Below are 57671 nucleotides of genomic sequence, written 5' to 3' on the forward strand. Positions count from 1 at the left end.
GCCGGACGGGCTGAATTTTCAGCCCGTCCGGCGCCCGCGGACAAAGAGGCGTCAGTCCTGCTGCGGGTGGTGGGCCGGGATATCGGGGAGCTCGCCCGTCGTCTCGTAGCGGCTGAGCATCTCGATGCGGCGCGTGTGGCGCTCCTCACCGGAGTACGGCGTGGCCAGGAAGATCTCGACGAACTTCGTCGCCTCCTCCTGCGTGTGCATGCGGCCGCCGATGCTGATGACGTTGGCGTCGTTGTGCTCGCGGCCGAGCGCGGCCGTCTGCTCGCTCCAGGCCAGTGCGGCGCGTACGCCCTTGACCTTGTTCGCGGCGATCTGCTCGCCGTTGCCCGAGCCGCCGATGACGATGCCGAGGCTGCCGGCGTCCGCGGCGGTCCTCTCGGCCGCGCGGAGGCAGAACGGCGGGTAGTCGTCCTGGGCGTCGTAGATGTGGGGGCCACAGTCGACGGGGTCATGGCCCTGGGCCGTGAGCCACTCGACGAGGTGGTTCTTCAGTTCGTAGCCGGCATGGTCGGAGCCGAGGTACACGCGCATGCGTCCGAGTGTGGCATGCCCCGGGTTCCCGATCGGTCAGCAGGTGCCGGTGACTCTCTGTGAACACAACGAAATGGATTCAGGTCTTCCTAAAGACACCTTCGAAAAGTTCTAATGCGGTGGCTCGTAACCCGAGAACCAAAGGAACAACCCGAAGGAACGTGCACATGAGCGCGACACCGCCGACCATGACGAAGGGGTCGACGACCGGCGACCCCGGCCACGCCCCGGCGTCGGGCGGGGACGGCCTCAAGGCTGGACTCAAGAACCGGCACCTGTCCATGATCGCCATTGGTGGTGTGATCGGTGCCGGCCTTTTCGTGGGTTCCGCATCCGGTATCGCCGCCGCCGGCCCCGGCATCCTGATCTCGTACGCCCTCGTGGGCGCGATGGTCGTCTTCGTGATGCGGATGCTGGGTGAGATGGCCGCGGCCAATCCCACCTCCGGCTCCTTCTCCGCCTACGCGGACCGGGCGCTCGGCCGCTGGGCCGGTTTCACCATCGGCTGGCTGTACTGGTTCTTCTGGGTCGTGGTGCTGGCGGTCGAGGCGACCGCTGGAGCCAAGATCCTGCACGGCTGGGTACCGGGCGTGCCGCAGTGGGGCTGGGCCCTGATCGTCATGCTGGTCCTCACCGCGACCAACCTGGCCTCGGTCAGCTCCTACGGTGAGTTCGAGTTCTGGTTCGCGGGCATCAAGGTCGTCGCGATCGCCGGCTTCGTCGTCATCGGCCTCCTCGCCGTCTTCGGCGTGCTCCCCGGCTCCGACAACCCCGGCCAGGGCTTCGACCTCCTCACCTCGCACGGCGGCTTCCTGCCGAACGGCCCCGGCGCGATCCTCACCGGTGTGCTGATGGTCGTCTTCTCCTTCATGGGCAGCGAGATCGTCACCCTCGCCGCCGGTGAGTCCGAGGACCCGCAGCGTGCGGTCACCAAGGCCACCAACAGCGTGATCTGGCGCATCGGCGTCTTCTACCTGGGCTCGATCCTCGTCGTGGTCTCCCTGCTCCCGTGGGACTCCAAGGAGATCGCCGAGAAGGGCAGCTACGTCGCGGCCCTCGACTCGATCGGCATCCCGCACGCCGGCCAGTTCATGAACGTCATCGTGCTGACCGCCGTCCTGTCCTGCCTGAACTCGGGCCTGTACACCGCCTCGCGCATGGCCTTCTCCCTCGGCCGGCGCGGTGACGCACCGAAGGCCTTCTCCCGCACCAGCCCCAACGGGGTGCCCCGCGCGGCGATCCTCGGCTCGGTCGTCTTCGGCTTCCTGTCGGTCATCTTCAACTACGTCTGGCCCGACACGGTCTTCAAGTTCCTGCTGAACGCCTCGGGTGCCATCGCCCTCTTCGTCTGGCTGGTCATCTGCATCACCCAGCTGAAGATGCGCGGCATCATCCAGCGCGAGATGCCGGAGCGGCACTTCGTGAAGATGTGGCTGTTCCCGTACCTGACGTGGGCCACCATCGGCATGATCACCTTCGTCCTGGCCTACATGGTCTACGACGGCGGCGACAACCGTGAGCAGGTCCTGCTGTCGACCCTGCTCGGCGTCATCGTCCTGGCGATCGGCCTGGTCCGGGACCGGCGCCGCAAGGCGGCCGAGGCCGTCTCGCAGTAGGGGTACCCACGGCTACGGGCCGGGCCCGCACCCCGATCGTCAGGGGTGCGGGCCCGGCCCGTACGTACAGCTGCGCACACGCGCGGCCGAAGCGGCGTCAGCCGCGGCGGCCCAACAGCTTCCAGGCGGTGGGCAGCGCGCCCATCGCCAGCGCCGCCTTGAGGGCGTCACCGATCAGGAACGGCGTCAGGCCCACGGCGACCGCGTCACCCAGGGACATGTGCGTGGCCAGCGCCAGGTAGGGCACGCCCACCGCGTAGATGATCGCGGAGCCCAGGGCCATGGTGCCGGCGGTGCGCAGCACGGAGCGGTCGGCGCCGCGGCGGGCCAGGGCGCCGACGACGGTCGCGGCGAGCAGCATGCCCAGGACGTAGCCGAAGGACGGGAAGGCGGCGCCGGAGCGGGCCTCGGCGAACCACGGCATGCCCACCATGCCGGCCACGGCGTACAGCGCGAGCGAGAGGAAGCCGCGGCGTGCGCCCAGGGCGGTGCCGACGAGCAGTACGGCGAAGGTCTGGCCGCTGACCGGGACCGGGGAGCCGGGGACGGGAACGGCTATCTGCGCGGTGATACCGGTCAGCGCGGCGCCGCCGAGGATCAGGGCCGCGTCACGGACCCGGGCGCGGCCCGCGGTCGAGGCGGGGAGCAGGTCGGCGAGGACCGTACCGGTCCGGGTGACTGGGGCAGCTGCGGTGGCCATCGGTACTCCGCGAGAGGTGAAGGATGGGTAAGGACACGCTGACGTTAGCCGAGCGTCATCCCGGGAGCACCGGGTAGCGGCGACAAACGCCGAGGCCCGGTCTTGGCGGGTTCCGAGCGCGTGTGCGCCTGTTAGCAGCGATTGCTCACGGAAACGTGATGCTCATCACGAGAGTCCCGGTCCGCTTGGCTACGACCGCCCGGCCGGGGGAATCTGGACCACACCCCCCGCTCCTGCGTGTTCCTCGCGACAGGCGCACTGATCTGAGAGAACGAACCCCATGCACGATGCACAGCCTGACGCCGAGCCTCTCGCCGGCGCAGAGAGGGAACCGCTGGCCGCGGGGCTCAAGCAGCGGCATCTGACGATGCTGGGCCTGGGCGGTGTGATCGGCGCCGGCCTGTTCGTCGGCTCGGGCGCCGGAATCGCGGTGGCGGGCCCCGGCATCATCGTCTCGTACCTGATCGCGGGCGCGCTCGCGATGCTGGTGATGCGGATGCTCGGTGAGCTGTCCGCGGCCATGCCGGCCTCCGGTGCCTTCTCGGTGCACGCCGAGCGCGCCCTGGGCCGCTGGGCGGGGTTCACGGTGGGCTGGCTGTACTGGTTCCTGCTGGTGGTCGTGCTCGCCGTGGAGGCGACGGGAGCCGCGCAGATCGCACACGGCTGGGCGCCCTCGGTGCCGCAGTGGGCCTGGGTGCTGATGTTCATGCTGGTCTTCACGGCCGCGAACCTCGCGGCCGTGAAGAACTTCGGTGAGTTCGAGTTCTGGTTCGCCGCGCTGAAGGTCGGCGCGATCGTGCTCTTCCTGGGCCTGAGCCTGCTGGCGATCTTCGGACTGCTGCCGGACACCGACGCGGTGGGAATGTCGAACCTCACCGGCCAGGGCGGCTTCCTGCCCAACGGCTGGGGCGGGGTGGTCTCCGGAGTGCTGGCCGTCGTCTTCGCCTTCGGCGGCCTGGAGGTCGTCACGATCGCGGCCGCCGAGTCGGACGACCCGGCGCGCGCGGTGGGCCGGGCGGTCCGCAGCGCGGTGTGGCGCATCCTCTTCTTCTACGTGGGCTCGATGCTCGTCGTCGTGACCCTGCTCCCCTGGTCGTCGATGCAGCCGGGCCAGAGCCCGTACGTCGCCGTGCTGGACCACGTCGGGGTGCCGGCGGCCGGGCAGATCATGAACATCGTGGTCTTCGTGGCGCTGCTGTCCGCGCTGAACGCCAACCTCTACGGCGCGTCCCGGATGGTCTTCTCACTGGCCGAGCGCGGTGAGGCGCCGCGCTCGCTGCTGAAGGTCTCGGGCGGCGGCGTGCCGCGGCGGGCCGTGCTCGCATCGGTCGCGTTCGGCTTCGCATCGGTCATACTCAATCTCAAGTGGCCGGATTCAATCTTTCATTACCTGCTGAACGCGGTAGGGGCCGTCCTGCTCTTCGTCTGGGGCCTGATCGCCGCCTCGGAGCTGCGCCTGCGGCCGCGCATCGAGCGCGAGATGCCCGAGCGGCTGAGCCTGCGCATGTGGTGCTTCCCCTACCTGACGTGGGCGGCTCTGGCCGGCATGGCGGCCGTTCTGGTGCTGATGCTGACCGACGCCGAGGCCCGCCCGCAGCTGCTGTGGTCGGCCGCGGCGACCGGCGCGGTGCTGGCCGTCGCGGGGCTGCGCGAGCTGCGGCTGCGCCGGAACCGATAGTTCACCCGGAAAAAGCATCGGTTCTAACGATATTTCAGGTACCCACGGTTACATCGGAGTCTAAATATCGGACAGCTGTGTCCCAGGTGTTGTTCTGAGCGAACATGACCCCCACACTGAGGCAACTTTCTGAGGCACCTTTTTCAGCTTCTCAAGCTCACACCTCACGGGGACATAGACCATGACTGGGACACCTGCGGCCTCCGCGCCCGAGCGCGAGGCCACCGGCGCGGCACCGGACGGCACACCGGGCGGCGCCAACCATCTGTCGCACGGCCTCAAGCAGCGCCATCTGTCGATGATCGCGCTCGGCGGGGTCATCGGCGCCGGCCTCTTCGTCGGCTCCGGCTCCGGCATCGCCGCCGCCGGACCGGCGATCGTGCTCGCCTACGCCATATCCGGGCTGCTCGTCATGCTCGTGATGCGCATGCTGGGCGAGATGTCGGCCGCCAACCCGGCGTCGGGCACCTTCTCCGTGCACGCCGAGAAGGCGATAGGCCCCTGGGCGGGCTTCACCGCGGGCTGGATGTTCTGGGTGGAGCTGTGCGTCGGTATCGCCGTCGAGGCGATCGGCGCGGCGGCCATCATGGTCTCCTGGTTCCCGTCCACGCAGTCGTGGATGTGGGTCCTGCTCTTCATGGCCGTCTTCTGCGGCACGAACCTGGCGGCTGTCAGCAACTTCGGCGAGTTCGAATTCTGGTTCGCCACCCTGAAGGTCGCCGCGATCGGCATCTTCCTGGTGCTGGGCGTGCTGGCCGTCCTCGGCATGCTGCCGGGCACCGAGGCCCCGGGCAGCGACAACCTCACCGGCCACGGCGGCTTCCTGCCCAACGGCGCCAACGGCCTCGTCATCGGCCTGCTGGCCTCCGTCTTCGCCTACGGCGGCCTGGAGACGGTCACCATCGCCGCCGCCGAGTCCGAGCAGCCGGTCAAGGGCGTCGCCCAGGCGGTCCGCACGGCGATGTGGCGCATCGCGCTCTTCTACGTCGGCTCGATGCTCGTCGTCGTCACCGTGATCCCGTGGAACGACAAGTCGCTGACCACCGACGGCCCCTACGTCGCGGTGCTGAAGTACCTCGACATCCCGGCCGCCGGGCAGATCATGAACGTCATCGTGCTGATCGCCCTGCTGTCCGCGATGAACGCCAACATCTACGGCGCCTCCCGGATGTCGCACTCCCTGGTCGCACGCGGCGAGGGCCCGAAGTTCCTCGGCAAGGTGACCAACGGAGTTCCCCGGCTGACCGTCCTGGCCTCCTCCGCCTTCGGCTTCTTCGCGGTGCTGCTCAGCTACTGGTGGCCCACCACCGTCTTCAAGTGGCTCCTCTACATGACCGGCGCCGCGGTGCTGGTGGTGTGGGGCTTCATCGCCGTCACCCAGCTGCGGATGCGGCGCCGGCTGGAGCGTGAGGCACCGGAGCGGCTCGTGGTGCGGATGTGGCTCTTCCCCGCGCTGACGTGGGTGGCGCTGGCCGGCATCGTCGGCGTCCTGTCCCTCATGCTGCGCGAGGAGGACACCCGGGTCCAGCTGTACTTCACGGCCGGCCTCACCGGCGCCCTGGCGCTGACCGGGTACATACGCCAGCGCGTCCTGGCGGCGAGGAAGACCGCCGGGCACTGACGAACGGACGACGAAGGGGCCGGACACCGCGATGGTGTCCGGCCCCTTCGTCTGCGTGCGGTGGCGTCAGCCGCCCAGCTCCGCCGCGACCAGCTCCGCGATCTGGACGGCGTTGAGCGCCGCACCCTTGCGGAGGTTGTCGTTGGAGAGGAAGAGCGCCAGGCCGTTCCCGACGGTCTCGTCCACGCGGATGCGGCCGACGTACGAGGCGTCCTTGCCCGCCGCCTGCAGCGGCGTGGGGATCTCGGAGAGCTCGACGCCGGGGGCGTCCTCAAGCAGCTCGTACGCGCGCTCGACGCCGATCGGGCGCTCGAAGCGGGCGTTGACCTGGACCGAGTGACCGGAGAAGACCGGGACGCGCACACAGGTGCCGGAGACCTTGAGCCCGGGGATCTCCAGGATCTTGCGGGACTCGTTGCGGAGCTTCTGCTCCTCGTCGGTCTCGAAGCTGCCGTCGTCGACCAGCGCGCCCGCCATCGGCAGCACGTTGAAGGCGATCGGACGCTTGTAGACGCCGGGCGCGGGGAACTCGACGGCCTCGCCGTCGTGGGTCAGCTCCGCCGCCCGCTCGCCGACCTCGCGCAGCTGGCCCTCGAGCTCGGCGACGCCGGCCAGACCGGAGCCGGAGACGGCCTGGTAGGTGGTGGCGACCAGGGCGGTCAGTCCCGCCTCGGCGTGCAGCGGCTTCAGGACCGGCATGACGGCCATGGTCGTGCAGTTCGGGTTGGCGATGATGCCCTTGGGGCGGTTGGCGATCGCGTGCGGGTTGACCTCGGAGACGACCAGCGGCACCTCGGGGTCACGGCGCCAGGCGGAGGAGTTGTCGATCACGACGGCGCCCTGCCCGGCGACCTTCTCGGCCAGCGCCCTGGAGGTGGTGCCACCGGCGGAGAAGAGGACGATGTCCAGGCCCGTGTAGTCGGCGGTGGCCGCGTCCTCGATGGTGATGTCCGTGCCCTGCCAGGTGAGCGTGGAGCCGGCGGAGCGCGCCGAGGCGAACAGGCGCAGCTCGGAAACCGGGAATTTGCGCTCGGCGAGGATCTTGCGCATGACCGTGCCGACCTGACCGGTGGCTCCGACGATTCCGATCCTCACGAGGGCTCCCTACTCACGTACGCCACATACATAACCACTGCCAGGGACGGTTTCACCTGGTCGCATGGTTCCCATATGAGCTGCTACCCGCCCCCAAAGTCCAATCCATTGTCCGAGGAGCGGGACGCACCGGGCACGGGGCGGGACACCCCGGGGGAACGGCGGAGCGGGGCGGGCGCTCCTGGTGTGCGCCCGCCCCGCTCCCGGTACCGCTCGTCAGCCGCCCCCGGCGGCTACGGCAGCACCTTCTCGATCTTCACGCTGCCGCTGCCCGCGACCGTGCCGGCCGCGTTGACCAGCTGGACGTCGCCGAAGAAGGAGCGGCCCTCGGGGGCCGCCCCCGCGACCACGACCTGGGCCGTGACCTGCGCGGACTCACCGGCGCCGAGCTTGACGCCCGTCGCCGCGTCGACCTTGATCTCGCCCAGGGACGGGGCGAAGTAGACGTCGCGGTAGTCGTAGGCGGTCGCGCCGGCCGGGACGGAGTAGCCGGTGACCTCGACGGTGTACTCGCCGGCCGCCGGCTTGGTCAGGGTGACCAGCTCGTCGGAGCCGCCGCTGGTGGAGGCGCCCACGGACTTGCCGTCCTTGTAGACGGTCAGGTCCAGGTCGGCCTTGGGGTCGGCGGCGCCGCCGATGGCGGCGTCGAAGCGGGAGACGCCCTCGCCGAGGGTGACCTTGGTGGTCCGCTTCTCGCCCTGCTTGAGGGTCGGCCGGTCGATCTTCGACGAGCCGAGCTGGCCGCCCTTGAGCTTGCCGTCGAGCGCCGCGAAGGCGTTGGTGGCCTTCCAGGTCACGTCGGCGGCCTGGCCCACCTTGGCCTCGGGGACGGTCTGGACCGCCGGCTCGAAGGTGGCGCCCAGCGCCGTGGCGGTCAGGGTGTAGGGGTTGTCCAGCAGCGGGGAGGTGCGGCGGGACTCGACCTCGATCTCCCAGACGCCGGGCAGCGGGTTAGCGTACGAGCGCAGCTCCGGGCGGCAGGCGTTGGCCGGGTTCGAGTAGTTCGGGTAGCAGTTGACCGTGGACGTGGGGTCGACGGGCACGCCGTAGGGGTTGATGGCGATGAAGCGGGTCTGGCTGCCGGCGGCCAGGCCGCCGAGCGCGACCTCGAGGGTCCGGGCGCCCTTGGGCACGGTGACGAAGTACGAGGTCGTGGCGTTGCGCGTGGCGGTCGCACTCTTCTTGACCACGTACGACGGCTTGACGAGCGGCTCGGCCGCGACGACGGTCGTCATGATCTGCTTGTCGACGCCCTCGGTGCGGTCGTCGTCGACCGCGAGGATCGCGCTGTGGATGCCGGCGGTCTTCGCCTTGGCGCTGACCTTGACGGTCACGGGCTTGTTCAGCGGCAGCTTGACCTCGTTGTCGCCGACGAGCTTGAAGGTGCCGTCATTGTTCTGCCACTCCAGCTCGTGCCACACCGGCTTGTCGGGGCCGGAGGTGCGGGTGACGGTGACGTCGTAGGTCCTGCTCTCGCCCGCCTTCAGGCCGCCCTCGCGGTCGTAGAGGCCGGAGCCGAAGCCGGGGGTCTTCAGCGCGCCGGAGAGGGCGGTGGCGACGGGGGCCTTGACCGTGTAGTCGTGGGCGGTGGCGCCGTCGCGCAGGGCCTCCCACGCGTCGGGGATGTTGATCAGGCCGGCGCCCTGCTCGTAGGCCTGGAAGCCCTTGATCTTCTTCGCGGTGCTGTACAGCGCCGTGCGCAGATCGGCCGGGGTGAGCTTCGTCTTCTTCTGCTTGGCGGCCGATATCAGCAGCGCCGAGGCGCCCGCTGCCTGCGGGGAGGCCATCGAGGTGCCCTGCAGCATGCCGTAGCCGGGCGGCAGGTCGTAGCCGGACTCGGCGACGGGGGCGCCCGGCTCCCAGGTCGGCGTGGTGTTGATCGAGGCGCCCGGGGCGCTGATCGTGGGCGTGAAGCCGCCGTCCTCGCGCGGGCCGCGCGAGGAGAAGGGCATCATCGCGTACTTCGTCTTCACCTCGGAGCCGTAGTTGGCGGCCCAGGTCTCCTTGGAGACGGACGCGCCGACGCTGATGACCTTGTCGGCCAGGCCGGGGTCGCCGATGGTGTTGGCACCGGGGCCGCTGTTGCCCGCCGAGATGACGAGCTGGACGCCGTAGGTGTCGATGAGGCGGGTGTAGAGCTCGGAGCGGGCGTTGTTGCCGTCGTTGAGCGCGGGCAGGCCGCCGATCGACATGTTGACGATGTCGACGCCGCGGTTGACGACGAGGTCGATCATGCCCTCGGTCAGCGCCACGTTGGTGCAGCCGCCGGTCCAGGTGCAGGCGCGGGAGGAGACGAGCTTCGCGCCCGGGGCCGCGCCGTTCATCTTCCCGCCGAAGAGGCCGTTGGCGGCGGTGATGCCGGCGACGTGGGTGCCGTGCTCGGACTCGATGACGCCGATGTTGACGAAGTCGGCCTTCTTGCCGACCCAGTCGCCGCCCTTCGGGTCCATCGGCACGTCCTTGCGGACCTGCACGACGAAGGGGATGCGCTCGGCGATCGGGGTGTCCGGGTTGTCCTTGCCGAAGTAGCCGACCTGGTAGCCGTCCTTGTACGGCTTCAGCTCCTCGTCGTTGCCGAAGTCGCCGTCGTCGTCGAGGTCGACGCGGACGGTGCCCTTGGCCTTGTCGTAGAGGACGGCCCAGGAGTCGGTCGTGTCGCCGTCCCGGTTGAGGTCGCCCTTCATGTCGCCGCCGGCGGTGACGCTCTCGCGGAAGAGGGCTACCTGGCGGGCGCCGTCGCCGGCGGGGGCAGTGTAGGTGCGGCCGTTGAAGGAGAAGCCCGGGCCCGAGACGTCGGAGGTCATCGGCAGCCAGGTGCCGTCCGCGTCGGTGAGCGGGTCGGTCGCGGTGACCCAGTCGGTGATCTTGCGCTCGCCGGTGCTGGTCCGCTGCAGCGCGGGGTGCCCGAGGTCGATGCCGGAGTCCAGGATGCCGATGGTCACGCCGCGGCCGTCGGCCTGGGGGTGGTCCTCGGTGAACTCGACGGCGCCGGTCTCGAAGGCCGGCTGGTACGGGTTCTTCGCCGGGGTCTTCTTGCCGGGGGCCGGGTACTTCCGGTCCTTGGCGAGCTGCGGCGCGCCCTGGGCGACGTCCCCCCGGGGCGTCGGGTCCGGGAGCTTGATCTCCTGCTTGAGGTCGATGCCGTGCACGGAGGCGAGCTTCTTCGCCTCGTCGATGGCGGCGTCCGCCTTGCCGGTGGGGACCGTGGCGCGGACGTAGCCGAGCTTGTCGTACGCCTGGCCCACGGAGGCGCCCTGGATCGCTCCGAGCTTCTCGGCGACCTGGCCGGTCCGGCCGGGCTGGGTGGCGATCATCATCGTCACGGTCCTGTCGCCCTCGGACTTGGCCTTGGCGAGCAGGTCCGCGTCGTGCGAACCGAGCTTGTCCGACGTCGACTTGACCGGTCCCGGAGCGGGCAGGGGGTCCTCGGCGAAGGCGGGAGCGGCGCCCGCCGCGGTGAGCGCGGCCACGACGGAGGCCGCGACGGCTATTCGGGCCGCACGTCTCGCGCCGCCGGACGACGCGTTCGGGGCATCGGGGGTGGGGGTCATGAGCATCCCTGGCTGGAAGTGGTGGAACGGGCAGCGGAACAGCAAACGGAACAGCGAAGGGACAGCGAAAAGGCGGCGAAAGGGCACACCCACTCGGCGTCCGGAAATCGGTGCCGGATGAGCGCTCACTTTGATGGAAGTGGCGGGGGTTTGGGGAGAGTTGCCCGGGCAGGAAAATAAGGATGGCGTAAACCCGCCACGCGCCACGCGGGATGAAGCGGGACGGAGGCCGTGAAGCGGTCAGGACGTTCCCGCAGCTCAGCAGCTGTAGGACAAACGGACTAAAGGATTGGCCCGTGACCGGCGAGAGGGTTCCCCTCGAGGGTGAACGCTGAGTGAGCGTCAGCACTCCAGGGGACGAGTGGTGTATGTCAGTTCGCAGTAGCCAAGATCCATGTGAGGGGATCGGCGGCGACCGTTGCGGCCGAGTTCACGCCCAGGTCACTCGCGCTGCCGACGCTCCTCACTGACCGACAGCCACCGCCCGCCCGCAAGACCGCCAGCCTTCGCGTTCGCACCCGGGGAGACCGCCATGCACCGCAGATCCCGCAGAACCGCAGCCTCGCAGCTCGACCGCCGTACGTTCCTGGCCGCCGCGGGCGCCGTCACCACGGCCACCGGGCTGGGCCTCGCCGTGGGCACGGACAGCGGACCGGCCGCGGCCGCCCCCGGCGACCCCACCCCCGCCCCGGCCGCCGGCACCCCGGCGACCCCCGCGGCCGGGACGCCGGCCGCACCCACGGACGCCGGCACCACGCTCGCCTCCGTCGCCGCCCCGCGCGGCAGCAGCGGCTACCGGCGGCTCGGTGACGGCCCCGGCTGGCCCCGGGTCGTACGGGCCGAGCTGGCCCAGGCGCAGAGCGGCCGGGAGGACCGGCGTACGACGCTGGCGTCGTTCGTACAGTTCACCGACCTGCATATGACGGATGTACAGCATCCGCTGCGGTACGAGTTCTTCCGCTCGGGTGACGTCGGCGGCTGGCGGCCGCACGAGGCGCTGACCCTGCCGGGCGTGGTCTCCTTGGTCGAGCGCGTCAACAAGCTGCGCCGGGGTCCCGCCACCGGCACCCCGTTCGGATTCGTGGTCACCACCGGCGACAACGGCGACGAGAACGCGAAGATCGAGGTCGAGTGGTTCCTCACCGCCCTCAGCGGCGGCCGGATGATCCCCAACACCGGCGATCCGCGCCACTACGAGGGCGTGCAGAACAGCGGACTCAAGCTGTACTGGCACCCCGAGAGCGCCCTGCGCGACCAGGACAAGGAGGCCGGCTACCCCAGGATCGACGGCTATCTCGACGCCGCCTGCCGCCGGGTCACCAGCCCCGGACTGCACGTCCCCTGGTACTCGACCTTCGGCAACCACGACCTGCTCTCCGGCGGCTGCTACCCGGCCGCGGGCTCGTTCATCGCCGACGTCAGCGTCGGCGACCGCAAGCTGCAGTACATCCCGCCCGCCGAGGCCAAGAAGCTGATGGAGGGCGAGGCCGGCGGCGCCGACCCCAAGGGCAAGCGCATAGAGTCCATGCTCAAGGCACACAAGAAGGACATGCGCACGGTCACCGCCGACCCGCGCCGGGTGCCGCTGACCGCACGCCAGTACGTGGCCGCGCACCTGGACCCCCAGCACACCGGGCCCGGGCCCGTCGGCCACGGCTACACCCGCGCCAACCTCGACTCCGGCAGCCTCTATTACAGCTTCCGCGTGTCCGACAAGGTCATCGGCATCAGCTTGGACACCACGGACCCCGGCGGCCACTACCAGGGCTCCCTGGGCACCTCCCAGCTCGACTGGCTCGAACGGACGCTCAAGGAGCACCGGGACCAGTACGCCCTGATCTTCAGTCACCACCCCAGCTGGAGCATGAACAACACGACGCCCGACCCCGCCCGCCCGGGCGAGAAGCGGCACAGCGGCGACGAGGTGGTCGCCCTCCTGCAGCGCCACAACAACGTCCTGGCGTGGATCAACGGCCACAGCCACCGCAACCGCATCCGCCCGCGCGGCGGCTTCTGGGAGATCGCCACCGCCTCGCACGTCGACTATCCGCAGCTCGCCCGCGTCATCGAGGTCACCGACAACCGGGACGGGACGATCTCCCTGTTCACCACGCTCATCGAATCGGCCGCCCCGTACCGCACCGACTTCCACGACCTCTCCCAGACCGGGCTGGCCTCCCTCTTCAGGGAGCTGGCCTTCAACGCCCCGGGCTCGGACACCTCGCTCGCCGGCTCGCCGCCCGACCGCAACACGGAGCTGCTGCTGCCGCGGCGCTGAGGGAGCGGCTCACCGGGGGCGGGTCACCTCGGCAGAACGATGAGATACGCGCAGGATTCGCGGTCGGCCGACGCCACCAGGGCGGTACGGACGACCGCGGCCTGCTGCTCCAGCCCTTCGGCGTCCCGCAGCATCTTCGGTGTGACGCGCACGACCGTGATGCCGATCCGCTCCAAGTGATCCTGCCTGCGGGAGGATTCGGACCAGAGGGCGCCCTCCTCCCGGCGGGGTGTGCGGGCGTCGAGCTCCAGGGCCACCGCGTGGTCGGGCCAGAAGGCGTCCACGCCGCCGAGGCACGGTCCGCCCGGCATCCGCAGGTCCACGTTCCACAGCGGCACGGGCAGCGCGTGCTCACGCACCATCTCGTACAGCCTGCCCTCGGCGACCGCCCGGCCCTCCGCCAGCAACGCCTCGACGGCGTCCACGACATGCGGCCGCCCCAGCAGCCGGGCCCGGGTCAGCTCCCGCACGACCGCGGTGGCCTCGGCATGCCCGCCGCGCACGGCCTCGCTCAGCAGGGCGCGCACCGCGGCCGCGTCGGTCAGCTGCGCCACGGTGTCGGCGACCGCGCGCGCGACCGGTGCGACCGGGACGCCCGTCACCAGCCGGGGGCGGGGCACGGTGTGCGCCCGTACCAGCCGTACGAACCCGTTCGCGCGCAGGCGGCGGGTGCGCGGCAGCAGGACGTCGATGCGGTCGAGGGAGAGCAGCGAGGGGACACTGGTCAGCCGGTACAGGGCGAGCGCGGCCGGGCCGGTGATCATGGCCTGCCCGTAGGGGCCGGGTTCCGGGTCCCGCACGGCGGCCGGGCCGGGCCGGCGCGGCGCCTGGGTGCGCGGGACGGTGTACATCAGGGCGGCGTGCAGCCGCTCCTCGCTGGTGGCGGGCCCGGTATGGAGCAGGAAGACCCCCGGCAGCAGCTGCAGCCAGGGCCCGCCGGGGCGGCAGCGCTCGGTGACGTCGGCCCCGGTGACGCCGTGCTCCCTGAGCTGACGTGCCGTCATCACGCGGCGGCGGACGTCGGAGAGATGGGACAGGGGGCGTGGGGAGAGGGGGGTGTTGGGGTTCATGCCCCCGCCATTCCCTCTCCCGTCCCGCCCCCAACCGCTGTTACGGGCCCGTCGACAATTCAGGACAACGCCGTTTTAAACCCTGGGCATTTGACACTGTCCATGCTGCCGCGGGCCCGTTCGGGCGGCTCCCGCTCAGCGCGCGGCGGCCTCGTCACAGAGCTGCGCGCTCAGGGCCCGCGCCAGGTCGTCCCGGGCCTCCAGGACCAGGCGGCGCAGCGCGGGAGCGGCGTCCGGGTGCGCGGCCAGCCAGGCGTCGGTGGCCTGCAGCGTCCGCCGGTCGTCCTGCAGGGCCGGGAAAAGCCCGCGCACGACCGCCATGGCGATCTCGATGGACCGCTCCCGCCACACCCGTTCGATCACCTCGAAGTAGCGCGGTGCGAACGGCGCCAGCAGCTCCCGCTGGCCCGGCTGGTCGAAGCCCGCGATGGTGGCCTCGGCAAGGGCGTTGGAGAGGGCGTCGGAGTCGACGACCGACGCCCACGCCCCGGCCTTGACCGCGGCCGACGGCCGGGAGGTGAGGCAGCGGGTGTGGTGCCGCCTGCCGGAGGCGGTGTCGTCCCGGGCCAGCTCGGCGTCGAGCACGCTCTCGTCGGCGGCGCCCCGGGCGGCGAGCGTACCCAGGAAGGCCCAGCGCAGCTCCTGGTCCACGTCCAGGCCGTCGATCTTCGCGGAGCCGTCCAGCAGCCCGCGCAGCAGCTGCAGGTCCGATTCCGTGGTGGCGAGCCGGGCGAGGAACCGCGCCCACGCCAGCTGGTGGCCGCTGCCCGGCGTGGCCTGCCGCAGCTCGCTCAGGGCGCTCTGGGCGAGCTCGCGGCCGCTCTCCTCGCGCCGGGCGGGTGCCGCGTAGTACACCAGCGCGCCGATGGCCCACTCCTGGACCATCTGCAGGACGCCGATGTCGCTCTCGGCGCCCGCGAAGCACCGCACCAGGTCCAGGTAGTCGCGGGTGGGCATCAGCCCGTCCCGGGTGAGGTTCCACAGGGCCGACCAGCACAGGGCGCGGGCGAGCGGGTCGGTGAGGTCGCCCAGGTGCTGGCGGAGGGTGGCCAGTGAGGCATCGTCGAAGCGGATCTTGCAGTAGGTGAGGTCGTCGTCGTTGACGAGGATCAGCTCGGGCCGTTCGACCCCGGCCAGCTCCCCGACGACCGTGCGGGGACCGGTGACGTCGGCCTCGGCACGGGCGTAGCGCTCGAGCGCGCCGCCCGCCTCCCGTCGGCGGTACAGGCCCACGGCCACGCGGTGCGGGCGCAGCTCGGGGTGGCTTTCGGGGGCCTCCTGGAGGATGGCGAGCTCGGTGATGCGGTCGGCCGCGTCGTAGGTGGCCAGCGGGGTCAGCGAGTTGACGCCGGCCGTCTGCAGCCAGGACCGCGACCAGGCGGCCATGTCGCGGCCCGAGGTCTCCTCCAGCACCGACAGCAGGTCGGCCAGGCGGGTGTTGCCGTAGGCGTGGCGCTTGAAGTAGCGCCGGGCACCCTCGAGGAAGGCGTCGCGGCCGGCGTAGGCGACGAGCTGCTTGAGGACCGAGGCGCCCTTGGCGTAGGTGATGCCGTCGAAGTTGAGCTTGGCGTCCTCCAGGTCGTGGATGTCCGCCGTGACGGGGTGCGTGGAGGGCAGCTGGTCCGCGCGGTAGGCCCAGGACTTGCGGTTGTTGGCGAAGGTCACCCAGCCGTTGGTGAAGCGGGTCGCCTCGGCCAGCGAGAAGGCGCCCATGAAGTCCGCGAAGGACTCCTTGAGCCACAGGTCGTCCCACCACTGCATGGTCACCAGGTCGCCGAACCACATGTGGGCCATCTCGTGCAGGATCACGTTGGCCCGGCGCTCGTACGAGGCCTGCGTGACCTTGCCGCGGAAGACGAACTCCTCGCGGAAGGTGACGCAGCCCGGGTTCTCCATGGCGCCGATGTTGTACTCCGGCACGAAGGCCTGGTCGTACTTCCCGAAGGGGTAGGGGTAGTCGAAGTGGTCGTGGAAGAAGTCCAGGCCCTGCTTGGTGACGGTGAAGATGTCGTCGGCGTCGAAGTGGCGGGCCAGGCCCTTGCGGCACAGCGCGCCCAGCGGGATCTCGAGCACCGTGCCGTCGTCGAACGTACGGCTGTAGTGGTCGCGCACGACGTGGTACGGGCCTGCGACGACGGCGGTGATGTAGGTGGAGATGGGCCGGGTGGGGACGAACCGCCAGGTGGCGGCGGTGGCGTCGGCGGCCACCGGCTCGCTCTCACCGTCCTGCTCGCCGTTGCTCAGCACCGTCCAGGAGGCGGGCGCGGTGACCGAGAAGGTGAAGGGGGCCTTGAGGTCGGGCTGCTCGAAGTTCGCGAAGACGCGGCGCGCGTCGGCGGGCTCGTACTGGGTGTAGAGGTAGACCTCGCCGTCCTCGGGGTCGGCGAAGCGGTGCAGGCCCTCGCCGGTCCGGCTGTAGGCGCACTGGGCGTCCACGGTCAGGACGTTCTCGGCGGCCAGGTCCTCCAGCACGATGCGCGCACCGTCGAAGACAGCCCCCGGGTCCAGCTCCCGCCCGTTGAGGCTGACCGCCGTCACGGAGGGGGCCACGAGGTCCGCGAAGCTCGCCGCGCCGGGCTCGGCGCAGCGAAAACGGATCGTCGTCACCGAGCGGAACGTACGGGGCCCGGCGCCCGGGCCCACCGCGGACCGCAGGTCGAGTGCCACGTCGTAGGCGTCCACGGTCAGCAGACGGGCCCGTAGCCGGGCTTCCTCACGGGTCAGGTTCTCACCGGGCACGACGCGGCTCCCTCGAATTCCTCACGTATTTTCGAACACCAGGAATCATGGCACGGGGGGTGCTTGTTGAATCACTGACTGTTCAGCTTGTCAGAGGAGATTCGTGTGACCGCGGAGAGAGTGACCGCCGACTTCTGGTTCGACCCCGCCTGCCCCTGGGCCTGGATGACCTCGCGCTGGATGCTGGAGGTCGAGCGGGTCCGGCCCGTGGACGTGCGCTGGCACGTCATGAGCCTCGCCGTGCTCAATGAGGACAGGATCGAGCAGGTGCCCGAGGAGTACCGGGAGTACCTGCGCACCGACGCCTGGGGCCCGGTGCGGGTGTGCGTGGCGGCCGCGAAGGAGTTCGGCGACGAGGTGCTCGGCCGCCTCTACACCGCCATCGGCACCCGCTTCCACAACGAGGACCTGCCGCGCGACCGTACGACGATCGCCGCGGCGCTGGCGGCGGCCGGGCTGCCGGAGCGCCTGGTGGAGGCCTACGACTGCGACGCCCACGACGAGGACCTGCGCGTCTCCCACAAGGAGGGCATCGAGAAGGTCGGCCAGGACGTCGGCACGCCGATCATCGCCGTGCCCGGCCCGGAGGGCCGGGAGGTCGCCTTCTTCGGCCCGGTCGTCACCCCGGCGCCCAAGGGCGAGGCGGCGGCGCGGCTGTGGGACGGCACCCTGCTGGTCGCCGGGACGCCGGGCTTCTACGAGATCAAGCGGACCCGGACCGTCGGCCCGGTCTTCGACTGACGGGGACTGACGGGGACTGACCAGGGCTGACGGGGACTGACGGCACGGCCCCCGAAAGCCGCAGCCGACGGGCGGGCGCACAGGCGGTCCGTTAAGGTCCCGCGTATGGGCCAGACCGACCTCTCCCGGCCGCTCGGCCGTGACGGCGGCTGGGCCGAGGCGGAGCCGCCGTGCGACAACGCGGCCTACGCGGAGCTGCCGGTACGCCCGTACGACCTGCTGACGCTGGCCTCGTGCCATGCGCTGCGGGGCGTCTGGGCGCTGCTGGGGCTGCGGCGGGCGGCGGGCACGCTCCGGCACTACCTGCGCGGCACGGGTGCGCCCTACCGCGTGGACGCCGAGGACCTGCTCGCCCTGCCGGCCGTCCGCTCGGCCGCCGGGGAGCAGCTGGAGCGGTGGCGCGCCGAGGCCCTCGAACGCTGGCGCGCCGGGCCGCGCGGGCCCGCCGCGTACCCCGCCGACAGCGGCTGGCGCGATGTGCTGATCACCCGGCGGGCCGGCACCGACTGGTGGCTGGCCCTGCGCTGCGCGGAGTTCCGGCTGACGGGCACGGTCCGGGTGGACGCGGAGGGGGGCACGGCGGTGGACTACCGCTTCGCCGTGCACAAGGCATGGAACTTCGACCGCGGGGGGTCGGAGATGGGGGTGCCGTTCACCCCGTTCGCCCGGCTGCACGAGACGGGGCTGGCGAGAGAGTTCACGGTGACCGGCGAGGCGTTCGGCCACGCCTGAGGGTGATGGTGGAATGGGGAGAGGCCCCCGCGCGATCCGACCGCGCGGGGGCCTCTCCGTTCGCCCGCCGCGTGAAGGGTGAGAAGACGATCACGAGCAGGCGGTCCGGGGGGCGGGTCAGGGCGCCAGGATGATGGAGCTGCCCTTCTCCTTCGCGGCGAGGTAGCGCGCGCCCACGTCCTGCCAGTTGACGACGGCCCACATGGCGTCGATGAAGTCCACCTTCTGGTTCTTGTACTGCAGGTAGAAGGCGTGCTCCCAGGCGTCGAAGACCAGGATCGGCACGGAGCCCTGGCCCACGTTGCCCTGGTGGTCGTAGACCTGCTCGACGATCAGGCGGCCGCTGATCGGCTCGTAGGCGAGCACGCCCCAGCCGGAGCCCTGCGTGGTGGCGGAGGCCTTGGTCAGCTGCGCCTTGAACTTGGCGAAGGAGCCGAAGGACTCGGCGATGGCGTCCGCGAGCTCGCCCACGCCGTCCTTGTCGAGGGGCTCGCCGCCGCCGTCGCCGGTCATGTTCTGCCAGTAGATGCTGTGCAGGATGTGGCCGGAGAGGTGGAAGGCCAGGTTCTTCTCGAGGCCGTTGATGGCGCCCCACTGGTCCTTGTCACGGGCCTCGGCGAGCTGCTCGAGAGTGTCGTTCGCGCCCTTGACGTACGCCGCGTGGTGCTTGTCGTGGTGCAGCTCAATGATCTTCGCGTCGATGACGGGCTGGAGCGCCGCGTAATCGTACGGGAGTTCAGGAAGCGTGTAGATGGCCATGCCGAGCCCTCCGACTACTTATTGCAATTAACTTGCAGGTAAACGCTACCAGCAGCTGCACCTGAAACGCGGTCATGGGGGTGCGGCTCGGCCCAAAGTCGGAGGCGGTCCTAGGTCCGGACGATCAGGCTTTCGGCTCCTCAGCCGTCAGCGTACGAACCGCCACGCACAGCGACACCGTGGAAGGATGGGCCGCAGTCGCGAGATTGCGGAACGCTAAGGAGATGCCCCGGTGCCCGGAACGAACCTGACCCGTGAAGAGGCGCAGCAGCGGGCGCGGCTGCTGGCCGTGGACGCGTACGAGATCGACCTCGACCTCTCCGGCGCGCAGGAGGGCGGCACCTACCGGTCCGTGACCACCGTGCGCTTCGACGCCGCGGAGGCGGGCGAGTCCTTCATCGACCTGGTCGCCCCGGCCGTGCTGGAGGTCGTGCTGAACGGCACGGCGCTCGCCCCGGCCGAGGTCTTCAAGGACAGCCGCATCGCCCTGCCGGGCCTGCGGGCGGGCCGCAATGAACTGAAGGTCGTCGCCGACTGCGCCTACACCAACACGGGCGAGGGGCTGCACCGCTTCGTGGACCCGGTGGACGACCAGGCCTACCTCTACACCCAGTTCGAGGTGCCGGACGCCCGCCGCGTCTTCGCCTCCTTCGAGCAGCCGGACCTGAAGGCGACGTTCCAGTTCACCGTGAAGGCCCCCGAGGGCTGGACCGTCATCTCCAATTCGCCGACGCCCCAGCGCCCGGCCGACAACATCTGGCGCTTCGAGCCGACGCCGCGCATCTCCACGTACATCACCGCGCTGATCGCCGGTCCGTACCACTCGGTGCACAGCTCCTACGAGAAGGACGGGCAGTCCGTCCCGCTGGGCATCTACTGCCGTCCCTCGCTGGCCGAGTTCCTCGACGCGGACGCCATCTTCGAGGTCACCCGGCAGGGCTTCGACTGGTTCCAGGAGAAGTTCGACTACGCCTACCCCTTCGCCAAGTACGACCAGCTGTTCGTGCCGGAGTTCAACGCGGGCGCGATGGAGAACGCGGGCGCGGTCACCATCCGCGACCAGTACGTCTTCCGCTCGAAGGTGACGGACGCCGCGTACGAGGTGCGCGCGGAGACGATCCTGCACGAGCTGGCGCACATGTGGTTCGGCGACCTGGTCACCATGGAGTGGTGGAACGACCTGTGGCTGAACGAGTCGTTCGCCACGTACACCTCCATCGCCTGCCAGGCGTACGCGCCCGGCAGCAAGTGGCCGCACTCGTGGACGACGTTCGCCAACTCCATGAAGACGTGGGCCTACCGGCAGGACCAGCTGCCCTCCACGCACCCGATCATGGCGGACATCCGCGACCTGGACGACGTGCTCGTCAACTTCGACGGCATCACCTACGCCAAGGGCGCGTCCGTCCTCAAGCAGCTCGTCGCCTACGTCGGCATGGACGAGTTCTTCACCGGCGTACAGGCGTACTTCAAGGAGCACGCCTTCGGCAACACCCGCCTGTCCGACCTGCTGGGCGCGCTGGAGAAGACCTCCGGGCGTGACCTGAAGACCTGGTCGAAGGCGTGGCTGGAGACCGCCGGCATCAACATCCTGCGGCCCGAGATCAGCACGGACACCGACGGCGTCATCACCGCCTTCGCCGTCAAGCAGGAGGCCCCCGCGCTGCCCGCCGGCGCCAAGGGTCAGCCGACGCTCCGTCCGCACCGCATCGCGATCGGCCTGTACGAGCACGAGAACGGCAAGCTGGTCCGCAAGGACCGCCTCGAGCTGGACGTCGACGGCGCGCTGACCGAGGTCCCGCAGCTGGTGGGCCGCGCCCGCCCGGCCGTCGTGCTGCTCAACGACGACGACCTGTCGTACGCCAAGGTGCGCCTGGACGCCGAGTCCCTTGCGACGGTGACCCAGCACCTGGGCGACTTCACCGAGTCCCTCCCCCGCGCCCTGTGCTGGGCCTCCGCCTGGGACATGACCCGCGACGGCGAGCTGGCCACCCGCGACTACCTGGACCTGGTGCTCTCGGGCGTCGCCAAGGAGTCCGACATCGGCGTCGTGCAGTCCCTGCAGCGCCAGGTGAAGACCGCCATCGACGTGTACGCGGCGCCCACCTGGCGCGAGAGCGGCCTGGCGAAGTGGACCGAGGCCACGCTGGAGCACCTGCGCGCGGCCGCGCCGGGCAGCGACCACCAGCTGGCGTGGGCCCGCGCCTTCGCCGCCACCGCCCGCACCGACGGGCAGCTGGACCTCCTCGCCGCGCTGCTGGAGGGCACCGAGTCCGTCGAGGGTCTGAAGATCGACACCGAGCTGCGCTGGGACCTGCTCGGCCGGCTCGCCGCGACGGGCCGCGCGGACGACAAGGCCATCGCGGCCGAGCTGGAGCGCGACAAGACCTCGGCGGGCGAGGAGCACGCCGCCTGGGCGCGCGCCGCGCGGCCGACGGCCGAGGCGAAGGCCGAGGCGTGGGCCTCGGTCGTCGAGTCCGACAAGCTGCCCAACGCGGTGCAGGAGTCGGTCATCAGCGGCTTCCAGCAGGCCGACCAGCGCGAGCTGCTCGCCCCCTACAGCCAGAAGTACTTCGCGGTGGTCAAGGACGTCTGGGGCAAGCGCAGCCATGAGATGGCCCAGCAGATCGCGGTGGGTCTCTTCCCCGCCCTGCAGGTCTCCCAGGCCACGCTGGACGCGACGGACGCCTGGCTGGCCTCGGCCGAGCCGAACGCGGCGCTGCGCCGCCTGGTCACCGAGTCCCGCGCGGGCGTCGAGCGGGCCCTGAAGGCCCAGGCCGCGGATGCGGCGGCGACCGCCTGACGGCAGCGGTAAAGCCGAGGGCGCCCCGGACCGTGCGGTCCGGGGCGCCCTCGGCTTTTCTCAGGCCTTCTCCGCGCGGGCCTGCCGGCGCGCGAGCAGCGCCGCGCGCCGCTCGTCGAACTTCGTGGCCTGGTCGTCGAGGCCGCCCATGAACAGGCCGAGCTCCTCCTGGGCGCGCAGTCCCTCCGGGCCGAGGCCCGTGATCTCCAGGACCTTCAGGAAGCGCAGCACCGGCTGGAGCACGTCGTCGTGGTGGATGCGCAGGTTGTAGATGCCGCCGATGGCCATCTGCGCGGCGGCCCGCTCGAAGCCGGGGATGCCGTGGCCGGGCATCCGGAAGTCGACCACCACGTCCCGCACGGCGCTCATCGTCTGGTCGGGTGCCAGCTCGAAGGCCTTCCCGAGCAGGTTGCGGTAGAAGACCATGTGCAGGTTCTCGTCCGTGGCGATGCGGGCGAGCATGCGGTCGCAGACCGGGTCACCGGAGTGGTGGCCGGTGTTGCGGTGCGAGATGCGGGTCGCCAGCTCCTGGAAGGCGACGTAGGCGACCGAGTGCAGCATGCTGTGCCGGTTGTCGGACTCGAACCCCTCCGACATGTGCTGCATGCGGAACCGCTCCAGCGCGACCGGGTCGACGGCGCGCGAGGTGAGCAGGTAGTCCCGCATCACGATGCCGTGCCGGCCCTCCTCCGCCGTCCAGCGGTGCACCCAGGTGCCCCACGCGCCGTCGCGGCCGAAGAGCGAGGCGATCTCGTGGTGGTAGCTGGGGAGGTTGTCCTCGGTCAGCAGGTTGACGATGAGGGCGGTCCGCCCTATCTGCGTCACCTTCGACTGCTCGGGGGCCCAGGCCTCGCCGCCCATGACGCCGTCGAAGTTACGGCCGTCGCTCCACGGCACGTACTCGTGCGGCATCCATTCCTTCGCCACCTTCAGGTGCCGGTTGAGCTCGGCCTCGACGACCTCTTCGAGTGCGTACAACAGGCGGCTGTCGCTCCATGCGGCCTGGCCGGCGTGGGAGGGGGCGATGGTCACAGGCAGCTCCTGGGCGATCTTTACTTACGGCTCCGTAGGTTACGACACCGTAGGTTAACGGTGGGACAAACGCCAAAGCCAGTGGCCCATACACCGAAATGGGCAGCAAAAAGCCGGCACCAGGAGGTGCCGGCTTCAGGGGCCTGCGGAGCGGTCGGACGGGGAAGCGTCAGCGCGCGATGCGGGGGTAGTGCGTGTCGTGCGTGCGCTTGTTGTCGGAGTGCCTGGCGAGGACCATGGTCAGGCCCGTGATGACCAGGAAGAGAACGATCGGCGCGGCCACGTAGAGGCCGAGCGTGTTGATCACGCTCAGGCCGGGGCCCGGGTCGTCGCCGTCGTCGCGGGTGAGCGCGAACGCGGGGGACGACATCAGCAGCATCAGCATCGTGCCTGCGCAGACGGCACCGGCACGCACGGCGTTCTTGTTGACCTTATTGCTCACGACCTCAACGTATCGGACACCTACCGGACCCGCGCGTCCGGGGTGGCCTATCGGCGTCAGTGACGGCTGCGGGCCGCTATGACCTCCTCCATCAGTGCGTGCAGCCGGGGCGAGGCGGCCAGCTCCTCCAGGGACAGCGGCCGGCCCGTGGCGTCGGCGACCGGCAGCCGCCAGTTCGGGTACTGGTCCCAGGTGCCCGGCAGGTTCTGCGGACGCCTGTCGCCGACCGCGTCCGGCAGCCAGATGCCGACCATCGCGGCGGGGGTGCGCAGCAGGAAGCGGTGCACGGCCTTGACCGCCCCCTCCTCGTCGCCCGGCCCCTCCGGGAGCAGCCCCAGCCGCCCGAAGAGGGCCAGCCACTCGGCGACGCCCATGGCGTCCTCCCGCTGTTCCGCCTCCAGCGGCCGGGTCAGCAGCCCCAGCCGGTGCCGCAGCTCGACGTGGTCGCCGGTGAGGCGGGCGGCGGTGCTCGGCAGGTCGTGCGTCGTGGCGGTGGCCAGGCAGCCGGGGCGCCAGCGCCCGGGCTCCAGCGGCCCGGGCCGGCTCCCGCCGCCCGCGTAGTCGCGCTCGAACCACAGCACCGAGGTGCCGAGCACCCCGCGCTCGGCCAGCGTCTCCCGGACGCCGGGCCCGACCGTGCCCAGGTCCTCGCCTATGACGGCGGCGCCGGCGCGGTGCGCCTCCAGCGCCAGGACGCCGAGCATGGCCTCGGGGTCGTAGCGCACATAGGCGCCGCGCCGGGGCTCGTAGCCCTGCGGCACCCACCACAGCCGGAACAGCCCCATCACATGGTCGATCCGCAGCGCCCCCGCGTGCCGCAGCAGGCCGCGCAGCAGCTCGCGGTACGGGGCGTAACCGGTGGCCGCGAGGGCGTCGGGGCGCCAGGGCGGCAGGCCCCAGTCCTGGCCCCGGGCGTTGAAGGCGTCGGGCGGGGCTCCGACGGACATCCCGGCAGCGAAGGCGTCCTGCTGGGCCCAGGCGTCGGCGCCGGAGGGGTGGACGCCCACGGCCAGGTCGTGGACCAGGCCCACGCGCATGCCGCCCTCGCGGGCCGCCCGCTGGGCCGCGGCCAGCTGCTGGTCGGTGAGCCAGGCGAGCCAGCAATGGAAGTCGACGCGCTCCAGCAGCTCGCCGCGGGCGCGGGCGGTCCTCGCCGAGCGCGGGTCCCGCAGGCCGGCGGGCCAGGACCGCCAGTCCGCGCCGTGCACCTCGGCGAGGGCGCACCACGTGGAGTGGTCGTCGAGGGCCTGGCCCTGTTCGGCGAGGAAGTCGCCGTAGGCGGCGCGGCGGCCGGGGCTCAGCGGCACGCTCCGCACCAGCTCCAGGGCCCGGCGCTTGAGGTCCCAGACCGCGTCGCGGTCGATCAGAGCGCCGCCGCGCAGCACGGCATCGCGCAGCTCGCCGGCGCGGGCCACCAGCCGGCCGGCCTCTTCGCGGCCGGCCCCGGTGAGGTAGGCGAACTCGGGGACCTCCTCGACGCGCAGATGGACCGGGTCGGGGAAGCGGCGGGAGGAGGGGCGGTAGGGCGAGGGGTCGGTGGGCGGGCCGGGCACGGCCGCGTGCAGGGGGTTGACCTGCACGAAGTCGGAACCGAAGGCGCGGCCCGACCAGGCGGCGAGCTCCGCGAGGTCGGCGAGGTCGCCCATGCCCCAGGAGCGGGCGGACAGCAGGGAGTAGAGCTGGACGAGGAAGCCGTGGCCGCGCCCGGGCGGCGCGGGGATCCGGTCGGGGGCGACGATCAGGGGCGCGCTCGCGGACCGCCCGTCGGGCGCCTGGGCGCGCAGCACGTGGCCGCCCGGCGGGAGGAGCTCGCCACCGGGCGCTCCCGCGGCCGCGTCCCAGTGGAGGGTCCGGCCGTCCTCGGTGTCGACGCGCAGCCGCGTGCCCTCGGGGAGCGACGGAAGACCGCGCGCGGAGCCGACGCGGAGCACGACCGTCGCCGGCAGCAGCCGCCCGCGCTCGGCCGCCTCACGCGCCGCCAGGGCGTCCTGGACGGCCCTGGGCGTGGAGGCGTCGACGCCCAGCGCGGCGAGGACCGCGACGACGGTGTCCTCGGAGACCCGGACGGCCTGCCCGGGAGCGGGCTCGTAGGAGGTGGCGACACCGTGCAGCTCGGCAAGGCGCGCTCTGCCCATCGGTACCTCCGTGGTCGCGTGGTCGCCCCCGTGCCGGACGCCTCTGCCCTACCCATGTGCCATGGCCGGCGACACCTCGCGTTGCGCCCGGCGAGCGCGTCCGGCCCCCGCGGATCGCGGGGCTGCCGGCGGGGCGCAGTGGGCAGCGCGGCGCCGAAGGGCACCGGCGGCACCTCCGAGGCGACCCGCACGACCTTCGGCGCCACCGCCAGGAAGGGGCAGTCCTCGCCCGGCCCCCGGCGCCGGGCCGCGTTCCCCGATGCCGGTCCGGCGTCTCTTCGGGGGACATTCGGCGTCTCTTCGGGGGACATGCGAAACGGTTCCGCTGCGCCCGCGCCGCCGGGCACGCGGGGCATTACCGGCAGTTCGGTCAGCCACGTTGACACGCTCCGCGCCTGGTGATGGGCTCGTCGCCCACGGGAGCGACACCTGGGGGCGCAAACACCTGGGGGCGAGGAGAAGGCCGTGCGGTTCCTGGGCGACGACCCCTCGTACGGAGGTCGTGGAGGCGACGTCATCCGGCCGGGGGCCGGCGACGGACCGCGGCCCCGCCGCGCCGTGGGCACCGGCCGCCTGGGCCCGGCCGCCGGACGCCCCCGGCGGGCCGGAGTCACCGTCCTGGCCGCCGCCCTCCTCGGCGGGCTGCTCGGCAGCGGCACCGACGCCTTCGCCGACCCCCGGCCCGGTGACGCCGCGGCCGCCGCCACCGGCTCGCCGGGCACCCCGGACCGGGACGGCGCCGGTGCCCTGCCGCCCGTGTGGCCACGTCCCCAGGCGGCACGCGCCCAGGGCTCGTACGCCCGGGTGGGTGACGAGGTCACCCTCATGGCCGAGCCGGGCACCGACCCGTACGCCATCGAGGCGCTCCGCGGCATCCTGCGCGGCCTGGGCGCCCGGACGGTCGTGGACGCCGAGCCGGGCGGCACCCCGCCGCCGAGCGGGCTGATCGTCTACGCGGGCGGGCGGGCGGCGCAGGACGCCCTGCGGGCGCTCGGCGCCCCGCCCGCGGACGACCTGCCCCCGGGCGGCTACCGCCTGGCCACCGGGGTGCTCGACGGCCGCCCGGCCGTGGCACTGGCCGGGCCCGGCGCGGACGGCCTCTTCCACGCGGCACAGACGCTGCGGCAGCTGGCGGTGGAGCGGGAAGGGGGCCACGCCTTCGCGGGGGCGGTGATCCGCGACTGGCCGGGCACGGCGGTGCGCGGGCTGACCGAGGGCTTCTACGGACAGCCCTGGTCGCACGAACAGCGCCTGGCACAGCTGGACTTCATGGGCCGCACCAAGCAGAACCGCTATCTCTACGCGCCCGGTGACGACCCGTACCGCCAGGCCCGCTGGCGCGCCCCCTACCCCGCGCGGCAGCGCGCCGCCTTCCGGGAGCTGGCCGAGCGCGCTCGGCGCAACCACGTGACGCTCGGCTGGGCGATCTCACCCGGGCAGGCGATGTGCTTCTCCTCCGCGGAGGACGTACGGGCCCTCAAGCGCAAGGCCGACGCCATGTGGGCGCTGGGCGTGCGCGCCTTCCAGCTGCAGTTCCAGGACGTCAGCTACAGCGAGTGGCACTGCGACGCGGACGCGGAGAGGTTCGGCTCCGGCCCGAAGGCGGCGGCCAGGGCCCAGGCCGAGGTCGCGGGCGCGCTGGCCGGGCACCTGGCGGGCAAGGGGCCGCAGGCGGCCCCGCTGTCGCTGCTGCCCACCGAGTACTACCAGGACGGCCGCACGGCCTTCCGGCGCGCGCTGGCCGACGCGCTCGATGCGCGCGTGGAGGTGGCGTGGACGGGCGTGGGGGTGGTGCCCAAGACCATCACCGGCGGCGAACTGGCCGCCGCCCGCGCGGCCTTCGGGCACCCGCTGATGACCATGGACAACTACCCGGTCAACGACTACGCGCAGGACCGCATCTTCCTGGGGCCCTACACCGGCCGCGAACCGGCGGTCGCCGCCGGTTCGACCGCGCTGCTCGCCAACGCCTCCGCGCAGCCGGCCGCGTCCCGCATCCCGCTGTTCACCGCCGCCGACTACGCCTGGAACCCGCGCGGCTACCGCCCCGACGAGTCCTGGCGCGCGGCCGTCGACGACCTCGCGGGCGGCGACGCCCGTACCCGCGAGGCCCTGCGGGCGCTGGCCGGCAACGACGCGTCCTCGGTGCTGGGCGGCGAGGAGTCGGCGTATCTGCGCCCGCTGCTGGACGACTTCCGCACGGCCCTGGCCGCGGCGGACCCCGCACGGCTCGACGCGGCCGCGGACCGGCTGCGCGCCGCGTTCGCCACCATGGCCGGCGCGCCCGTCCATCTCGCGCCCACGCTCGGGGGCGAGGTGGGGCCGTGGCTGGAGCAGCTCGGCCGGTACGGCGAGGCGGGCGCACGGGCCGTCGACATGCTCACCGCCCAGGCGCGCGGTGACGGCGCGGCGGCCTGGCGGGCCCAGCGGGACGTGCAGCGGCTGCGCGAGCGGATCGCGGCGGGCCGGGCGACCGTCGGCAAGGGCGTGCTGACCCCCTTCCTCGACGAGGCCCTCGCCAGGGCCAACGGCTGGACCGGCATCGACCGGCCGCTGCGCACCGCCGGCGACGCCACCGACGGCGACCCGGCGACCGCCGTGTTCCCGCGCCCGGGCGCCCCCCTGGCCGTCCGTCTGCCCGAGCCGCACCCGCTGACCGTGGTCACCCTGCTCACCGCGCCCGCGCCCGGCGTGCAGGGCACGGTCGAGGCGCACGACGCGGACCGCGGCTGGCAGGCTCTGGGGCCGGTGTCGGACAGCGGCTGGACGCAGGTGCCGGGCCGTGGAGTACGGGCGGACGGGCTGCGCGTCACGTGGAGCGGGGGCGGCGCGCCGCCCGCCGTGCACGAGATCAGCCCCTGGTTCGCCGACACTCCCCCCGCCGACTTCGAGCTCAGGCCCACGGACGCGGACGCCGAGATCGGCGGCCGGCCCGTGGCCGTGGAGGCGCGGATGATCAACCGGCGCCCGGAGACGGTCCGTGAGCGCCTCACCGTCCGGGCGCCCGGGGGCGTCGGCGTCAAGGCACCGGCGGAGCTGACCGTGGCGCGCGGGGGCGTGGCCACCGCCCGCATCGAGCTGTCGGTGCCGGCGGGCACGCCGGCCGGGGTCCTCACCGTGCCGGTCACCCTGGCGGGCCAGGAGCGGACCGTGACCGTGCGGGCGTATCCGCCGTCCGGGGGGCCGAACCTGGCGCGGGGGGCGCGGGCGACGTCCTCGGGCGACGAGACGGCCCGCTTCCCGGCCCCGGCGGCCGTCGACGGCGACCCGCGCACCCGCTGGTCCTCGGCGCACACCGACGGCGCCTGGTGGCAGCTGGAGCTGGCCCGTCCGGTGCGGCTGGGGCGCCTGGTGCTGCACTGGCAGGAGGCGCACCCCCTGCGCTACCGCGTCCAGGTCTCGCCGGACGGGCGGACCTGGCGGGACGCGGCGCTGGTCACCGACGGCAAGGGCGGCGTGGAGTCGGTGCGCATGGATGCGCCGGACGCGCGCTTCGTGCGGGTCCAGGGCGAGAAGCGGGCCACGCGCTTCGGCTACTCGCTGTGGGAGGTCGAGGCGTACGCGGTGCGGGAGGCCGGCGGCTCCGGACGGTGACCGGGGCCGGGGTCCGGGCGGGCCTCCGGGCCATCGCCGTGTACGCGCGCGGCCCCATGGAACAGACCGCACAACGATGGCCCGGAGGCCTCAGGCGGAGATGCCGTCGATCCGGGCCATCGCGTCCTCCGCGCCGTATGCCTGCAAGTACGGCAGCCAGCGCGGATCCCTATGGCCGGTGCCGATGATCCGCCATGCCAGGCCGGACGGCGGTGCCGGCTGATGGCGCAGCCGCCAGCCCAGCTCGGAGACGTGCCGGTCGGCCTTGACGTGATTGCAGCGGCGGCAGGCCGCCACCACGTTCTCCCAGGCGTGCTGGCCGCCGCGGCTGCGCGGGACGACGTGATCGACGCTGGTTGCGACGCCACCGCAGTACGCGCAGCGCCCGCCGTCCCGGGCGAACAGAGCCCGGCGGGTGAGCGGGACGGGGCCCCGAAAGGGCACCCTCACAAAGCGCTTCAGACGGACGACGCTCGGGGCGGGGATGGTGCAGGTAGCGCTGTGCAGATAGGCGCCGGAGTCCTCGAGGCTGATGGCCTTCTCATTGAGGACGAGTATGAGCGCGCGGCGGAGCGGTACGACGCCGAGCGGCTCGTACGACGCGTTGAGGACCAGGACATGCGGCACGGGTGCCTCCTTGTACGCCGGCGGCGCGTGGCTCGCGCCGGGACGATCTCCTGCAAGTGTCCCCTGGCCCCTGGCAGAAGCGCCACCATCCACAGGTAACGGGTCTCAGGTGTTTTGGCGCACACCTCGCAGCTCACCTCAACCAACCACGGCCATCACCGCGCAAGAACTGCCCCATCTCGAACACAACAGCGGAGCAGCCGGTCTGCCCCGTTAGTGTGGTGGGTCTGCCCGCACCGCTCCTCGCCGCGGGCGTAGTCCCACACCGGAGGGTTCCTGCTGTGTTCTGGTCCGCTGCCCTGGCTGCAGACTCGACGCCCCGTCCCTCGTCCCTGGACGAGGCGCAACGGACGGCGAACGACGCCGCGGGCTGGGTCGAAGAGAACTGGTCCGTCTGGCTCAGCAACGGCCTGCGCATCATCCTGATCATCGTGATCGCGGTCGCCGCGCGATCGCTGATCCGCCGCGCCATCACCAAGCTCATCGCCCGTATGAACCGCACCGCCCAGGGCATCGACGGCACGGCTCTGGGCAGCCTGCTCGTCAACGCCGAGCGGCGGCGGCAGCGCTCGGAGGCCATCGGCTCGGTGCTCCGTAGCGTCGCCTCGTTCCTGATCATGGGAACGGCGTCCCTGACCGTGCTCTCGGTGCTGAAGATCAACCTCGCTCCGCTGCTGGCCAGCGCCGGTGTGGCGGGTGTCGCCATCGGTTTCGGCGCCCGGAACCTGGTCACCGACTTCCTCTCGGGCGTCTTCATGATCCTTGAGGACCAGTACGGCGTGGGCGACGAGGTCGACGCGGGCGTCGCCACCGGCACCGTCATCGAGGTCGGCCTGCGCGTCACCAAGCTGCGCGGGGCCAACGGCGCCATCTGGTACGTGCGCAACGGCGAGGTCAAGCGCATCGGCAACCTCAGCCAGGGCTGGGCCATGGCCGAGGTCGACGTCACGCTGCGCTACGACGAGGACCTGGACCGGGCCCGCGCGGTCATCGCGACGGCGGGCGAGGAGATGGCCAAGGAAGCGCCGTGGACCGAGCGGATCTGGGCGCCGGTGGAGGTCATGGGCCTGGACTCCGTCACCCTCGACTCGGTGGTCGTCCGCGTGCAGGCCAAGACCATGCCGGGCTGCGCGGCGGGCGTCGAGCGCGAGCTGCGGTGGCGGATCAAGCAGGCGCTGGACGCGCAGGGGATCCGCATGGGGGCGCCGCTGCCCGCGGCGCCGCAGGAGGAGCTCACGCCGCTCACCGACGCCTCGGCGAACGTCGCCGCCCCCTCGGCCCTGAACAACCCCGCCTCCCCGCAGGCACAGGCCACGACGCCGATACCGGCGGTGCCGGCGCCGGCCCCGGTGCCGCCGGGCGCGACGCTCGGCAAGTAGCGGGCCCCGCCGTCACTGCCACGGAGGGCTCCCTCACCGCCGATGTGGTGAGGGAGCCCTCCGGCTTTCGGCGCCCCGGGCGTCAGTGGTCCTGGAAGACCTTGTCCAGGAACCCGTCCACGTTGGCCCGCATCCGCTCCAGCCGCTCCTCGACCGAGAGCGACTCCTTGTACCGCATCGACATCAGCGGCACCTTCTTGCCGCGCACGTACAGCGGACAGGCCAGGTCCGCGCACATGTAGGCGCCGACCGTATTGCCCTCGCGCCCGGAGGCGCCCACCCTGCGGGCGGCCAGCAGGGAGACGCCCGAGCCGGGGTGCCCGGTCATGCACAGCGAGCACATGGTGGTCTTCGTCAGGCTGCGCGGGCCGCCCTGCGGCACGCGCAGGGTGACGCCGGTCGGCTCGCCGGCCCGCTCGGCCACCAGATAGCCGCGGTCCGGCGCGCCCGGGTCGCGCCAGCCGAGGAAGTCCAGGTCGGCCCAGGGGAGATCGGCCAGGGTGCGGGGCAGGCTGATCCTGCGGGCCTCGCCCTTCGAGCAATTGACAAAGGAGGCGCGTATGTCCGCGTCGCCGAGTGGTTCCATGGCACGGGAAACTAACAGCGGGGCGCATCCGGCGTCGCATGGTTTTCCGCCCCGGCCCGGGCGACGCGCCGGTCCGGACCTATTGACGGTCGCGTTGACGTGCACATACCTTCCCTTCAGCGATTGGAAAGTTTCTTTACAGAGCGGCGTCGCAGGACGCCGCCGAAGGGCGGGGCAGAGCCATGGCAGGAACCGGAATCCCCGGGACCCCCAGCGTCCTGCGGGCCATGAACGATCGTGCGGCACTCGATCTGCTCGTCGCCCACGGCACCCTGACCCGCACCCGTCTCGGCGAGCTGACCGGCCTGTCCAAGCCCACCGCCTCCCAGTTGCTGGCCCGGCTGGAGACCGCCGGGCTGGTCCGTGCCGTCGGCAACGTCACCGGCCGCCCCGGCCCCAACGCGCAGCTGTACGAGGTGAACCCGGCCGTCGCGCACGTCGCCGCCCTCGCCGTCGACGAGCTGGGCATCACGGCGGCCGTCGCCGACATCACCGGCACCGTCGTCGCGGAGCACCGCGTCGAGGCGGAGGCCATGGCCGAGGACGTCCGGCACCGGACCACCGGACTGGTGACCGAGGCGGTCGACGGAGCGCTGGCCGCCGCCGGGCTCCCCCGCAGCGCCCTGCACCGCACGGTCATCGGCACGCCCGGCGCCCTCGACCCGCGCACGGGGACGCTGCGCTACGCGCCGCACCTGCCCGGCTGGCACTCGGGCACTCTGCGCGGCGAGCTGGCCGGGGCCCTCGGCACGCCCGTCGCCATCGAGAACGACGTCAACCTCGCCGCGGTCGCCGAACAGCACGTCGGCGCCGCGCGGGACGCCGAGGACTATGTGCTCGCCTGGATCGACGAGGGCGTCGGCGCCGCGATCGTGCTCGACGGCAGACCGCTGCGCGGCGCGACGGGCGGCGCCGGCGAGATCGGCTACATGCCCCTGCCCGGGGCGCCGCTGGCGCGCGGCGGGCCGGAGGCCACCATCGTCCCCGACGGCGGGGGCGGCTTCCAGAGGCTCGTGGGCTCCCCCACCGTGCTCCTCCTGGCCCGCGAGCGCGGCATCGACGCCCCCACGGTGACCGCGGCACTGGCCGCCGCGGGACGGACCCCGGGGGCGGGCGACGAGCTCTTCGCGGAGCTGGCGGCGCGCATCGCCACCGGGCTCGCCGCCGTCGTCGCGGTCGTCGACCCCGCGCTCGTCGTGCTCTCCGGCGAGGTCTGCCAGGCCGGGGGCGAGCGGCTGCGCGCGCTGGTCGAGCAGGAGATGACCGGGCTCGCGCTGCCCCGGCCGCAGCTGCGGCTGAGCACGGTCGAGGGCTCCCCCATCCTCATCGGCGCGCTGCGCACCGCGCTCGCGGCCGCCCGCGACACCGTCTTCGACACGGCTTGACCTGGACCGCCTGACCCGCACCGCCTCCCCCACACCGCCTGCCCCGCCCCGTTCCACAGCGACACTTCCCTACCTTCCCCTGCCGCAAAGGAAGTTCCGCCATGCCACGAACGCGAGACCACCGCGCGAGAGCCGCGGCCGTCTCCCTGCTCATGACCGCGGCCCTGCTCCTGGCGGCCTGCGCCAATCCGGCCACCGGCAGCGACCGGGACGACCCCACCCGGCCCGTCACGCTCAGGTTCTGGCACGGCTGGTCGGAGAAGAACGAGGTCAAGGCCGTCGACGCCGCCATAGCCCGGTTCGAGGAGCGCCACCCCAACATCCACGTGAAAGCCACCGGCAACGTCACCGACGCCACCGTGAACCAGGCCCTGCGGGCGGGCGGCGACGACGCGCCCGACGTCGTGTCGTCCTTCACCACCGACAACGTGGGGCAGTACTGCTCGACGGGCATGTGGGCCGATCTCGACCCCTTCCTGCGCAAGTCCGGCCTCGACAAGGCCGAGATCTTCCCGAGGACGCTGCTGGACTACACCGGCTACCGCGGCACCCAGTGCGCCCTGCCGCTGCTCGCCGACGCCTACGGGATGTACTACAACAAGGACGCCTTCGAGAAGGCGGGCATATCCCGGCCGCCGCGCACCATGTCCGAATTCAAGGCGGCGGCCGTCAAACTCACCGAACGGACGGCTGACGGCTCGTACCGGCAGCTGGGATTCATGCCCAACTTCCGCTTGTACGAGAACAGTCCGGACCGGCTCCTCGCCCAGTGGGGGCCCCGGTATTTCGACGACAACGGCAGGTCCCGGCTCTCCCGGGAACCCGCGGCGCGGCAGTTCTTCGGCGTCCAGCGGGATCTGATCACCTCACTCGGCGGCTACAGCGCGCTGGAGACCTTCCGCACCACCTTCGGCGACGAGATGTCCTCGCAGAACGCCTTCCTGACCGGAAAGCTGGCCATGCACCTGGACGGCTCGTGGCGCGGCCTGATGCTCGCCGACGCCGGGCCGGGCTTCCGGTGGGACACCGCCCCGATGCCCGTGCCGGACGACCGGGCCGATACGTACGGGCGCGGATACCTGACCGGGACGGTCGCGGGAATAGCGCACAGCAGCAAGCACCAGAACGCTGCCTGGGAACTGGTGAAATTCCTGACGGCCGACACCGACCAGGTGGTCGCCTTCGCGAACGCGATCCACAACGTGCCGTCCACCAAAGCCGCGCTCGCCTCACCGCGGCTCAACGCCGACCCGGCCTTCCGCACCTTCATCGGCATCGCCCGCAACCCGCACAGCACCTCCATGCCCGCCTCGGTCAACGGCGGGATGTACATCACCGCCCTGCAGGACTTCGCGTACGACGTCGAGGCGGGCAAGGTCGGTGACCTGGACGAAGGGCTGCGCGCACTCGACCGGCGCATAGACGCCGACATCCTCCAGTCCGCCAACTGACGAAAGCCGAGCCATGGCCCTCCTCCCCACCGCGCCGGAGCTGCGCCGCAAGGCCGCCCGGCGGCGGCTGCGCACCCTCGGCTTCCTCTCCCCCTGGCTGGCCGGCTTCAGCGTCTTCTTCGGCTATCCGCTGATCGCCACCGTCTACTTCTCCTTCATGCACTACAACCAGATCCAGGCCCCCACCTTCGTGGGCCTGCGCAACTGGACGTACGTGCTGCGCCAGATGCCGCTCTTCGGGCCCGCCCTGTGGAACACGCTGTGGCTCGTGGTGGTCATGGTGGCGCTGCGGGTCGCCTTCGGGCTCGGCGTCGGCCTGCTGGTCACCAAGGTCAAGTCGGGGGCCGGCTTCTTCCGCACGGCCTTCTACCTGCCCTACCTCGCCCCGCCCGTGGCCGCGACCGTCGCCTTCGTCTTCCTGCTCAACCCGGGGACGGGGCCGGTCAACGAGGTCCTCTCCACGCTCGGCATCCCCGCTCCCAACTGGTTCAACGACCCCACCTGGGCCAAGCCGTCGCTGGTCATGCTGTCGCTGTGGGGCATCGGCGACCTCATGGTGATCTTCATGGCCGCGCTGCTGGACGTGCCCAGGGAGCAGTACGAGGCCGCCGAGCTCGACGGCGCGGGCGCCTTCAGGAAGTTCCGCTACGTCACCTGGCCGTCGATCACCCCGATCGTGATGTTCGCGGTCGTGACGGGCGTGGTGCAGACGATGCAGTACTACACGCAGGCCCTCGTCGCCGGAAAGCTCGCCTCCGGCGTCAGCGTCGGCCCGGGCTCGGTGATCCAGCCCGGCTACCCCGACCACTCCACCCTCACCGTGCCGCAACTCGTCTATTCGCTGGGATTCCAGAATTTCAACACCGGCGCCGCGTGCGTGCTCTCGCTCGTGCTCTTCGCCATCGCCATGACCGTGACCTCCCTGCTGATGCGCAGAAGCGCCGGCCTTCTGACGGCGGAGGACTGAGCCATGACGACCCGCAGACGCGCCCTGCACTGGATAGCCGTGCACACCACTGCCGTCGCCGCCGCCCTGTTCTTCGTGCTGCCCTTCGTCTTCGTCTTCCTCACCTCCGTCATGAGCGACGAGCAGGCAATGAGCGGCGAGCTGTGGCCCCACGAGTGGCACTGGTCCAATTACGCGGACGTCTTCAACACCCCCGGCTTCGCCGACTGGTGGCGCAATTCGCTGCTGTACGCGGGGCTGGGCACCCTGTTCACCGTGTGCTCGTCCCTACCGGTCGCCTATGCGCTCGCGAAATTCCGGTTCCGTGGCCGCCGCCCGGCGATGCTGCTGGTGATCTCCACGATGATGCTGCCGCCCCAGGCCGTCGTCGTGCCGATGTACCTGGTGTGGGCCCAGCAGCTGCACCTGTCGGGGTCACTGTGGCCGCTCATCATTCCGATGGCCTTCGGGGACGCGTACTCCATCTTCCTGCTGCGGCAGTTCCTGCTGACCATTCCCGGCGAATACCTGGAGTCGGCGAAGGTCGACGGCTGCGGCGAGCTGGGCACGCTGCTGCGCATCGTCGTGCCGATGGCGAGGCCGGGCATCGCCGCGGTCGCACTGTTTCAGTTCTTCTACTGCTGGAACGATTACTTCGGGCCGCAGATCTACGCGGCCCAGAACCCGGGCGCGTGGACCCTCTCGTACGGCCTGGAGTCGTTCAAGAGCGCCCACAGCGTCAACTGGAATCTGACCATGGCCGCGACGCTGCTCGTCATGGCACCGGTCGTCCTCGTTTTCTTCTTCGCTCAGAAGGCCTTCGTCGAAGGCGTCACTCTCACCGGAGTAAAGGGCTGATGTCCATGAGGCTCGTATGAAGCTCGCAGTGGTCGGCGGAGGCTCGACCTACACCCCCGAACTCGTGGACGGCTTCGCCCGGCTGCGCGATGTGCTGCCGGTGGAGGAGCTGGTCCTGGTCGACCCGGCAGCCGACCGGCTCGAACTGGTCGGCGCCCTGGCCCGGCGCATCTTCGCCCGGCAGGGCCACCCCGGCCGCATCACCTGGACCGCCGACCTCGACGCGGGCGTCGACGGTGCGGACGCCGTGCTGCTCCAGCTGCGCGTGGGCGGGCAGGCGGCCCGCGAACAGGACGAGACCTGGCCCCTGGAGTGCGGCTGCGTCGGCCAGGAGACGACGGGCGCCGGCGGCCTCGCCAAGGCGCTGCGCACGGTCCCGGTGGTGCTCGGCATCGCCGAGCGCGTACGCCGCCGCAACCCCGCGGCCTGGATCGTGGACTTCACCAACCCCGTCGGGATCGTCACCCGCGCCCTGCTGACGGCCGGGCACCGGGCGGTCGGCCTGTGCAACGTGGCCATCGGCTTCCAGCGGAAGTTCGCCGGGCTCCTCGGTGTGACGCCGCCGGAGGTGTCGCTGGGGCACGTGGGCCTGAACCACCTCACCTGGGAACGGTCGGTGCACGTCGGCGGCCGGGACGTGCTGCCGGAGCTGCTCGCCGGGCACGGCGACGCCATCGCGGCCGACCTGCGCATGCCGCGCGAGCTGCTGGACCGGCTGGGGGTCGTGCCCTCCTACTACCTGCGGTACTTCTATCAGCACGACGCGGTCGTACGGGAGCTGCGCACCAAGCCCTCGCGGGCCGCCGAGGTGGCCGCGATGGAGCGGGAGCTGCTGGCCCTCTACGGCGACCCGGCGCTGGACGAGAAGCCGGAGCTGCTGGCCGAGCGGGGCGGCGCCTTCTACTCGGAGGCGGCCGTGGCGCTCACCTCCTCGCTGCTGGCGGGCACCGGTGACGTCCAGGTGGTCAACACCTTCAACCACGGCACCCTGCCCTTCCTCCCCGACGACGCGGTGATCGAGGTGCCTGCAACGGTGGACGCACAGGGAGCGCGTCCCTTGCCGGTGCGCCCCCTGGAGCCGCTGTACGCCGGGCTGGTCGCAGGCGTCACCGCGTACGAGCTGCTGGCGCTGGAAGCCGCTCTGAAGGGCGGGCGGAACCGGGTGTTCGAGGCGCTGCTGGCCCATCCCCTGGTCGGCCAGACCGAGTACGCGGACAAGCTGACCGACGAGCTCGTCGCCCACAACCGGGAGCATCTCGCGTGGGCCTGATCGTGGCGATGGACGCCGGCAACAGCAAGACCGACGTGGCCGTCGTCGGCTCCGACGGCACGGTGTACGGCACGGCCCGCGGCGGTGGCTTCCAGCCGCAGGCGGTGGGCGTCGAACCCGCCGTCGACGTACTGCAGTCGCTCGCCGCCGAGGCGGAGGCCGAAGCGCTGGGCGAGCTCCGGCCGCCCCTGCGCATCGGGCACGTCTCGGCCTGTCTGGCCAACGCCGACTTCCCGGTGGAGGAGGAGCGGCTGTCGGCCGAGCTCTCACGCCGGAACCGGGCCGCCGCCGTCTCCCCCACCGTCGAGGTGGTCAACGACACCTTCGCGCTGCTGCGCGCGGGCCTGCCCGACGAGGGCGAGCCGGCGGGCGTCGCCGTGGTGTGCGGCGCGGGCATCAACTGCTCGGGACTGGCGCCGGGCGGCCGCACCGCCCGCTTCGCCGCGGTCGGCCGGATCTCCGGCGACTGGGGCGGCGGCGGGCACCTGGCCGAGGAGGCGCTGTGGTGGGCGGCGCGGGCGGAGGACGGGCGCGGCGGGCCGACGGCCCTCGCGCGGGAGCTGCCCGCCCACTTCGGGCTGCGCACCATGCTGGAGCTGATCGAGGCCCTGCACCTGGGGCGGATCGAGCGGCAGCGCCGCCATGAGCTGACCCCGGTGCTCTTCGCCGTGGCCGCCGCCGGCGACGCGGTGGCCCGTGCGATCGTCGAGCGGCAGGCGGATGAGGTCGTCGGCATGGCGGCGGCCGCCCTGGCCCGGCTGGACCTGCTGGACGCGGACGTACCGGTGGTCCTGGGCGGCGGTGTGCTGGCGGCCCGCCACCCGCTGCTGCACGAGCGGGTGGTGGAACTGCTCGCCGTCCGCGCCCCCCGGGCCGTGCCGTGCGTGGTCACGGCGCCGCCCGTGCTGGGCGCCGCGCTGCTGGCGTTCGACCGCGCCGGGGCGGCGCCCGCCGCGTACGCGCGGTTGCGCGCTCACTACGCGCGGGCGTGACCCGGCTCCCGGGGGCGGCGGGATCCGGCCGCCCCTCGGTTTTCCGGGCACTTCGGGTCGTACGGGAACCGAACCGGCACTGTCGCACGTGGAGGGGAGGGAAGGCCGGCACGAACACCCGGCGAGGATCGCGCTCCGAACAAGATCAAGGCACGATGGGTGTGTTTGTCAGTCCCTGCGGCCATACTGCTGGCCGGGCACCTGTTCCCCGTCGTTCCCGGGGGTGACGGGCCGCCGCCGGCGACCAAGGGGGGGGTCACGTGTCACAACCGCAGCCGGACCCGGCCGCGCGGCGCACCGCGTGGCACGAGGGTCTGGAGCGACTGAGAGCCGCGGCCACGACCGAGCCGGGCAGGCTGCGCATCATCGGAGCCGTACTGGCGGCGCTGCTGGTGGTGTTCGGGGCGGTCACCGCCTGGCAGGTCAGTGACCGGTCCGCGGCCGCGGACGCCGTCGTCGGCCACAGCCAGCCGCTGAGCGCGGACGCCGCCGACATCTACCGCTCCCTCGCCGACGCCGACACCGCCGCCGCGGGCGGCTTCCTCGCCGGCGGGCAGGAGCCCCGGACGGTCCGGCAGCGATACGAGAAGGACATCTCCCTCGCCTCGCAACTGCTGGTGAAGGCAGCCGCCAACGCCGACCCCACGGACCCGGCGGGCCGGCAGATAGCCCGGCTCAACGAGCAACTTCCCGTCTACACCGGCCTCGTGGAGTCCGCCCGCGTCAACAACCGGCAAGGCCTGCCGCTGGGCGGCGCCTATCTGCGCTACGCCAGCGATCGGATGCGCGAGGAGCTGCTGCCCGCCGCCCGCGCGCTGTACGAGACCGAGACCGGCCGGCTCGGCTCCGACTACGGCGACGCCAAGGCACTGCCGTGGGCGGCGTTCGCCACCGGGGTGGCGGCCCTCGGCGCGCTGGGCTGGGCGCAGCGCCGCAACTACCTGCGCACCCACCGCGTCCTCAACCACGGCCTGCTGGCCTCGACCGCCGCCGCCACGGTGCTGCTGCTGTGGCTGGCCGTGGGGCACGGCCTGGCCCGGGCGGGCATGACCGACTCCTACGAGCACGGGGCCAGGTCCCTCCAGGTGCTCAACGAGGCCCGGATCGCCGCCCTCCAGGCGCGGGGCGACGAGAGCCTGACCCTCGTGGCACGTGGCGCCGTACTCACGCCGCAGGGCTCCGACGCGTACGAGGCGAGCTACGGGGCGGGCATGCGCAAGCTCGTCGGGGGCGACGGCGCCTTTGCCGGCGGCCCGGCCCGGGGCAGTCTGCTGGACCGGGCGCGGTCGCTGGCGGACGGCACCGCGGGCGGCGAGCCGGTGGCCTCGGCCATCGAGAACGTACGGCAGTGGCAGCAGCGGCACCACGACGCCCGCGCCCTGGACGACAACGGGTACTACGAGCGGGCGCTGCCGAAGGTGATCGGCGAGAGGAGCAGCACCGGCGAGTCGTTCGACCGGGTGGACACCGGGCTGCGCCAGGCCCTGGCCCACGAACAGCGCGAGTTCCGGCGGTCGGCCGACGACGGGCGCGGCGCCCTGGCGGGCCTGGCCGCCGGTGCCGTCGTGCTGGCCGTGCTGGGCGCCGCGGGCGCGGCGCTCGGCATCGGGCGCAGGCTCTCGGAGTACCGGTGACAGAGGGAGGCGGGCAGATGCGCGGGCGGGCCGGCAAGAGGTTCGGGGCAGCGGCCGCCGCCGCCCTGTGCACGGTGGCTGTCGCGGCCGTGACGGCGCTGTCGCCGTCCTCCGCGGCGCAGCACACAGCCGCACCGCCGGCGACGGCCGTCAGGGCTCCGGCCGCCTGCACCACGCCGGAGGCGAGCCTGCGGCCGTCGACGGCCGACGGGCCGGCCGTGCAGCGCATCAAGAGCCGCGGCCGCCTCATCGCCGGCGTCGACCAGAACAGCTACCGCTGGGGGTACCGCAACCCGGCCACCCGTGAGCTCAGCGGCTTCGACATCGACCTCGTGCGGGCCATCGCCAAGGCCGTCCTCGGCGACCCCGACAAGGTCACCTTTCTGGCGATCCCCACGAACCAGCGCATACCCGCCCTGGAAAAGGGCAAGGTGGACATCATCGCGCGCACGATGACCATCAACTGTGACCGGATCCGGCAAGTCGCCTTCTCCACGGCCTACTTCGAGGCCGGCCAGCAGGTGCTGGTCCCCGAGGGTTCACCGGTCACGGCGTTCGACGACACCTTGAAGGGGAAGAAAGTCTGTACGGCCAAAGGATCCACGGGCGAGAGCGAGCTGAAGAGCGAGTCGCACGGCGCCTCCGTGCTGACCGTCCCCAATCAGCTCGACTGCCTCGTGCGGCTCCAGCTGGGACAGGTCGACGCGGTGATCACCGACAGCGCCCTGGCCGCCGGACAGGCGGCCCAGGACCCGTCCGTGCGACTCGTCGGCAAACCGTTCACCACCGAGTCCTACGGCGTGGCGATGAACCTCAAGGACACGGACCTGGTACGCCGGGTCAACGCAGTACTGGACGACTACCGCCGGGGCGGCGACCAGAGTGCCTGGATGCAGGCCTACCGCAAGTGGCTGGAGCACGGCCTCAGGGGCATCACCGCCCCGCCGGAACCGAAGTACAAGGACTGACGGGACACGAAGGGCTGGCAGCACACCGAGAGCTGACGGGGTACCCGGCACCGGGACCGGCAAGGACTACCGTTCACAGCGTTCGTGCGCGGCGCGCGCCGCGCACAGGAGAGGGGATCGATGGCGGTCGCAGGGCCCACCGGGCCGGCCTTGAGCCGCGAGGAGGTGGACCGTGCGCTGGCCGGGCTCGGCGCGGAGCACGAGGCCGTCGAGTCCTCGCTGCTCGCCCTCCAGGACCACGCCGGCAGGCGCCTGCTGGAGGGCGCGGAGCTGACCGGCGCCACCAAGAACCGGTGGGCGGTCACCGAAGCGCTCATCACCCAGCTGTGGGTGTACTTCGACGCCTACACCGACGCGCTGGAGGCGGCCCGTGAGCTGCGCGCCCGGCGCCGCTGGCCCACCCCGGGCGAACTGTCCGAGCTCACCGGCCTGCTGCGCGGCACCGCCCTGACCCTGCCCGCCGGCCCGCCGACCGCCACCCTGACGGCCCTGGGCGGCCCGGCCCGGCTCAGCGAGCGGCTGAGCCTGCAGGACCTCGTCGACCGGATGAACGGCTGGTACGCCCAGGCCCTGGACGTGGTGGTCATGGCCGACGCCGTCTGGTCCGCGCTGCCCGCCCGCATCGACCTGCTCGGCGCCGAGCTGCAGCGCACCCGGGCCCTGGCCCACTCGGTGGGCGTGCGCCCCGGCGAGCACCCCGCGGGCGACGACCTGGAGCAGATCGCCCACGAGCTGGCCGCCCTGCGGTGCGAGGTGATATCGGATCCGCTCGTCTTCTGGAGCGGCCCCTCCCCCAGCTCCGCGCCCGGCGACGGCCGCCCCGACACCGGCCGCTACGACCGCGCCGCCCGCGCCCTCGACGAGGTGCGGCGGGAGGTGGAGGCCGTCCTGGACGTGCGCCAGGACGCCGAGCAGCGGCTGATGCGCGTACGCGACCTGCTCTCGCGCGCCGACCGCACCCTGGGCGAGGCCCGGCAGGCCCGCGTCGAGGTCCTCTCGAAGATCGCCGCATCCGAGGTGCCCGCCGTCTCCGGCCCGCCGACCGTGCTCTACGAACAGCTGTCGGTGGCCTCCGAGCACCGCAGACGGGCGCAGTGGCACCGGCTCTCCCCGCTCCTGGAGGGACTGGAGCAGCGTGCCGAGGAGGAGCTGCTGCGCGCCCGCGAATCGCTGACGGCGGTGACCGCGCCCCTGGCGGTGCGGGCCGAGCTGCGCGGCCGCCTCGACGCGTACAAGGCGAAGGCGTCCCGGCTCGGGCTGGCGGAGGACGCCTTCGTCATCGAGCGGTACGACACGGCGCGGCGGATGCTGTGGAGCGCGCCCTGTGACCTGTTCGCCGCGGAACAGGCCGTCCTGCGCTTCCAGCAGGCCCTGGCCGGGGCCCTGGCCCCGCCGGCCGCCGGATCCGCCGTTCCGGGCACCGCCGACCGCAGGGGGGAACCATGACCGGCACCAGCTGCCAGCGGCCGGAGTGCGCCGGCTCGTACGAGGACGTCGGCAGCGGCGAGCTGTACTGCGACACGTGCGGGCTCGCCCCGGTCGTCTCACCGGGCGGGCAGGTCTCCTCGCCGGCGACAGGGGTCACCCGCGCGGGCGGCAGGGACGGCTGCGCCGGGTCCGTGCCGGGATCCGGCCCGGGGCCCTCCTCAGGGTCCGCGTCAGGGTCTTCGTCGGGCTCCTCCCGTTCCTCGTCGCGCTCCTCACGCTCGTCCTCCTCGCGCTCGTCGTCGTCCCGCCGGTCGGTGTCGGGGCGGCTGTCGCGGTCCCTGACCGGCGGCTCCGAGGGCACCGCGGCGCCGTCGGTGTCGGTGCGCAGCCGGCCCTCGAGCGCTGCCTCCTCCGGGCGCAACAGACTCGGCGCGGGCCTGGTCAGCGTGCCCGGCGTGCCCCGCCCCGAGCCGCGCTCGGCGGTGCTGGAGAACCCGGAGGTGCCCGAGCGCAAGCGGTTCTGCAGCAGGAGCGACTGCGGCGCGCCCGTGGGGCGTTCGCGCGCCGACCGGCCCGGACGCACGGAGGGCTTCTGCACCAAGTGCGGCCACCCCTACTCCTTCGTGCCGAAGCTGCACCCGGGCGATGTGGTGCACGGCCAGTACGAGGTGGCGGGCTGTCTCGCGCACGGCGGCCTCGGCTGGATCTACCTGGCGATCGACCGCGCGGTCTCCGACCGGTGGGTGGTCCTGAAGGGCCTGCTGGACACGGGGGACGAGGACGCGCTGGCGGCCGCCGTCTCCGAGCGGCGCTTCCTCGCGGAGATCGAGCACGCGAACATCGTCCGCATCTACAACTTCGTCGAGCACCTCGACCAGCGCACCGGCAGCCTCGACGGCTACATCGTCATGGAGTACGTCGGCGGCAAGTCGCTCAAGGAGATCGCCAACGAGCGGCGCAGGCCGGACGGGCGCCGGGACCCGCTGCCGGTGGAGCGGGCGTGCGCGTACGGCATCGAGGCGCTGGAGGCGCTCGCCCACCTGCACAGCCGCAACCTGCTGTACTGCGACTTCAAGGTCGACAACGCCATCCAGCAGCAGGACCGGCTCAAGCTCATCGACATGGGCGCGGTCCGCCGGATGGACGACCACGACAGCCCCATCTACGGCACGGTCGGCTACCAGGCCCCCGAGGTCGGGGAGGTGGGCCCGTCCGTCGCCTCCGACCTGTACACGGTGGCGCGCACGCTCGCCGTGCTCACCTTCGACTTCCAGGGCTACACGAACGTCTTCTCGGACAGCCTGCCCGACCCGGAGAACATCGACGTCTTCTCCCGCTACGAGTCCTTCTACCGGCTGCTCGTACGGGCCACCGACCCCGATCCGGCGCGCCGCTTCGCCTCCGCCGACGAGATGGCGGACCAGCTGACGGGCGTGCTGCGGGAGATCGTGGCGCTGCAGACGGGCTCGCCGCGGCCGGCGGTCTCCACGCTGCTCGGACCGGAGCCGCGGGTGGTGGACACCGTGCTCTTCGCGGCGGGCACCGACGACGTCTCGGCGCTGGGTGCCCGGGAGACGGGCCGCCCGAGCGGCAGGAGGACCAAGGGATCCGCCCCGGCCCTGATTCCGGCCCAGCCGGCCGGTGGCAGGCCGGCCGTGGCCGCCGTCGCCCCGCTCGATGCCCGCGCCACCGCCCTGGCCCTGCCGCTGCCCCGCATCGACGCGGCCGATCCCAACGCGGGCTTCCTCGCGGGCCTGCTCGCCTCCCAGCCCAACGAGCTGTACACCGCCCTGCAGGCGGCGCCGTCCGACTCCCCGGAGCTGCGGCTGCGCCGCGTACGGGCCCAGCTGGAGCTCGGCGAGGACGGCCCGGCGGGGCAGGCGGTCACCGCGCTGGAGGCCGCGCGGCCCGACGACTGGCGCACCATCTGGTACCGGGGCCTGCACGCGCTGGCCACCGGCGACCACGAGCGGGCCGCGCTGTCCTTCGACGCCGTCTACGACGCGTTCCCCGGCGAGCCCGCGCCGAAGCTGGCGCTCGGCGTGTGCGCGGAGGTGCTCGGACAGCTGGACAACGCCGCCGAGTACTACCGTCTGGTGTGGGCCACGGACCCGAGCTTCGTCAGCGCCGCCTTCGCCCTGGCCCGGGTGCGGCTGGCCGCGGGCGACCGCGAGGGCGCGGTGCGGGCGCTGGAGTCCGTACCGGAAGCCTCCATTCACTACACGGCGGCGCGGGTCGCAGCGGTACGGGCCCGGCTGCGGCAGCGCTCCCCGCACGATCCGCTGCTGGCGGACCTGCGGGCCGCCGCCGGACAGGTGGAGCGGCTCGCGGACTTCGGGCTGGACGCGGTGCGGCGCGAGCGGCTGTCGGCGGAGGTGCTGGGCACCGCGCTGGACTGGGTGCTCGCCGGCGGCCGGGGGGCGCCGGACGGCACCGCCGGGCCGCCGGGCCCGGCCGTGCTGCTCGGCAGCGCGCTGGACGAGCGGGGGCTGAGGTTCGGGCTGGAGCGCTCGTACCGCGTGCTCGCGCGCCTGGCCCAGCGCGGTGAGGAACGGATCGAACTGGTGGAGCGGGCCAACCGTTACCGCCCCAGGACATGGGTGTGATCGATGTCGCAACTGCCCCCACAGCTGACGGCGTGCCCCGTCTGTCACGAGCCGCTGGAGCCGGCCGACAACTTCTGCGGAGGCTGCGGAGCGGATCTCTCGGTGGTCCCGCCCGCGCCCGTCCGGGCGCGGTCCGACAACGGGTGGCGGCAGCCGGACACACCCGCGGGGCGGGGCGCGGACGACTACCGCCCCGCCCCGCCGGCCGGTGGCGTACCGGCGCAGTCGCCATCCTGCGAGGGCGCCGGCAGGACCTGTGCGGTCTGCCGGTCGGGCATGATCGACAACGACGGGTACTGCGAACACTGCGGACATGCACAGCCGCGCGAACGGGATCACATGGAGCACGAGTCGGCAGGCGTCGCGGCGGTCAGCGACCGCGGCCTGCGCCACCACCGCAACGAGGACGCGTACGCCGTGTCCACCACGGGCCTCCCCGACGGCCGGCCGGCCGTCGTCGCGGTCGTCAGCGACGGCGTGTCGTCGGCGGCGCGCCCGGACGAGGCGTCAGCCGCCGCCGTCACCGCGGCACGTGACGTCCTGACGGACGCACTGGCCCGCGGCACCGGCCCCCGGGAGGCGACGCACCACGCGATCGTGGCTGCCGCCGAGGCCGTCGTCGCCCTGGTCACGCCCGGTCACCAGCCGCGCGAGCACGACCGCTACCGCCAGGAGAACGCCCCCGCCTGCACCATCGTCAGCGCGGTCATCACGGGCGATCTGCTGACCGTCGGCTGGGTCGGCGACAGCCGCGCCTACTGGGTGCCCGACGACCGCGCCACCCAGCCCGCCCGGCTCACCGAGGACGACTCGTGGGCCGCGCAGATGGTCGCGGCGGGCCTGATGTCGGAGGCCGAGGCCTACGCGGACGAGCGCGCCCACGCGATCACCGGCTGGCTCGGCGCGGACGCCTACGAGGTCGAGCCGCACACCGCCTCGTACCACCCGGACCGGCCGGGCGTGGTGATCGTCTGCAGTGACGGCCTGTGGAACTACGCCGAATCCGCCGAGCAGATGGCGGCCGTCGTGCCGCCCGACGCCCGCGCACGACCGCTGGAGTGCGCACGCCGTCTGCTGACGCACGCCCTGGACGGAGGGGGCCACGACAACGTAACAGTGGCCGTACTGCCGTTCCCGGCGCGTCCGGAGGGGGCAGGATCGGCCTGACGGCACGAGCGCGTCCACGGGGGGATCGTACGCGGCGCCACTGCCCGGCACCGTGCGCCTGTCCGCCCCACCGCACGCCCATGTGACACGTGGAGTACGAAGGAGCGGATCAGATGGCGAACTTCTCCAAACCGAGCGTGCCCCGGTTCTCGGTCGACGTGTACCAGAACGTCAGCCTGCCCGAGGGCGGCCGCGAGGTGAACGCGGTGGTGACGGTCACCGCGAGCGGCACCGCCGCCGGGGAGACGCCCGTGTCGCCCCTGCCGGCCCTGTCGCCCGCGTCGGTTCCGCTCGGCGGCGGGGCGCCGGACGCGGCCGTCGTCATCATGGTCGACTGCTCCGGCTCGATGGACTACCCGCCCGCCAAGATGCGCAGTGCCCGGGAGGCCACGGCGGCCGCCATCGACGCGCTGCGCGAAGGCGTCGCCTTCGCCGTCGTCGCCGGCACCCACCAGGCGCGCGAGGTCTACCCCGGCGGCGGGCGGCTCGCGGCGGCCGGCGCGATGACCCGGGGGCAGGCCAAGGAGGCGCTGCGCAAGCTCAGCCCGGGCGGCGGTACGGCCATCGGCACCTGGCTGCGCCTGGCCGAACGGCTGCTCGCCTCGTCGCAGGCCTCGGTACGCCACGGCATCCTGCTCACCGACGGCCGCAACGAGCACGAGGAGGCGGACGCGCTGCGGGCGTCGCTGGACACGTGCGCGGGCCGCTTCACCTGCGACGCGCGCGGCGTGGGCACGGACTACGAGGTCAAGGAGGTCATGCGGATAGCCTCGGCGCTGCTGGGCACGGCCGAGATCGTCGCCGATCCGGCCGGGCTGGCGGCGGATTTCACGGGGATGATGGAGTCCGTGATGGGCAAGGAGGTCGGGGACGTCTCCTTGCGGCTGTGGACCCCGCTGGGCGCCGAGGTGCTGTTCGTCAAGCAGTGCGCGCCGACAGTCGAGGAGCTGACCGGCCAGCGGCTGGCGGCCGGGCCGCGCGCGGGCGACTACCCGACCGGGTCCTGGGGCGACGAGTCGCGCGACTACCACGTGTGCATACGGGTGCCGAGTGCGGGCGTGGGCCAGGAGATGCTCGCCGCCCGCGTCTCGCTCGTCCTGCCCACGCCGGACGGCTCGCCGCCGCAGGTGCTCGCGCAGGGGCTGGTACGGGCGGTGTGGACGGACGACCTGACGGCGTCTACCTCCATCAACCCGCAGGTCGCGCACTACACGGGCCAGGCGGAACTGGCCCAGGCCATCCAGCAGGGCCTGGATCTGCGCAAGGCGGGCGACGTCGACGGGGCCACCGCGAAGCTCGGCCGTGCGGTCCAACTGGCGAGCCGTTCCGGGCACGATGCCACCGCGAAACTGCTCGCGAAGGTGGTGGACGTCGTGGACGCGGCGAACGGTACTGTGCGGCTGAAGGCGAACGTCTCGAAAGAGGCGGAGATGACGCTGGAGACCCGTTCCACCAAGACCGTTCGCGTCAAGAAGTAACGCAGAGGGGGAATCGACCGACATGCCGACCTGCCCGAACGGCCACCAGTCGGGGACCGAGGACTGGTGCGAGGTGTGCGGCCACCGGATGCCGGGGCCGGGCACGCCTGGCGGTGCCGTCCCCCCGCCGCCTTCCGCGCCGCCCACGGCGGGCACCGGCGGCTACGGCTACCCGGGAGGCGACGCCACGGTGCAGGCGGAGCTCTGCCCGCAGTGCCGTACGCCCCGCGAGGCGCAGGCTCCCTTCTGCGAGGAGTGCCGCTACAACTTCCTGACCCGGGCGGCGAACCCGTACGCGGGGCCGCCCCCGCCGGTGCAGGGCTTCCAGTCGGCACCGCCGCCCCCGCCGCAGCACACCCAGCCGCCGCAGAGCTTCGAGTACCACGGCTCCCGCCCCTCCCGCGTCAACCGCCCCGCGGAGCCCCTGACGCCCCAGGGCCCGCCGCAGGCCTTCGGCGGCGAGGACGACTGGGTGCTGACCCCGCCCGGCCCCGCGCCCGCCGCCCCCGGTGGGTACGGATACGAGCCGTACGAGCCGTACGAGTCGTACGAGCACCAGGGCACCCGGCCCGCCGCCGAGGGAGGGCCGCAGCCCGTGCCCGGCGGTCCCGCACCGGCCGCCGGCTGGGTGGCGGTCATCGCGCCCGACCGGGAGTACTTCCTGGCGATGATGAACCGCAGCGGTCCGGAGGCGGCGGGGCTGAACCTGCCCGCGTACTCCCCCGAGCTGCGGTTCCCGCTCAGCGGGCAGCAGATCACCATCGGCCGCCGCCGGCACAGCACGGGCGAGGCGCCCGACATCGACCTCTCCCGCCCGCCGGAGGACCCGGGCGTCTCGCACCAGCACGCGATGCTGGTGCAGCAGCCGGACGGCGGCTGGGCGGTCGTCGACCAGGACTCCACCAACGGCACCACGGTCAACGGCGGCGAGGACCCCATCCAGCCGTACGTGCCGGTCACCCTGCAGGACGGCGACCGAGTGCACGTCGGGGCATGGACGACGATCACGGTCCGGCGGGGCTGAGGGGCCGGGCGGCGAGGGGGAGTCCTAAGCCGCCGGTCCTCGGCCGGGTGGTCTGAGACCATGGAGGCGTGATTGAGATTCCGCGCGGCACGCTTCAGGAGCAGACCTTCTACGAGCAGGTCGGCGGCGAGAAGACCTTCCGGCGCCTGGTCCACCGCTTCTACCAGGGCGTGGCCGGGGATCCGCTGCTGCGGCCCATGTACCCGGAGGAGGACCTGGGCCCGGCCGAGGAGCGCCTGGTGCTGTTCCTCATGCAGTACTGGGGCGGGCCGCGGACCTACAGCGACAACCGGGGCCACCCGCGGCTGCGGATGCGGCACGCGCCGTTCACCGTGGACCGCGCCGCGCACGACGCGTGGCTGCGGCACATGCGGGATGCCGTGGAAGAGCTGGAGCTCGCGCCCGAGCTGGAGGCGCAGCTGTGGAACTACCTGACGTATGCCGCAGCCTCCATGATCAACACCGACGGGTGAGGCGCCCGGGGCGGCCGGCTACGCGGGGGTGACCGTCAGATTCCGCAGGCCGCCGCCCGTGCTGACGGCGATCGAGCCGTAGGGCGTGCGCAGCCGCAGCCAGCCGCGCGCGGCGAAGAGGACCGGCCCTTCGGGAGCCAGGGCGGTCGTGCCGCCGTTGCCCCGGCATGCGTGCCTGCCGGCACCGTTCGGGACGCTCTCGGACGGGACGGGCCGCAGGAAGCCCAGCGCCTGGGCGGCGTGCACCGCGCGCAGGGGCAGACCGGTCCCGCCCAGGGTGCGGGACCAGATCTCCCGGCCTATCCGCTCGCGCTCGGCGCGGGTGCGGTGCTGCTCGGGCAGCGCCTCGTCGCGGGCACGGAACTCCGCGACGGCCGCGGCGACCGCGCCGCGCACGGCCTCCGCGCCGGGGAAGTCCTCCACCCGCTGCCAGCCGCCGCGCGGCGGCAGCACCCCGGCCCAGGGCGGGCCGGTGACGGTCTCGGGGACGGTGATCTCCACGCCGCCGCCGGGCGTGGGCCGCCCGGCGTCCAGCTCGTCGGTGAGCCGGCCGGCCGAGACGGTGACGTCCAGCGCGCTGTCGTCGGCCAGCCGGGCCGTACGGATCGCGAGGACCTCGAAGGACGGCGGCCGGCCGAAGACGGCGAGAACCCCGCCGCCCGCCTGCAGCCGGACGGCGGCGGCGCGGTCGTAGTGGATCAGCCGGGCCAGGAAGGCGGCCATGTCGGCCGCCTCCCGGGCGTCGGCGAAGCACAGCCGCTGCGTCATGCGGCGACGGCCTCCCCCGAGGAGCCGGCCGGCTCGGCCGGCTCGTCGGCGAAGGTCTTGAGCAGTTCCTTCTCCTCGGCGGTGACCCGCCGGGGCCGCCCGGAGGCCATGTCGAAGGGCACCACGACGGTGCTGGCCCGCACGTAGACCTGTTCCGCGTCCTTGACCTCGTAGGAGACGGTCATGGACGCGGCGCCGACCTTGGTCACCCACGTCTCGACGGTCACCGGCTCGGCCCGGTGGACCAGCGGACGCAGGTAGTCGATCTCGTGGCGGGCCACGACGGAGCCGTCGACGAAGGAGCCTTCGCCCGCCTTGAGCCGCAGCTGATGGATGAGGTCGATGCGCGCCTCTTCGAGGTAGCGCAGGAAGACCGCGTTGTTGACATGGCCGTAGGCGTCCATGTCGGACCAGCGCAGGGGGCAGGAGTACTGGTGACGCGCCACGATCAGCCCCGGGTCAGCTTCTTGTAGGTGGCACGGTGCGGACGGGCCGCGTCCGCACCGAGGCGCTCGACCTTGTTCTTCTCGTACGACTCGAAGTTGCCCTCGAACCAGAACCACTTGGAGTCGCCCTCGTACGCCAGGATGTGCGTGGCCACCCGGTCCAGGAACCAACGGTCGTGGGAGACGACCACAGCGGCGCCGGGGAAGTCCAGCAGGGCGTTCTCCAGCGAGGAGAGGGTCTCGACGTCGAGGTCGTTCGTCGGCTCGTCGAGGAGGAGCAGGTTGCCGCCCTGCTTGAGGGTGAGCGCCAGGTTGAGGCGGTTGCGCTCACCGCCGGACAGGACGCCCGCCGGCTTCTGCTGGTCCGGGCCCTTGAAGCCGAACGCGGAGACGTAGGCCCGCGAGGGCATCTCGACCTGGCCGACGTTGATGTAGTCCAGCTCGTCGGAGACGACGGCCCACAGCGTCTTCTTGGGGTCGATGTTGGCGCGGCTCTGGTCCACGTAGGAGATCTTGACGGTCTCGCCGACCTTGATGGAGCCGGAGTCCGGCTTCTCCAGGCCCTGGATCATCTTGAACAGCGTCGTCTTGCCGGCGCCGTTCGGGCCGATGACGCCGACAATGCCGTTGCGCGGAAGGGTGAAGGACAGGTCGTCGATGAGGACCTTGTCACCGAACGCCTTGGAGAGGTTGTTGACCTCGACGACGACGGAGCCCAGGCGCGGGCCCGGCGGGATCTGGATCTCCTCGAAGTCCAGCTTCCGCATCTTGTCGGCCTCGGCTGCCATCTCCTCGTACCGGGCGAGGCGCGCCTTGGACTTGGCCTGGCGGCCCTTGGCGTTGGAGCGGACCCACTCCAGCTCTTCCTTGAGCCGCTTGGCGCGCTTGGCGTCCTTCTGGCCCTCGACCTTCAGGCGGGAGGCCTTGTTCTCCAGGTACGTGGAGTAGTTGCCCTCGTAGGGGATGGCGCGGCCGCGGTCGAGCTCGAGGATCCACTCGGCGACGTTGTCGAGGAAGTACCGGTCGTGGGTGATCGCCACGACGGTGCCCGCGTACTTGGCGAGGTGCTGCTCCAGCCAGTTCACGGACTCGGCGTCGAGGTGGTTGGTGGGCTCGTCGAGGAGCAGCAGGTCGGGGGCCTCCAGCAGCAGGCGGCAGAGCGCGACGCGGCGCTTCTCACCACCGGAGAGGTTGCCGACCGGCCAGTCGGCGGGCGGGCAGCCCAGCGCGTCCATGGCCTGCTCGAGCTGCGCGTCGAGGTCCCAGGCGTTGGCGTGGTCGAGGTCCTCCTGGAGCTTGCCCATCTCCTCGAGCAGCGCGTCGGAGTAGTCGGTCGCCATCAGCTCGGCGATCTCGTTGAAGCGGTTGAGCTTGCCCTTGATCTCCGCGACGCCGTCCTCGACGTTCTCCAGGACGGTCTTGGACTCGTCCAGCTTCGGCTCCTGCATCAGGATGCCGACGCTGTAGCCGGGCGAAATGAACGCGTCGCCGTTGGACGGCTGCTCCAGACCGGCCATGATCTTGAGGACGGTGGACTTACCGGCACCGTTGGGGCCGACCACACCGATCTTCGCACCGGGCAGGAAGCTCAGCGTCACATCATCGAGGATGACCTTGTCGCCGTGCGCCTTGCGCGTCTTGCGCATGGTGTAGATGTACTCAGCCAAGAGAAACCGTCCGGCAATCGAGAAGGGCCAATGTGCGGCTCCGCCGCGTGAGGGCAGATACACCCCATCTTGCCGTACCGGAAGCCCTTGGCGGAAACGCGTTACGGCCGACGGGCCGGTGACCGGGGGACGAGTCCGGTCACCGGCCGGACGCGGACCGCCGTACGCCGGGGTTCGGCAGGGCCGGGCCCTACTGCCCCGCGGTCTTCTTGCGGCGGAGGAGGAAGACGGCTCCGCCGCCGACCACGACCAGGGCTATCGCGACACCGGCGATGACGGGCGTGGCGCTGCTGCTGCCCGTGTTGGCGAGGTCACCGCCGGTGGTGGAGCCGGTGGAGCCGGCGCTGCCGCCGGTCGGCGCGCCGGGGGAGGCGGAGGGGGTGCCGGAGCCGCCCGTGGTGGTGCCGCCCGTGGTGCCGCCGCCGGTGGTGGTGCCGGTCTCGGCGGTCTTGCAGTCGAGGATGCCGGAGAACGTCTTGGAGAAGCCGTTCGGCCCGGTGATGGTGATCTTGTAGGCCTGGTCCTCGCCGACCTTCACGAGGGTGGTCTCGGAGCCGCCGGGCTTGACGGTGTGCTTCTTGCCCTCGAGCTCGAAGGTGAACGGCTGGTCGCCCTTGTTGTCGGCGGTGACCTCCACGCCGCCCTTCTCGCAGCTCTTCTTGGCGGTCAGGGCCGGTATGGCGCCCTTCGTGGCCCAGTTCGCGGTGGCGGTTGCGGAGACGGTGCTCTCGCTGGAGCCGGCCAGGATCATCGTCTGGGTCCTGGTGTGGTCGCCGATGAAGGCGCGGCCGACCGGGACCTTGGTGGCGGCCGTGGCCTTGAGCGCGGCCGTGCCGTCGGGGATGCCGGCCGGGACGTCGAAGAAGAGCTCGCCGCCGTTGACCGTGGAGGTGACCGGCTTGCCGGCCTTGTCGACGACCTTCACCTTCTTGGCGGCGGCGTCGGCGGTGGGCGCGACGGCGACGCTGCCCGCGTTGGTGCGCACGGTGACCGGGCCGATGCGCTGACCCGACTTGCCGGAGACGGCCGGCGGGGTGAGCGAGAGGGAGGCCTTGGGCTCCTCGACGTTCTCGGCGCTCTTGGTGAGGTAGTCGGCGAGCTTCTCGGCGGCGGGGCTCTTGGCGTCGACCTTGACGTGGTCGGAGTAGCGCCAGATGGCGACCTGCGTGCCGGTGGCCGCGGTGTTCGCGTCCAGCTTGTCCGCACCGGCCGCCTTGGCGAGCGCGGCGAGGTCGTTGACCTGTGGGTAGGAGTGCTGGAGGATCCAGCGGATCTTGCCCGCGCCGGCGTTGTTGTGCAGGGACGACTCGTCCCAGCCGGTCTCCTTGTACTTCGCGCCGTCGACGGTGTTGGTGAGGATGTCTATGCAGTACGTCTGAAGCGTGCCGCCGCCGTCGACCTTCATCTCGAACAGGCCCGCCATGACGTTGCCGGTCTTGCGCCGGTCCTGCACCTCGGCCCCGCCGCCGGCGGTTATGCGGCCGAGCGTGGCGCTCACGCCGCCCTGGTTCTGCGGCGCGTCGTCCGCGGCCGCGGGGCCTGCCAGGGTGACCGTGCCGCCGACGGCCAGACCGGACGCCAGAATCGACGACGCAAGACGGAGCGCGCCCCGCCTCTTTACAGAGTTCATGGATTTCCTTTCGGGCAGGCGCGCTCGCGCGAAGGTCAGATGCAGACCGTTCCGGGCGCGCCCCACCGGGCAACTCAAAACTCACGAGCCCCCGTTGCTATGGACGGGATCTTAGGGAGCGGGCGCAACACGATGCCCACGGATGCCTGCGCACAACCGATCCGAATCGGAATCGTTATCGCACAGGCCGTATCCGGTCCCGCATATATCGATAAATCTCCAGGACAAATGCCCCATCTCATGGGGCGGTTACCGGCACAGCCCCGGCCTGGGCCCCGCCCGCCGCCCCGGCCGCCGCCGCCATCTCCGCCACCACCTCGGCCGCCACCGCCGGAAGGTGCGCCGGGGCTGCCGGATCCGGCGTCCCGTACGGGGCTCGGGGCGGCGCCTGGGGCGAGGCCTGGAGCGGCATCCGGCCCCAGGCGGGGGCCGGCTCCGCACCCGCCATGCGTACCGGTTCGACCGGCAGCGGCCTGGCAGGCGACACCCGGCGAAACGCCGAAGTGCCCCGCGCGAGATCGTGCCCGACCGACACGGCGTCAATGTCCGCCGACAGCCAGCGCTTTCCGTCGCGCTCCTGTTCCTGAATTCTCAACCGTCCTTGCACGATGACCGGTTCACCCACCGTCACCGAGCCGACCACATTCCCCGCCAGTGCCCTCCATGCCCACACGGTGTAAAAGCTCGTGTACGCATCCGTCCATTCCTCCCGCTGCCGGTCCCAGCGGCGCGCCGTCGCCGCGAGCCGGAACCGCGAGACGGCCGCCCCGTTCGCCGCCTCCCTGAAATCGGGCTGCGTGGCCACGTTGCCCACGACTGTCACCAGTGTCTCGTTCATTCGGAACGCCTCCCCCGTCGGCTGATGACGTTCATGGTGGCGCCGATCGCCGGGACTCGCTGGGGCCTGTGGACGGCCCGTCGTTTGGGGACAACTTCGTCACCCACACGGGTCCCGCCGCCCCCGGCCGCTCTCCTCTGCCTCAGGATTCCGCGGTCTGCCGCGGAAGACCGCTCGCCGCCGCAGAAGACGACTCGCTGCCGCGGAAGGCCGCTCGCCGACGCAGAAGACCACTCGCCGCCGCAGAAGCCCCCGGCGCCCCGCTACGCCTCCCCCGCCGCGATCACGAACTGCGCGCGCACCTCCCGGTAGCGCAGCAGCTCGGCCGCCACCGGCTCCAGCACCCGCGCCCGCCCGCACCCCGCGGCCGCGCCCCGCAGCCGGCGCTCCGTCTCCAGCCCGTACCCGCGCGCCGGGCCCCGCGCCGCCAGCCGGCCGCACCATGCCAGCACCGGGCCGCCCAGGGCGCCACCCGCCAGCATCGCCCCCGGCACCCACCACGCCCCGCCGAACTCGCCCCTGAACAGGCCCATCAGCCACACCGCACCCAGAAGTTGCAGCGCCGACAGCACGCCCTGTCCGGCCGCGACCGCCGCCCACCAGCGAGGACGTACCGCGCGGCCCGCCGCGCCCTGGCGCGTACGCCCGGCGCCCGTGCGCCCCGTGACCATCCGCCCGACGCCCGTGGGCCATACGCCCGTACGGCCGCCGTCGGCGCAGCCCACGCCCGTACGCGGCCCGCCGGGCAGGCCGATGCCCGCGCGCCTCGTGCCCGTCACCGCGGCCGTGGTGGCGACGGCGGCCACCTCGTCCAGCGCCTCCGCGAGGCCCTCCGCGCCGCGGCCGGCCGCCTCGCGGACGGCCTGGGCCCAGGGGCCGGGCAGCCCGGCGGAGGCCTCGTAGGCCAGGGCCCGTACGGCCTGTTCGACCAGCGGCCGGGACGCCGTGCGGCGCCGCGACGGCGTGAGGGGGCCGGTGGTGTCGGCGCCCGCGCCGCGCGGTGCGCCCCCGTCGGACTCCAGGTCCCCGGAGAGGCGCCCCCGGCCGCGCTCGGTCCAGCACCGCAGCCGCGTCCACGACGTGCCGCACGCCCGCTCGGCGTCCCGGCGCCACGCCCGTTCCGCCGCCAGCCCCGCGGCCTGGGCGCCCACCGCCTCGGCCAGCCGGTCCTCGAACTCCTGGCGTGCCCGTTCCGTCAGCCCCGGCCGCCCGTCCGCCACGTAGGCCGGCCGCAGCCGTGCCGAGACGCCGTCCACGTCGGCCGTCAGCCGCAGCTCCGCCGCGTTCCGGCGGGCCACGAACATCCCGAGGGACTCGCGCAGTTCGCCGATGCCCGCTCCCGTCAGCGCGGACAGCGCCAGCACCGCGGCTCCCGGCTCACCGTGCTCGCCGAGCGCCAGCCCGTCCTCGTCCAGCAGCCGTCGCAGATCGTCCAGCACCTGGTCCGCCGCGTCCTCCGAGAGCCGGTCCACCTGGTTGAGGACGACGAACGTCACCTCCGCGTACCCGGCCAGCGGCCGCAGATAGCGTTCGTGCAGCACCGCGTCCGCGTACTTCTCCGGGTCCACCACCCAGATCACCGCGTCCACCAGCCCCAGCAGCCGGTCCACCTGTTCCCGGTGCCCGTCCGCGGCCGAGTCGTGGTCGGGCAGGTCGAGCAGGACGAGGCCGTTCAGCGCCGGGTCATACGGTCGTACCGGCTGCCGGCGCCCCCGGGCGGGGATGCCCAGCCGGTCGAGCAGTCCGTCCGCGCGGTCGGTCCACGCGCAGGAGATCGGCATCGCGGTGGTCGGCCGCCGCACCCCGGCCTCCGACAGCTGCGCCCGCGCGAGGGCGTTGAACAGCGTCGACTTGCCGCTGCCCGTGGCCCCGGCGATGGCCACCACCGTCATGTCCAGCGCGTACCGGTGCCGGGCCGCCGCCTCCTCCAGTACGCGCCCCGCCTCGGCGAGCGTGCACCGGTCCAGCCGCGCCCGCGACAGCCCGACCAGCTCGCGCAGCGCGTCGAGCCGGGGCCGCAGGACCAGGCCCGCCGGCGAGGGCGACATCGCGACCCGGGGCACGGCGGGGGCCGGCTGGGCCGCGGCCGGGCGTTCCAGGTGCGCGGCCTCACGCGAGGAACGTTCCGGCCGGCCGCGGCGCGCGATCAGGCCGTCGTTCCAGAAGCGGTTCACTTCGTCAGCTGACGGCACGGCCTTCACCACTCCTTCTGCAGTACGGACAGCGCCGCGATGAGCTCGACCTGGTGGTCGGGGGTCATCTCCAGGGCCTCCAGGGGGGCCGCCCTGCGGTCCCGCTCGGCGTCGAGAACCTGTTCGATACAGTCGGCCAGCAGCTGCCCGCCGCGGTCCCGCAGCCGCAGCGCGCCCTGCGCGCCGAACGTCTCCGCCAGCCCGGACCCCGCCTTGGCCGCCCGGCGGCCGCCCAGCAGCGCCGCCCCGAGCAGCGCGGCGGTCCGCTCGCTCTCGGGGCCGCGGTCGCGCTCCGCCGCGCGCACCTCCTCCTCCGCGATCTCCTCCAGGCAGCGCCGCCAGCGCCGTACGGCCACGCCGATCCGGGCCCGCGCGCCGTCCGGGTCGCTCGGCGCCAGCGCCTCCTCGGCCGCCGGGTCGCCACCGCAGGCCGCGGCGATCTCCTCGTCGGCGGCGTCCGCGGCGCAGCTCAGCAAGGCGACCACGGAACCGGTGAGCGCGGTGAGCAGCTCGTCCGGGGTGCTGTCGCGGGGGTATCCGCGCCAGTGCGTGAGGGCGTCCCCGGCGAGCGCCTCCCCCGCCGCGATCTCCCGGCGCACGCGCTCGACCGCGCGCCCGTACGCGTCCTCCACGCGCTGCTGCAGCCGTACGGCCGCCGCGTGCTGTACGGCCGAGGCGCCGGCGAGCCCCGGTAGCCGGGACCCGAGCGAGGAGAGCACCCCGCGTGCGGTA

The 57671-nt window shown here is 72.5% G+C and carries 42 protein-coding genes (1 of these 42 running past the window's edge); 23 read left to right on the plus strand and 19 right to left on the minus strand.

The features are described from left to right. Window positions 1-51: 51 nt before the first annotated feature. Window positions 52-540: a ribose-5-phosphate isomerase gene (locus AB0F13_RS23795; protein ID WP_362085798.1), complete on the minus strand. Its 489-nt coding sequence runs from the start codon at window positions 538-540 to the stop codon at window positions 52-54. A 188-nt stretch (window positions 541-728) separates the two neighbouring features. On the opposite strand from AB0F13_RS23795, the gene AB0F13_RS23800 reads away from it, so the two are divergent. Continuing rightward, on the plus strand, window positions 729-2156 hold the full coding sequence (locus AB0F13_RS23800) for an amino acid permease (protein WP_362086009.1): 1428 nt from the start codon (window positions 729-731) through the stop codon (window positions 2154-2156). 97 nt (window positions 2157-2253) lie between these two features. Here the strand turns inward: AB0F13_RS23800 and AB0F13_RS23805 are convergent, their stop codons facing one another. Then, on the minus strand, window positions 2254-2856 hold the full coding sequence (locus AB0F13_RS23805) for a biotin transporter BioY (protein ID WP_362085801.1): 603 nt from the start codon (window positions 2854-2856) through the stop codon (window positions 2254-2256). A gap of 280 nt (window positions 2857-3136) precedes the next feature. On the opposite strand from AB0F13_RS23805, the gene AB0F13_RS23810 reads away from it, so the two are divergent. Beyond that, window positions 3137-4534, plus strand: a complete 1398-nt coding sequence (locus tag AB0F13_RS23810) for an amino acid permease (protein WP_362085804.1) — start codon at window positions 3137-3139, stop codon at window positions 4532-4534. A gap of 181 nt (window positions 4535-4715) precedes the next feature. Next, window positions 4716-6155 carry an amino acid permease gene (locus AB0F13_RS23815; protein WP_362085806.1) on the plus strand — a complete coding sequence of 480 codons (1440 nt, stop codon included), beginning with the start codon at window positions 4716-4718 and terminating at the stop codon, window positions 6153-6155. Window positions 6156-6221: 66 nt separating this feature from the next. Here AB0F13_RS23815 and AB0F13_RS23820 read toward each other — a convergent pair whose 3' ends face one another. Together AB0F13_RS23820 and AB0F13_RS23825 are read right to left on the minus strand one after the other, a co-directional pair. Next, a complete protein-coding gene (locus tag AB0F13_RS23820) occupies window positions 6222-7250 on the minus strand; it encodes an aspartate-semialdehyde dehydrogenase (protein ID WP_362085809.1) in 1029 nt (342 codons plus the stop codon). Between the two features lie 233 nt (window positions 7251-7483). Then, window positions 7484-10801 (minus strand): S8 family serine peptidase, encoded by a 3318-nt coding sequence (locus AB0F13_RS23825; RefSeq protein ID WP_362085812.1) that lies wholly within the window; start codon window positions 10799-10801, stop codon window positions 7484-7486. Between the two features lie 532 nt (window positions 10802-11333). On the opposite strand from AB0F13_RS23825, the gene AB0F13_RS23830 reads away from it, so the two are divergent. After that, a complete protein-coding gene (locus tag AB0F13_RS23830; RefSeq protein WP_362085815.1) occupies window positions 11334-13079 on the plus strand; it encodes a TIGR03767 family metallophosphoesterase in 1746 nt (581 codons plus the stop codon). Window positions 13080-13102: 23 nt separating this feature from the next. Here AB0F13_RS23830 and AB0F13_RS23835 read toward each other — a convergent pair whose 3' ends face one another. Next, window positions 13103-14149: a hypothetical protein gene (locus AB0F13_RS23835; protein WP_362085817.1), complete on the minus strand. Its 1047-nt coding sequence runs from the start codon at window positions 14147-14149 to the stop codon at window positions 13103-13105. A gap of 135 nt (window positions 14150-14284) precedes the next feature. Beyond that, window positions 14285-16888, minus strand: coding sequence for an aminopeptidase N (gene pepN / locus AB0F13_RS23840; protein WP_362085820.1), 2604 nt, complete (start codon window positions 16886-16888; stop codon window positions 14285-14287). 165 nt (window positions 16889-17053) lie between these two features. On the opposite strand from pepN (AB0F13_RS23840), the gene AB0F13_RS23845 reads away from it, so the two are divergent. Beyond that, window positions 17054-17629, plus strand: a complete 576-nt coding sequence (locus AB0F13_RS23845) for a disulfide bond formation protein DsbA (protein WP_362086012.1) — start codon at window positions 17054-17056, stop codon at window positions 17627-17629. A gap of 105 nt (window positions 17630-17734) precedes the next feature. Beyond that, complete coding sequence (locus tag AB0F13_RS23850) at window positions 17735-18361, plus strand: hypothetical protein (protein WP_362085823.1); 627 nt, start codon at window positions 17735-17737, stop codon at window positions 18359-18361. 117 nt (window positions 18362-18478) lie between these two features. On the opposite strand, the gene AB0F13_RS23855 is transcribed toward AB0F13_RS23850, so the two are convergent. Next, complete coding sequence (locus AB0F13_RS23855; RefSeq protein ID WP_362085826.1) at window positions 18479-19120, minus strand: superoxide dismutase; 642 nt, start codon at window positions 19118-19120, stop codon at window positions 18479-18481. 232 nt (window positions 19121-19352) lie between these two features. On the opposite strand from AB0F13_RS23855, the gene pepN (AB0F13_RS23860) reads away from it, so the two are divergent. Then, complete coding sequence (pepN, locus tag AB0F13_RS23860) at window positions 19353-21923, plus strand: aminopeptidase N (protein WP_362085829.1); 2571 nt, start codon at window positions 19353-19355, stop codon at window positions 21921-21923. Window positions 21924-21983: 60 nt separating this feature from the next. Here pepN (AB0F13_RS23860) and AB0F13_RS23865 read toward each other — a convergent pair whose 3' ends face one another. The 3 genes from AB0F13_RS23865 to malQ all read right to left on the minus strand — a co-directional run bounded on the left by AB0F13_RS23865 (window position 21984) and on the right by malQ (window position 25532). After that, the gene (locus tag AB0F13_RS23865; protein WP_362085832.1) at window positions 21984-22955 is read right to left on the minus strand and encodes an acyl-ACP desaturase; all 972 of its coding nucleotides are present in this window, start codon (window positions 22953-22955) and stop codon (window positions 21984-21986) included. A 169-nt stretch (window positions 22956-23124) separates the two neighbouring features. Beyond that, on the minus strand, window positions 23125-23397 hold the full coding sequence (locus tag AB0F13_RS23870; protein WP_362085835.1) for a hypothetical protein: 273 nt from the start codon (window positions 23395-23397) through the stop codon (window positions 23125-23127). A gap of 56 nt (window positions 23398-23453) precedes the next feature. Next, a complete protein-coding gene (gene malQ / locus AB0F13_RS23875; protein ID WP_362085838.1) occupies window positions 23454-25532 on the minus strand; it encodes a 4-alpha-glucanotransferase in 2079 nt (692 codons plus the stop codon). A gap of 465 nt (window positions 25533-25997) precedes the next feature. Here malQ and AB0F13_RS23880 point away from each other — a divergent pair, with 465 nt between their 5' ends. Further along, window positions 25998-29126 (plus strand): beta-N-acetylglucosaminidase domain-containing protein, encoded by a 3129-nt coding sequence (locus AB0F13_RS23880; protein WP_362085841.1) that lies wholly within the window; start codon window positions 25998-26000, stop codon window positions 29124-29126. A 90-nt stretch (window positions 29127-29216) separates the two neighbouring features. Here the strand turns inward: AB0F13_RS23880 and AB0F13_RS23885 are convergent, their stop codons facing one another. Continuing rightward, a complete protein-coding gene (locus AB0F13_RS23885; RefSeq protein WP_071964240.1) occupies window positions 29217-29753 on the minus strand; it encodes an HNH endonuclease in 537 nt (178 codons plus the stop codon). A 281-nt stretch (window positions 29754-30034) separates the two neighbouring features. Here AB0F13_RS23885 and AB0F13_RS23890 point away from each other — a divergent pair, with 281 nt between their 5' ends. Continuing rightward, window positions 30035-31132: a mechanosensitive ion channel family protein gene (locus tag AB0F13_RS23890; RefSeq protein ID WP_362085844.1), complete on the plus strand. Its 1098-nt coding sequence runs from the start codon at window positions 30035-30037 to the stop codon at window positions 31130-31132. An 82-nt stretch (window positions 31133-31214) separates the two neighbouring features. Here the strand turns inward: AB0F13_RS23890 and AB0F13_RS23895 are convergent, their stop codons facing one another. Beyond that, entirely contained in the window at window positions 31215-31718 is a 504-nt protein-coding gene (locus tag AB0F13_RS23895) for an FBP domain-containing protein (protein ID WP_362085847.1), read from the minus strand. Between the two features lie 227 nt (window positions 31719-31945). Here AB0F13_RS23895 and AB0F13_RS23900 point away from each other — a divergent pair, with 227 nt between their 5' ends. The 14 genes from AB0F13_RS23900 to AB0F13_RS23965 all read left to right on the plus strand — a co-directional run bounded on the left by AB0F13_RS23900 (window position 31946) and on the right by AB0F13_RS23965 (window position 49398). Next, window positions 31946-33103, plus strand: a complete 1158-nt coding sequence (locus AB0F13_RS23900) for an ROK family transcriptional regulator (RefSeq protein WP_362085850.1) — start codon at window positions 31946-31948, stop codon at window positions 33101-33103. A gap of 101 nt (window positions 33104-33204) precedes the next feature. Next, window positions 33205-34554, plus strand: a complete 1350-nt coding sequence (locus tag AB0F13_RS23905; RefSeq protein ID WP_362085853.1) for an ABC transporter substrate-binding protein — start codon at window positions 33205-33207, stop codon at window positions 34552-34554. Window positions 34555-34567: 13 nt separating this feature from the next. Continuing rightward, the gene (locus AB0F13_RS23910) at window positions 34568-35521 is read left to right on the plus strand and encodes a sugar ABC transporter permease (protein WP_362085856.1); all 954 of its coding nucleotides are present in this window, start codon (window positions 34568-34570) and stop codon (window positions 35519-35521) included. A 3-nt stretch (window positions 35522-35524) separates the two neighbouring features. Further along, window positions 35525-36358 (plus strand): carbohydrate ABC transporter permease, encoded by an 834-nt coding sequence (locus AB0F13_RS23915; protein WP_362085859.1) that lies wholly within the window; start codon window positions 35525-35527, stop codon window positions 36356-36358. Window positions 36359-36374: 16 nt separating this feature from the next. Next, the gene (locus AB0F13_RS23920; RefSeq protein ID WP_362085862.1) at window positions 36375-37628 is read left to right on the plus strand and encodes a 6-phospho-beta-glucosidase; all 1254 of its coding nucleotides are present in this window, start codon (window positions 36375-36377) and stop codon (window positions 37626-37628) included. 8 nt (window positions 37629-37636) lie between these two features. Continuing rightward, a complete protein-coding gene (locus tag AB0F13_RS23925) occupies window positions 37637-38620 on the plus strand; it encodes a BadF/BadG/BcrA/BcrD ATPase family protein (RefSeq protein WP_362086015.1) in 984 nt (327 codons plus the stop codon). Between the two features lie 260 nt (window positions 38621-38880). Next, window positions 38881-40254 carry a hypothetical protein gene (locus AB0F13_RS23930; protein WP_362085865.1) on the plus strand — a complete coding sequence of 458 codons (1374 nt, stop codon included), beginning with the start codon at window positions 38881-38883 and terminating at the stop codon, window positions 40252-40254. Window positions 40255-40271: 17 nt separating this feature from the next. Further along, window positions 40272-41222, plus strand: a complete 951-nt coding sequence (locus AB0F13_RS23935; protein WP_362085868.1) for a glutamate ABC transporter substrate-binding protein — start codon at window positions 40272-40274, stop codon at window positions 41220-41222. A 120-nt stretch (window positions 41223-41342) separates the two neighbouring features. Continuing rightward, window positions 41343-42668, plus strand: a complete 1326-nt coding sequence (locus tag AB0F13_RS23940) for a hypothetical protein (protein WP_362085871.1) — start codon at window positions 41343-41345, stop codon at window positions 42666-42668. Next, on the plus strand, window positions 42665-45256 hold the full coding sequence (locus AB0F13_RS23945) for a tetratricopeptide repeat protein (RefSeq protein WP_362085874.1): 2592 nt from the start codon (window positions 42665-42667) through the stop codon (window positions 45254-45256). The genes AB0F13_RS23940 and AB0F13_RS23945 overlap by 4 nt, the downstream gene beginning before the upstream one ends. 3 nt (window positions 45257-45259) lie before the next feature. Beyond that, window positions 45260-46423: a protein phosphatase 2C domain-containing protein gene (locus AB0F13_RS23950; RefSeq protein ID WP_362085877.1), complete on the plus strand. Its 1164-nt coding sequence runs from the start codon at window positions 45260-45262 to the stop codon at window positions 46421-46423. 113 nt (window positions 46424-46536) lie between these two features. Next, window positions 46537-47901, plus strand: coding sequence for a VWA domain-containing protein (locus AB0F13_RS23955; RefSeq protein ID WP_362085878.1), 1365 nt, complete (start codon window positions 46537-46539; stop codon window positions 47899-47901). A 22-nt stretch (window positions 47902-47923) separates the two neighbouring features. Further along, a complete protein-coding gene (locus tag AB0F13_RS23960; RefSeq protein ID WP_362085881.1) occupies window positions 47924-48925 on the plus strand; it encodes an FHA domain-containing protein in 1002 nt (333 codons plus the stop codon). 68 nt (window positions 48926-48993) lie between these two features. Next, the gene (locus AB0F13_RS23965; RefSeq protein WP_362085884.1) at window positions 48994-49398 is read left to right on the plus strand and encodes a globin; all 405 of its coding nucleotides are present in this window, start codon (window positions 48994-48996) and stop codon (window positions 49396-49398) included. A gap of 18 nt (window positions 49399-49416) precedes the next feature. Here AB0F13_RS23965 and AB0F13_RS23970 read toward each other — a convergent pair whose 3' ends face one another. The 7 genes from AB0F13_RS23970 to AB0F13_RS24000 form a co-directional block, all read right to left on the minus strand. After that, a complete protein-coding gene (locus AB0F13_RS23970) occupies window positions 49417-50166 on the minus strand; it encodes a hypothetical protein (RefSeq protein WP_362085887.1) in 750 nt (249 codons plus the stop codon). Next, window positions 50163-50612, minus strand: a complete 450-nt coding sequence (locus tag AB0F13_RS23975; RefSeq protein WP_362085890.1) for a thioesterase family protein — start codon at window positions 50610-50612, stop codon at window positions 50163-50165. Before AB0F13_RS23975 ends, AB0F13_RS23970 begins: the two co-directional genes overlap by 4 nt. A 2-nt stretch (window positions 50613-50614) precedes the next feature. Next, window positions 50615-52279, minus strand: a complete 1665-nt coding sequence (ettA, locus tag AB0F13_RS23980; protein ID WP_362085893.1) for an energy-dependent translational throttle protein EttA — start codon at window positions 52277-52279, stop codon at window positions 50615-50617. 190 nt (window positions 52280-52469) lie between these two features. Further along, entirely contained in the window at window positions 52470-53909 is a 1440-nt protein-coding gene (locus tag AB0F13_RS23985; RefSeq protein ID WP_362085896.1) for an LAETG motif-containing sortase-dependent surface protein, read from the minus strand. A 238-nt stretch (window positions 53910-54147) separates the two neighbouring features. Continuing rightward, window positions 54148-54747, minus strand: a complete 600-nt coding sequence (locus tag AB0F13_RS23990; protein WP_362085899.1) for a single-stranded DNA-binding protein — start codon at window positions 54745-54747, stop codon at window positions 54148-54150. 263 nt (window positions 54748-55010) lie between these two features. Beyond that, complete coding sequence (locus tag AB0F13_RS23995; protein ID WP_362085902.1) at window positions 55011-56939, minus strand: GTPase; 1929 nt, start codon at window positions 56937-56939, stop codon at window positions 55011-55013. Window positions 56940-56944: 5 nt separating this feature from the next. Next, window positions 56945-57671, minus strand: the end of a protein-coding gene (locus tag AB0F13_RS24000) for a dynamin family protein (RefSeq protein ID WP_362086018.1). Its footprint extends 905 nt past the window's final position; only the last 727 of its 1632 coding nucleotides appear in the window; its start codon lies beyond the right edge, outside the window; the stop codon is at window positions 56945-56947.

Origin of the sequence: Streptomyces sp. NPDC026206, assembly GCF_040638465.1 — a bacterium.
In the GTDB taxonomy this organism is placed as follows: Bacteria; Actinomycetota; Actinomycetes; order Streptomycetales; family Streptomycetaceae; genus Streptomyces.

What these genes read in the sequence shown, in the direction of transcription:
- AB0F13_RS23795 (WP_362085798.1), bottom strand. Translation starts at nt 540, where the DNA reads ATGCGCGTGTACCTCGGCTCCGACCATGCCGGCTACGAACTGAAGAAC.
- AB0F13_RS23800 (WP_362086009.1), top strand. Translation starts at nt 729, where the DNA reads ATGACGAAGGGGTCGACGACCGGCGACCCCGGCCACGCCCCGGCGTCG.
- AB0F13_RS23805 (WP_362085801.1), bottom strand. Translation starts at nt 2,856, where the DNA reads ATGGCCACCGCAGCTGCCCCAGTCACCCGGACCGGTACGGTCCTCGCC.
- AB0F13_RS23810 (WP_362085804.1), top strand. Translation starts at nt 3,137, where the DNA reads ATGCACGATGCACAGCCTGACGCCGAGCCTCTCGCCGGCGCAGAGAGG.
- AB0F13_RS23815 (WP_362085806.1), top strand. Translation starts at nt 4,716, where the DNA reads ATGACTGGGACACCTGCGGCCTCCGCGCCCGAGCGCGAGGCCACCGGC.
- AB0F13_RS23825 (WP_362085812.1), bottom strand. Translation starts at nt 10,801, where the DNA reads ATGACCCCCACCCCCGATGCCCCGAACGCGTCGTCCGGCGGCGCGAGA.
- AB0F13_RS23830 (WP_362085815.1), top strand. Translation starts at nt 11,334, where the DNA reads ATGCACCGCAGATCCCGCAGAACCGCAGCCTCGCAGCTCGACCGCCGT.
- AB0F13_RS23835 (WP_362085817.1), bottom strand. Translation starts at nt 14,149, where the DNA reads ATGAACCCCAACACCCCCCTCTCCCCACGCCCCCTGTCCCATCTCTCC.
- AB0F13_RS23845 (WP_362086012.1), top strand. Translation starts at nt 17,054, where the DNA reads ATGACCTCGCGCTGGATGCTGGAGGTCGAGCGGGTCCGGCCCGTGGAC.
- AB0F13_RS23850 (WP_362085823.1), top strand. Translation starts at nt 17,735, where the DNA reads ATGGGCCAGACCGACCTCTCCCGGCCGCTCGGCCGTGACGGCGGCTGG.
- AB0F13_RS23855 (WP_362085826.1), bottom strand. Translation starts at nt 19,120, where the DNA reads ATGGCCATCTACACGCTTCCTGAACTCCCGTACGATTACGCGGCGCTC.
- malQ (WP_362085838.1), bottom strand. Translation starts at nt 25,532, where the DNA reads ATGGGCAGAGCGCGCCTTGCCGAGCTGCACGGTGTCGCCACCTCCTAC.
- AB0F13_RS23895 (WP_362085847.1), bottom strand. Translation starts at nt 31,718, where the DNA reads ATGGAACCACTCGGCGACGCGGACATACGCGCCTCCTTTGTCAATTGC.
- AB0F13_RS23900 (WP_362085850.1), top strand. Translation starts at nt 31,946, where the DNA reads ATGAACGATCGTGCGGCACTCGATCTGCTCGTCGCCCACGGCACCCTG.
- AB0F13_RS23905 (WP_362085853.1), top strand. Translation starts at nt 33,205, where the DNA reads ATGCCACGAACGCGAGACCACCGCGCGAGAGCCGCGGCCGTCTCCCTG.
- AB0F13_RS23910 (WP_362085856.1), top strand. Translation starts at nt 34,568, where the DNA reads ATGGCCCTCCTCCCCACCGCGCCGGAGCTGCGCCGCAAGGCCGCCCGG.
- AB0F13_RS23915 (WP_362085859.1), top strand. Translation starts at nt 35,525, where the DNA reads ATGACGACCCGCAGACGCGCCCTGCACTGGATAGCCGTGCACACCACT.
- AB0F13_RS23920 (WP_362085862.1), top strand. Translation starts at nt 36,375, where the DNA reads ATGAAGCTCGCAGTGGTCGGCGGAGGCTCGACCTACACCCCCGAACTC.
- AB0F13_RS23925 (WP_362086015.1), top strand. Translation starts at nt 37,637, where the DNA reads ATGGACGCCGGCAACAGCAAGACCGACGTGGCCGTCGTCGGCTCCGAC.
- AB0F13_RS23935 (WP_362085868.1), top strand. Translation starts at nt 40,272, where the DNA reads ATGCGCGGGCGGGCCGGCAAGAGGTTCGGGGCAGCGGCCGCCGCCGCC.
- AB0F13_RS23940 (WP_362085871.1), top strand. Translation starts at nt 41,343, where the DNA reads ATGGCGGTCGCAGGGCCCACCGGGCCGGCCTTGAGCCGCGAGGAGGTG.
- AB0F13_RS23945 (WP_362085874.1), top strand. Translation starts at nt 42,665, where the DNA reads ATGACCGGCACCAGCTGCCAGCGGCCGGAGTGCGCCGGCTCGTACGAG.
- AB0F13_RS23950 (WP_362085877.1), top strand. Translation starts at nt 45,260, where the DNA reads ATGTCGCAACTGCCCCCACAGCTGACGGCGTGCCCCGTCTGTCACGAG.
- AB0F13_RS23955 (WP_362085878.1), top strand. Translation starts at nt 46,537, where the DNA reads ATGGCGAACTTCTCCAAACCGAGCGTGCCCCGGTTCTCGGTCGACGTG.
- AB0F13_RS23960 (WP_362085881.1), top strand. Translation starts at nt 47,924, where the DNA reads ATGCCGACCTGCCCGAACGGCCACCAGTCGGGGACCGAGGACTGGTGC.
- AB0F13_RS23970 (WP_362085887.1), bottom strand. Translation starts at nt 50,166, where the DNA reads ATGACGCAGCGGCTGTGCTTCGCCGACGCCCGGGAGGCGGCCGACATG.
- AB0F13_RS23985 (WP_362085896.1), bottom strand. Translation starts at nt 53,909, where the DNA reads ATGAACTCTGTAAAGAGGCGGGGCGCGCTCCGTCTTGCGTCGTCGATT.
- AB0F13_RS23990 (WP_362085899.1), bottom strand. Translation starts at nt 54,747, where the DNA reads ATGAACGAGACACTGGTGACAGTCGTGGGCAACGTGGCCACGCAGCCC.